61 protein-coding genes and 3 tRNA genes (1 of these 64 only partly in view) are annotated in these 56241 nt (G+C 53.8%); 39 read left to right on the forward strand and 25 right to left on the reverse strand.

What is annotated here, in order from left to right; genetic code table 11:
• Positions 1-158 precede the first annotated feature (158 nt).
• Positions 159-3686, reverse strand: coding sequence for a pyruvate:ferredoxin (flavodoxin) oxidoreductase (gene nifJ / locus LZ634_RS05340; protein WP_234502825.1), 3528 nt, complete (start codon positions 3684-3686; stop codon positions 159-161).
• 308 nt (positions 3687-3994) lie between these two features.
• Here nifJ and LZ634_RS05345 point away from each other — a divergent pair, with 308 nt between their 5' ends.
• Positions 3995-4261: a DUF333 domain-containing protein gene (locus LZ634_RS05345; RefSeq protein WP_234502976.1), complete on the forward strand. Its 267-nt coding sequence runs from the start codon at positions 3995-3997 to the stop codon at positions 4259-4261.
• A 3-nt stretch (positions 4262-4264) separates the two neighbouring features.
• Here LZ634_RS05345 and hslJ read toward each other — a convergent pair whose 3' ends face one another.
• Together hslJ and LZ634_RS05355 are read right to left on the reverse strand one after the other, a co-directional pair.
• Positions 4265-4705 (reverse strand): heat shock protein HslJ, encoded by a 441-nt coding sequence (gene hslJ, locus LZ634_RS05350; protein WP_234502826.1) that lies wholly within the window; start codon positions 4703-4705, stop codon positions 4265-4267.
• Between the two features lie 120 nt (positions 4706-4825).
• The gene (locus LZ634_RS05355) at positions 4826-5815 is read right to left on the reverse strand and encodes a 2-hydroxyacid dehydrogenase (protein WP_234502828.1); all 990 of its coding nucleotides are present in this window, start codon (positions 5813-5815) and stop codon (positions 4826-4828) included.
• A 312-nt stretch (positions 5816-6127) separates the two neighbouring features.
• Between LZ634_RS05355 and LZ634_RS05360 the strand changes: the two genes are divergently transcribed.
• The 12 genes from LZ634_RS05360 (at position 6128) to LZ634_RS05415 (ending at position 16420) form a co-directional block, all read left to right on the forward strand.
• Complete coding sequence (locus LZ634_RS05360) at positions 6128-8770, forward strand: YdbH family protein (RefSeq protein WP_234502830.1); 2643 nt, start codon at positions 6128-6130, stop codon at positions 8768-8770.
• Positions 8767-8958 (forward strand): YnbE family lipoprotein, encoded by a 192-nt coding sequence (locus tag LZ634_RS05365; RefSeq protein ID WP_234502832.1) that lies wholly within the window; start codon positions 8767-8769, stop codon positions 8956-8958. Before LZ634_RS05360 ends, LZ634_RS05365 begins: the two co-directional genes overlap by 4 nt.
• Positions 8959-8965: 7 nt before the next feature.
• Positions 8966-9289 (forward strand): YdbL family protein, encoded by a 324-nt coding sequence (locus tag LZ634_RS05370; RefSeq protein WP_234502834.1) that lies wholly within the window; start codon positions 8966-8968, stop codon positions 9287-9289.
• Positions 9290-9422: 133 nt separating this feature from the next.
• Positions 9423-9779 (forward strand): purine nucleoside phosphoramidase, encoded by a 357-nt coding sequence (gene hinT / locus LZ634_RS05375; protein ID WP_234502835.1) that lies wholly within the window; start codon positions 9423-9425, stop codon positions 9777-9779.
• Between the two features lie 3 nt (positions 9780-9782).
• On the forward strand, positions 9783-10157 hold the full coding sequence (locus LZ634_RS05380; RefSeq protein WP_234502836.1) for a YcfL family protein: 375 nt from the start codon (positions 9783-9785) through the stop codon (positions 10155-10157).
• A 22-nt stretch (positions 10158-10179) separates the two neighbouring features.
• Positions 10180-10827: a penicillin-binding protein activator LpoB gene (gene lpoB, locus LZ634_RS05385; protein WP_234502978.1), complete on the forward strand. Its 648-nt coding sequence runs from the start codon at positions 10180-10182 to the stop codon at positions 10825-10827.
• Positions 10808-11650 (forward strand): thiamine kinase, encoded by an 843-nt coding sequence (gene thiK, locus LZ634_RS05390; RefSeq protein ID WP_234502979.1) that lies wholly within the window; start codon positions 10808-10810, stop codon positions 11648-11650. Before lpoB ends, thiK begins: the two co-directional genes overlap by 20 nt.
• The gene (gene nagZ, locus LZ634_RS05395; protein WP_234502837.1) at positions 11638-12663 is read left to right on the forward strand and encodes a beta-N-acetylhexosaminidase; all 1026 of its coding nucleotides are present in this window, start codon (positions 11638-11640) and stop codon (positions 12661-12663) included. The genes thiK and nagZ overlap by 13 nt, the downstream gene beginning before the upstream one ends.
• 188 nt (positions 12664-12851) lie before the next feature.
• A complete protein-coding gene (locus LZ634_RS05400) occupies positions 12852-13481 on the forward strand; it encodes a serine acetyltransferase (RefSeq protein WP_234502838.1) in 630 nt (209 codons plus the stop codon).
• 96 nt (positions 13482-13577) lie between these two features.
• The gene (ycfP, locus tag LZ634_RS05405) at positions 13578-14120 is read left to right on the forward strand and encodes an alpha/beta hydrolase YcfP (protein WP_234502839.1); all 543 of its coding nucleotides are present in this window, start codon (positions 13578-13580) and stop codon (positions 14118-14120) included.
• A gap of 271 nt (positions 14121-14391) precedes the next feature.
• Positions 14392-15696 (forward strand): NAD(P)/FAD-dependent oxidoreductase, encoded by a 1305-nt coding sequence (locus LZ634_RS05410; RefSeq protein ID WP_234502840.1) that lies wholly within the window; start codon positions 14392-14394, stop codon positions 15694-15696.
• A gap of 187 nt (positions 15697-15883) precedes the next feature.
• Positions 15884-16420 carry a glycine zipper 2TM domain-containing protein gene (locus tag LZ634_RS05415; RefSeq protein WP_234502841.1) on the forward strand — a complete coding sequence of 179 codons (537 nt, stop codon included), beginning with the start codon at positions 15884-15886 and terminating at the stop codon, positions 16418-16420.
• A 54-nt stretch (positions 16421-16474) separates the two neighbouring features.
• Here the strand turns inward: LZ634_RS05415 and LZ634_RS05420 are convergent, their stop codons facing one another.
• Entirely contained in the window at positions 16475-17113 is a 639-nt protein-coding gene (locus LZ634_RS05420; protein ID WP_234502843.1) for a TetR/AcrR family transcriptional regulator, read from the reverse strand.
• Between the two features lie 245 nt (positions 17114-17358).
• On the opposite strand from LZ634_RS05420, the gene bhsA reads away from it, so the two are divergent.
• The gene (gene bhsA, locus LZ634_RS05425; protein ID WP_234502845.1) at positions 17359-17616 is read left to right on the forward strand and encodes a multiple stress resistance protein BhsA; all 258 of its coding nucleotides are present in this window, start codon (positions 17359-17361) and stop codon (positions 17614-17616) included.
• Positions 17617-17703: 87 nt separating this feature from the next.
• Here the strand turns inward: bhsA and ldtC are convergent, their stop codons facing one another.
• Both ldtC and LZ634_RS05435 read right to left on the reverse strand, forming a co-directional pair.
• Positions 17704-18630: a L,D-transpeptidase LdtC gene (gene ldtC / locus LZ634_RS05430; protein WP_234502981.1), complete on the reverse strand. Its 927-nt coding sequence runs from the start codon at positions 18628-18630 to the stop codon at positions 17704-17706.
• A 166-nt stretch (positions 18631-18796) separates the two neighbouring features.
• Entirely contained in the window at positions 18797-20962 is a 2166-nt protein-coding gene (locus LZ634_RS05435; protein WP_234502847.1) for a TonB-dependent siderophore receptor, read from the reverse strand.
• A 425-nt stretch (positions 20963-21387) separates the two neighbouring features.
• Between LZ634_RS05435 and LZ634_RS05440 the strand changes: the two genes are divergently transcribed.
• From LZ634_RS05440 to LZ634_RS05470, 7 genes are all read left to right on the forward strand, one after another.
• The gene (locus tag LZ634_RS05440) at positions 21388-22209 is read left to right on the forward strand and encodes an ABC transporter ATP-binding protein (RefSeq protein WP_234502848.1); all 822 of its coding nucleotides are present in this window, start codon (positions 21388-21390) and stop codon (positions 22207-22209) included.
• Entirely contained in the window at positions 22209-23234 is a 1026-nt protein-coding gene (locus tag LZ634_RS05445; protein WP_234502851.1) for a FecCD family ABC transporter permease, read from the forward strand. The genes LZ634_RS05440 and LZ634_RS05445 overlap by 1 nt, the downstream gene beginning before the upstream one ends.
• Positions 23231-24283 carry a FecCD family ABC transporter permease gene (locus tag LZ634_RS05450; RefSeq protein WP_234502854.1) on the forward strand — a complete coding sequence of 351 codons (1053 nt, stop codon included), beginning with the start codon at positions 23231-23233 and terminating at the stop codon, positions 24281-24283. The genes LZ634_RS05445 and LZ634_RS05450 overlap by 4 nt, the downstream gene beginning before the upstream one ends.
• Before the next feature lie 15 nt (positions 24284-24298).
• On the forward strand, positions 24299-25243 hold the full coding sequence (locus LZ634_RS05455) for an ABC transporter substrate-binding protein (RefSeq protein WP_234502984.1): 945 nt from the start codon (positions 24299-24301) through the stop codon (positions 25241-25243).
• Positions 25240-26139, forward strand: coding sequence for a MurR/RpiR family transcriptional regulator (locus tag LZ634_RS05460; protein WP_234502856.1), 900 nt, complete (start codon positions 25240-25242; stop codon positions 26137-26139). The genes LZ634_RS05455 and LZ634_RS05460 overlap by 4 nt, the downstream gene beginning before the upstream one ends.
• A gap of 113 nt (positions 26140-26252) precedes the next feature.
• Complete coding sequence (locus LZ634_RS05465; protein WP_234502857.1) at positions 26253-27128, forward strand: NAD(P)-dependent oxidoreductase; 876 nt, start codon at positions 26253-26255, stop codon at positions 27126-27128.
• Positions 27129-27144: 16 nt separating this feature from the next.
• On the forward strand, positions 27145-28017 hold the full coding sequence (locus LZ634_RS05470; protein ID WP_234502859.1) for an oxygenase MpaB family protein: 873 nt from the start codon (positions 27145-27147) through the stop codon (positions 28015-28017).
• 64 nt (positions 28018-28081) lie between these two features.
• Here the strand turns inward: LZ634_RS05470 and LZ634_RS05475 are convergent, their stop codons facing one another.
• Complete coding sequence (locus LZ634_RS05475; RefSeq protein WP_234502860.1) at positions 28082-28222, reverse strand: hypothetical protein; 141 nt, start codon at positions 28220-28222, stop codon at positions 28082-28084.
• 251 nt (positions 28223-28473) lie between these two features.
• Here LZ634_RS05475 and LZ634_RS05480 point away from each other — a divergent pair, with 251 nt between their 5' ends.
• The 5 genes from LZ634_RS05480 to LZ634_RS05500 all read left to right on the forward strand — a co-directional run bounded on the left by LZ634_RS05480 (position 28474) and on the right by LZ634_RS05500 (position 30937).
• On the forward strand, positions 28474-28680 hold the full coding sequence (locus tag LZ634_RS05480) for a glycogen synthesis protein GlgS (RefSeq protein WP_234502862.1): 207 nt from the start codon (positions 28474-28476) through the stop codon (positions 28678-28680).
• A gap of 228 nt (positions 28681-28908) precedes the next feature.
• Positions 28909-29550, forward strand: a complete 642-nt coding sequence (locus tag LZ634_RS05485) for a carboxymuconolactone decarboxylase family protein (protein ID WP_234502863.1) — start codon at positions 28909-28911, stop codon at positions 29548-29550.
• Positions 29551-29570: 20 nt separating this feature from the next.
• Positions 29571-29978, forward strand: a complete 408-nt coding sequence (locus LZ634_RS05490) for a cupin domain-containing protein (RefSeq protein ID WP_234502866.1) — start codon at positions 29571-29573, stop codon at positions 29976-29978.
• Between the two features lie 142 nt (positions 29979-30120).
• Entirely contained in the window at positions 30121-30459 is a 339-nt protein-coding gene (gene pspE, locus LZ634_RS05495; RefSeq protein ID WP_234502986.1) for a thiosulfate sulfurtransferase PspE, read from the forward strand.
• Positions 30460-30619: 160 nt separating this feature from the next.
• The gene (locus tag LZ634_RS05500; protein ID WP_234502868.1) at positions 30620-30937 is read left to right on the forward strand and encodes a putative quinol monooxygenase; all 318 of its coding nucleotides are present in this window, start codon (positions 30620-30622) and stop codon (positions 30935-30937) included.
• Between the two features lie 54 nt (positions 30938-30991).
• Here the strand turns inward: LZ634_RS05500 and LZ634_RS05505 are convergent.
• From LZ634_RS05505 to LZ634_RS05515, 3 genes are all read right to left on the reverse strand, one after another.
• Positions 30992-31068: transfer RNA gene (locus LZ634_RS05505), tRNA-Val, on the reverse strand.
• 4 nt (positions 31069-31072) lie between these two features.
• Positions 31073-31149, reverse strand: a tRNA-Val gene (locus tag LZ634_RS05510).
• Positions 31150-31153: 4 nt separating this feature from the next.
• Positions 31154-31230 (reverse strand) — tRNA-Val (locus tag LZ634_RS05515).
• A gap of 280 nt (positions 31231-31510) precedes the next feature.
• Here LZ634_RS05515 and zinT point away from each other — a divergent pair.
• Entirely contained in the window at positions 31511-32158 is a 648-nt protein-coding gene (gene zinT / locus LZ634_RS05520) for a metal-binding protein ZinT (protein WP_234502869.1), read from the forward strand.
• Positions 32159-32211: 53 nt separating this feature from the next.
• On the opposite strand, the gene mdtK is transcribed toward zinT, so the two are convergent.
• Positions 32212-33585 carry an MdtK family multidrug efflux MATE transporter gene (gene mdtK, locus LZ634_RS05525; protein WP_234502871.1) on the reverse strand — a complete coding sequence of 458 codons (1374 nt, stop codon included), beginning with the start codon at positions 33583-33585 and terminating at the stop codon, positions 32212-32214.
• Positions 33586-33836: 251 nt separating this feature from the next.
• On the opposite strand from mdtK, the gene LZ634_RS05530 reads away from it, so the two are divergent.
• Positions 33837-34478, forward strand: a complete 642-nt coding sequence (locus tag LZ634_RS05530) for a riboflavin synthase subunit alpha (protein ID WP_234502872.1) — start codon at positions 33837-33839, stop codon at positions 34476-34478.
• A gap of 40 nt (positions 34479-34518) precedes the next feature.
• On the opposite strand, the gene cfa is transcribed toward LZ634_RS05530, so the two are convergent.
• Together cfa and punC are read right to left on the reverse strand one after the other, a co-directional pair.
• Entirely contained in the window at positions 34519-35667 is a 1149-nt protein-coding gene (gene cfa / locus LZ634_RS05535; protein WP_234502873.1) for a cyclopropane fatty acyl phospholipid synthase, read from the reverse strand.
• Between the two features lie 296 nt (positions 35668-35963).
• Positions 35964-37157 (reverse strand): purine nucleoside transporter PunC, encoded by a 1194-nt coding sequence (gene punC, locus LZ634_RS05540; protein ID WP_234502874.1) that lies wholly within the window; start codon positions 37155-37157, stop codon positions 35964-35966.
• Between the two features lie 111 nt (positions 37158-37268).
• Between punC and punR the strand changes: the two genes are divergently transcribed.
• A complete protein-coding gene (gene punR, locus LZ634_RS05545; protein ID WP_234502875.1) occupies positions 37269-38180 on the forward strand; it encodes a DNA-binding transcriptional activator PunR in 912 nt (303 codons plus the stop codon).
• A 16-nt stretch (positions 38181-38196) separates the two neighbouring features.
• Here the strand turns inward: punR and purR are convergent, their stop codons facing one another.
• Complete coding sequence (gene purR / locus LZ634_RS05550; RefSeq protein WP_234502876.1) at positions 38197-39222, reverse strand: HTH-type transcriptional repressor PurR; 1026 nt, start codon at positions 39220-39222, stop codon at positions 38197-38199.
• A 293-nt stretch (positions 39223-39515) separates the two neighbouring features.
• Between purR and LZ634_RS05555 the strand changes: the two genes are divergently transcribed.
• Both LZ634_RS05555 and LZ634_RS05560 read left to right on the forward strand, forming a co-directional pair.
• Positions 39516-39605, forward strand: a complete 90-nt coding sequence (locus LZ634_RS05555) for a YnhF family membrane protein (RefSeq protein ID WP_112205134.1) — start codon at positions 39516-39518, stop codon at positions 39603-39605.
• A gap of 160 nt (positions 39606-39765) precedes the next feature.
• Complete coding sequence (locus LZ634_RS05560; protein ID WP_234502877.1) at positions 39766-40932, forward strand: MFS transporter; 1167 nt, start codon at positions 39766-39768, stop codon at positions 40930-40932.
• 65 nt (positions 40933-40997) lie between these two features.
• Here the strand turns inward: LZ634_RS05560 and sodB are convergent, their stop codons facing one another.
• Both sodB and LZ634_RS05570 read right to left on the reverse strand, forming a co-directional pair.
• Complete coding sequence (gene sodB, locus LZ634_RS05565) at positions 40998-41579, reverse strand: superoxide dismutase [Fe] (protein WP_234502878.1); 582 nt, start codon at positions 41577-41579, stop codon at positions 40998-41000.
• Positions 41580-41702: 123 nt separating this feature from the next.
• Complete coding sequence (locus LZ634_RS05570) at positions 41703-42530, reverse strand: C40 family peptidase (protein ID WP_234502879.1); 828 nt, start codon at positions 42528-42530, stop codon at positions 41703-41705.
• Positions 42531-42870: 340 nt separating this feature from the next.
• On the opposite strand from LZ634_RS05570, the gene LZ634_RS05575 reads away from it, so the two are divergent.
• Positions 42871-43218 carry a Grx4 family monothiol glutaredoxin gene (locus LZ634_RS05575; protein ID WP_052281541.1) on the forward strand — a complete coding sequence of 116 codons (348 nt, stop codon included), beginning with the start codon at positions 42871-42873 and terminating at the stop codon, positions 43216-43218.
• 92 nt (positions 43219-43310) lie between these two features.
• Here the strand turns inward: LZ634_RS05575 and rnt are convergent, their stop codons facing one another.
• The 4 genes from rnt to LZ634_RS05595 all read right to left on the reverse strand — a co-directional run bounded on the left by rnt (position 43311) and on the right by LZ634_RS05595 (position 46290).
• Positions 43311-43955: a ribonuclease T gene (gene rnt, locus LZ634_RS05580; protein WP_234502880.1), complete on the reverse strand. Its 645-nt coding sequence runs from the start codon at positions 43953-43955 to the stop codon at positions 43311-43313.
• A gap of 105 nt (positions 43956-44060) precedes the next feature.
• A complete protein-coding gene (gloA, locus tag LZ634_RS05585) occupies positions 44061-44468 on the reverse strand; it encodes a lactoylglutathione lyase (protein WP_052281539.1) in 408 nt (135 codons plus the stop codon).
• Positions 44469-44539: 71 nt separating this feature from the next.
• Entirely contained in the window at positions 44540-45637 is a 1098-nt protein-coding gene (locus LZ634_RS05590) for an alkene reductase (RefSeq protein ID WP_234502882.1), read from the reverse strand.
• A gap of 56 nt (positions 45638-45693) precedes the next feature.
• Positions 45694-46290: a TetR/AcrR family transcriptional regulator gene (locus tag LZ634_RS05595; protein ID WP_234502884.1), complete on the reverse strand. Its 597-nt coding sequence runs from the start codon at positions 46288-46290 to the stop codon at positions 45694-45696.
• 142 nt (positions 46291-46432) lie between these two features.
• On the opposite strand from LZ634_RS05595, the gene LZ634_RS05600 reads away from it, so the two are divergent.
• Both LZ634_RS05600 and LZ634_RS05605 read left to right on the forward strand, forming a co-directional pair.
• The gene (locus LZ634_RS05600; RefSeq protein WP_234502887.1) at positions 46433-46672 is read left to right on the forward strand and encodes a DUF1289 domain-containing protein; all 240 of its coding nucleotides are present in this window, start codon (positions 46433-46435) and stop codon (positions 46670-46672) included.
• Positions 46673-46721: 49 nt separating this feature from the next.
• Positions 46722-47618: an aldo/keto reductase gene (locus LZ634_RS05605; RefSeq protein WP_234502889.1), complete on the forward strand. Its 897-nt coding sequence runs from the start codon at positions 46722-46724 to the stop codon at positions 47616-47618.
• A 45-nt stretch (positions 47619-47663) separates the two neighbouring features.
• On the opposite strand, the gene LZ634_RS05610 is transcribed toward LZ634_RS05605, so the two are convergent.
• The 3 genes from LZ634_RS05610 to LZ634_RS05620 are packed head-to-tail and all read right to left on the reverse strand — an operon-like array spanning position 47664 to position 50791.
• Positions 47664-49688 carry an FUSC family protein gene (locus LZ634_RS05610; protein WP_234502891.1) on the reverse strand — a complete coding sequence of 675 codons (2025 nt, stop codon included), beginning with the start codon at positions 49686-49688 and terminating at the stop codon, positions 47664-47666.
• Positions 49685-50545, reverse strand: a complete 861-nt coding sequence (locus LZ634_RS05615) for an HlyD family secretion protein (RefSeq protein WP_234502893.1) — start codon at positions 50543-50545, stop codon at positions 49685-49687. The genes LZ634_RS05610 and LZ634_RS05615 overlap by 4 nt, the downstream gene beginning before the upstream one ends.
• Positions 50546-50554: 9 nt before the next feature.
• On the reverse strand, positions 50555-50791 hold the full coding sequence (locus tag LZ634_RS05620) for a DUF1656 domain-containing protein (RefSeq protein ID WP_234502895.1): 237 nt from the start codon (positions 50789-50791) through the stop codon (positions 50555-50557).
• Positions 50792-50986: 195 nt separating this feature from the next.
• Between LZ634_RS05620 and slyA the strand changes: the two genes are divergently transcribed.
• The gene (slyA, locus tag LZ634_RS05625; RefSeq protein WP_234502898.1) at positions 50987-51427 is read left to right on the forward strand and encodes a transcriptional regulator SlyA; all 441 of its coding nucleotides are present in this window, start codon (positions 50987-50989) and stop codon (positions 51425-51427) included.
• Positions 51428-51467: 40 nt separating this feature from the next.
• Here slyA and LZ634_RS05630 read toward each other — a convergent pair whose 3' ends face one another.
• Together LZ634_RS05630 and slyB are read right to left on the reverse strand one after the other, a co-directional pair.
• Entirely contained in the window at positions 51468-52829 is a 1362-nt protein-coding gene (locus LZ634_RS05630; protein ID WP_265178885.1) for a GGDEF domain-containing protein, read from the reverse strand.
• A gap of 234 nt (positions 52830-53063) precedes the next feature.
• Entirely contained in the window at positions 53064-53531 is a 468-nt protein-coding gene (slyB, locus tag LZ634_RS05635; RefSeq protein ID WP_234502900.1) for an outer membrane lipoprotein SlyB, read from the reverse strand.
• 267 nt (positions 53532-53798) lie between these two features.
• Here slyB and anmK point away from each other — a divergent pair, with 267 nt between their 5' ends.
• The 4 genes from anmK to tyrS form a co-directional block, all read left to right on the forward strand.
• The gene (gene anmK / locus LZ634_RS05640; RefSeq protein ID WP_234502901.1) at positions 53799-54923 is read left to right on the forward strand and encodes an anhydro-N-acetylmuramic acid kinase; all 1125 of its coding nucleotides are present in this window, start codon (positions 53799-53801) and stop codon (positions 54921-54923) included.
• 93 nt (positions 54924-55016) lie between these two features.
• Positions 55017-55340, forward strand: a complete 324-nt coding sequence (mliC, locus tag LZ634_RS05645; RefSeq protein ID WP_234502902.1) for a C-type lysozyme inhibitor — start codon at positions 55017-55019, stop codon at positions 55338-55340.
• A 57-nt stretch (positions 55341-55397) separates the two neighbouring features.
• Positions 55398-56054: a pyridoxamine 5'-phosphate oxidase gene (gene pdxH, locus LZ634_RS05650; protein WP_234502903.1), complete on the forward strand. Its 657-nt coding sequence runs from the start codon at positions 55398-55400 to the stop codon at positions 56052-56054.
• 125 nt (positions 56055-56179) lie between these two features.
• On the forward strand, positions 56180-56241 hold the beginning of the coding sequence (gene tyrS / locus LZ634_RS05655; protein ID WP_234502904.1) for a tyrosine--tRNA ligase. The gene runs 1213 nt beyond the window's last position; only the first 62 of its 1275 coding nucleotides appear in the window; its start codon is at positions 56180-56182; the stop codon falls past the right edge of the window.

The raw sequence follows: 56241 nt of genomic DNA on the forward strand, positions 1-56241 counted from the left end.
AATGGTAAGGGCGGGCGTAATCTACGGCGGTTATATGCCTTTTGTCACACAACCAATGATTGTTGCCGTGTGTCGTTTATTTCTTTGGTTATTATTAAAATAACAAGCCCGAATAATGATTCGGGCTTTTTTTATGGTTGCGGAATAACGCGTGATGCTTATTCCTGTGGCGTTGCTTTCTCGGCTTTGCCAGCCAGCTGCGCAAGGAAGTCGTAGCGTTTTTGCAGGTCAGCGGCGGCATCTTTCCACAGCTGCTCAGCCACTTCTGGCTGCTGACTATTCAGACGACGGAAGCGCTGCTCGTTCATCAACGTTTCGGCTAAGGCATCAGATGGTGGACGAGAGTCCAGCGCCAGCGGGATTTTGCCTTCGTCAGCACGACGTGGGTCGAAGCGGAACAACGGCCAGAAGCCGGTGGCGGTCAACTGGCGCATCTGATCGTGGCTTAACGCCAGATCGTAGCCGTGTTCTTCGCATGGGCTGTAGGCGATGATTAGCGACGGCCCCGGATAAGACTCGGCTTCCTGAATCGCTTTCACCGTCTGGTTAAGTTGTGCCCCTAGCGAGATCTGCGCCACGTAAACATGGCCGTACATCATCATGCTGACGCCGAGATCTTTACGCGCTTTACGCTTACCGTGTTCGCCAAATTTCGTCACCGCGCCGAGCGGGGTGGCTTTCGAGGCCTGGCCGCCGGTGTTGGAGTAACACTGGGTATCGAGTACCAGAATGTTGACGTTCTCGGTCAGGCTCATCACGTGGTCAAGACCACCAAAGCCAATATCGTATGCCCAGCCATCGCCGCCAATCAGCCAGATGGATTTCTCCACCAGGGCGTCGGCGTCGGTCAGCAGCTCTTCGGCGCCGTCAACGCCTGCCAGCGCCTTACGCAGCTCATTCACCTGTTCACGACGAACTTCCGGTGTCGCTTCTGCGTGCAGCGCCGCATTAAGCTCGGCGGGGATCTGTTCGGCAAAGCCGTCCAGCAAACGCATCACGCGCTGGCGATGCTGATCGACCGTTAAACGGAAGCCCAGGCCAAATTCGGCGTTATCTTCAAACAGCGAGTTGGCCCACGCAGGCCCGCGACCGTTAGCGTCGGTGGTGTACGGCGTGGAGGGCAGGTTGCCGCCATAAATAGACGAACAGCCCGTTGCATTGGCAATCAGCATTCGGTCGCCGTACAGCTGGGTAAGCAGTTTGATATATGGCGTTTCGCCGCAGCCTGAGCAGGCGCCGGAGTATTCGAACAGCGGGGTTATCAACTGCGAAGTACGGATATCGATGCGCTCAAGCTTGCTGCGATCAATTTCCGGCAGGTCGAGGAAGAAGTCATAGTTCACTTTCTCTTCTTCAACGTGATCAAGGCGCGACATCATATTGATAGCCTTGATTTCCGGATTCTGACGATCTTTGGCCGGGCACACCTCAACGCAGAGGTTACAGCCGGTGCAGTCTTCCGGAGCGACCTGCAGCACGTATTTCTGACCGCGCATATCGCGGGATTTTACGTCCAGCGAGTGCAGGGAAGCCGGTGCAGTTTCCATGGCATCCGGAGACACCACTTTTGCGCGGATCGCCGAGTGCGGGCAGGCGGCGACGCAGTGGTTACATTGGGTACAGAGATCTTCTTTCCAGATAGGGATCTCTTCGGCAATGTTACGTTTTTCCCAGCGCGTGGTGCCTACCGGCCAGGTGCCGTCAGGCGGCAGCGCGGAAACCGGCAGCGCATCACCCAAGCCCGCCAGCATCGCGGCGGTGACGGTTTTGACGAAATCAGGCGCGGCATCGGACACCACCGGTGGCCGATTCGGGCTGCTGGCATTGACCTGCTGGAGCGGCACTTCCGCCAGCGACTCACGTGCCAGCGCCAGCGCCTGCCAGTTACGCTCAACCAGATCCTGGCCTTTGCTACTGTAGCTTTTGGCGATCGCGTTTTGCAGCTCCATCAGGGCGCTATCGCCCGGCAGGATCTGCGTCAGATGGAAGAACGCCATCTGCATCACGGTGTTAATTCGCGCCGCCAGGCCGCATTCACGGGCGATTTTCGCCGCGTTGATAACGTAGAAGCGGGCTTTTTTCTGATTCAGCACGGCCTGGACTTCCTGCGGCAGGCGTGCCCAGACTTCATCGGCGCTGTACGGCGTGTTGAGCAGGAAGATGCCGCCGGGCTTCAGACGCTCGGCCATTTGGTACTTATCAATAAACTGCAGCTGGTGGCAGCCGACGAAATCGGCCTGCGCCACCAGATAGGCGGAGCGAATAGGGTTATCGCTAACGCGCAGGTGCGACACGGTCAGGCCACCGGCCTTTTTGGAGTCGTAAACAAAATAGCCCTGCGCAAACCACGGCGTGGAATTACCGATAATCTTGATGTTGTTTTTGGTCGCTGAGACGCTGCCATCGCTACCCAGCCCGTAGAACAGCGCTTCCAGCCGTGCGGTTGGCGGCAGCGTGTTTTCCGGCAGCGGCAGGGAAAGGTTGGTGACGTCATCATAGATGCCGACGGTAAAACGCGGTTTTGGCTTCGCGGCTGTCAGTTCGTTGAAAATCGCCAGTACGCAGTCCGGGCCAAATTCTTTCGACGAAAGGCCGTAGCGACCGCCAATCACCCGCGGCAGCGTTTCACGTTCGCCTTGATTGAAGGCTTCCGCCAGCGCGGTCATCACGTCGAGATACAGCGGTTCAGCCTGGGCACCCGGCTCTTTGGTACGGTCGAGTACCGCCACGCTGCGCACGCTTTCCGGCAGCGCCTGTAGCAAATGTTTAGCGGAGAAAGGGCGATACAGGCGCATTTTCAGCACGCCCACTTTTTCGCCGCGAGTCAGCAGTTCATCCACCACCTCTTCGCAGGTGCCGATGGCGGAACCCATAATCACAATCACGCGTTCGGCCTGCGGATGACCGTAATATTCAAACGGTTTGTAATGGCGACCGGTGGCATCGGCGAAATCATTCATCGCCTGTTCAACATGAGCGTAAACCGCGTCATACCACGGGTTAGTGGCTTCGCGAGACTGGAAATAGGTGTCCGGGTTGGCGGAGGTTCCGCGGATAACCGGATGCTCTGGATTCAGCGCGCGGGCACGGTGAGCGGTTATCTCCTCGTGCGGTAGCAGGCTGAGGATGGTGTCATCGGCCAGCGGCACGATTTTGTTAATCTCGTGCGAGGTGCGGAAACCATCGAAGAAATGAATAAACGGCACGCGGCTTTTGAGCGTGGCGATATGCGAAATCAGCGCGAAGTCCTGTGCTTCCTGTACGCTCGCGGCGCACAGCATCGCGCAGCCGGTCTGGCGAATGGCCATCACATCAGAGTGATCGCCAAAGATAGACAGCGCATGGGTCGTAACGGTACGAGCGGCGACGTGCAGGACAAACGGCGTTAGCTGACCGGCCAGTTTGTACAGCGTCGGGATCATCAGCAGGAGTCCCTGCGATGAGGTAAACGAGGTCGATAGCGCGCCGGTCTGCAATGCACCGTGCACGGCGGCAATGGCGCCTGCTTCCGACTGCATTTCTACCACGCGCGGGACGTCGCCCCACACGTTTTTCAGACCGTTTCCCGCCCAGGCATCGGCTTGCTCAGCCATGGTTGAGCTTGGCGTTATCGGGTAAATGGCGATGACTTCGCTGGTCCGGAACGCAACAGAGGCGACCGCACCATTACCGTCAATTGTGATCATTGATTATGACACCTTACATTGCGCAAAAAGAGGTTCGCGAACTTGCTGCAAACCGGGAATTTATCCTTTATAAACTCATCGATTTTGCCGATGGTATTGATTGGAGTTTAGCAAATCCCGCGCTGAATCATTTTTGCTTTTGTGTCCTTGGTGGGGGTCTATATCAACGATGTGAATGTTTACCGCCAACAAAATTGCCAGAAAATGTTTCTACAGTGCATAAATGCGCGTTTGGTCTCTCGACGTGTCGCGCGGTGATGCCTATGATGCTTAGGTTTGTTCTTATTTTTGCGATTCGGAGGGAAGTGATGCGAGCTGCGTTTTTAGTTGGGTGTGCGGCGCTGTTGTTGTCCGCGTGCAGCAGTGAACCTGTTCAGCAGGCTACTGCGGCACACGTCACGCCGGGGATGAGAGCGGCGATGTCGAGTTCAGGTGATGCAAACTGCGCCATGATTGGTGGAACGCTCTCGGCTGCGCGTCAACTTGATGGATCCAGCATTGGCATGTGCGCGTTACCTAACGGTAAGCGCTGCAGCGAGCAGTCCCTGGCGGGAGGCACCTGCGGCAGCTATTAACCGCTAGTGAATCAGATCGGCGAGTTTATAGACGAACGTCTGGTCAGCCGTGGCCAGCGTCAGCTGCGATTCGGTTAAATCCACCTGTGCGCCCTGGCGAAGCATAGTCGCAAGCGTGGCATCGAGTTGATTAAGCTGTGCATTGCGGCACAGTTTACGCGTCATAACCAGATCGGGAGCGCTCAGCTCGCCATTCGTCACCGTGGCCATCGCGGAAAACTGATTGCACAGCGCGCCTGACACGTAAATCTTATTCAGCAATGGCTGTTTTTCGCCAAAGCTCAGATCCATCGGGGTATTCTCACCCTGTACCGGCTTCCCGTTAACACTTTCAAGCACAAAGCGGTGATGCTGTAGCCGATCGCCACCGGTAAACACTTTGCTGTTATAGACGCATCCGGCGAGCATAGTCGCTGCCGCCAGCAGGAAAACGATTTTCTTCATGGCACTAAACTTCTTATAAATTCATGTGGTGAATGAGTTGGAAGTCTAACTGTACTGCGGAAAATGTCTGCGGGGCTTATCTGAAAATGCTCCCCAGCGGGCGCCAGGGAGCATGACGTATCAGGCGAGTGCGTTAGGGCAGTCTGCGCCAGCGTCGATTTGGCTCAGGTTTTCCAGCGTTGTTTCCGAAATGCTGGTCAGCGCTTCGGCGGTCAGGAAGGCCTGGTGGCCGGTGAACAGCACGTTGTGGCAGGCAGACAGGCGACGGAACACGTCATCCTGAATGACGTCGTTAGACTTGTCTTCAAAGAACAGATCGCGTTCGTTTTCATAGACGTCCATCCCCAGCGCGCCAATTTTCTGCGTTTTCAGCGCTTCAATCGCGGCCTGCGAATCAATCAACGCGCCACGGCTGGTGTTGATGATCATCACGCCGTCTTTCATCTTCTCGAAGGCGCTGGTGTTCAACAGATGGTAGTTTTCTTCGGTCAGCGGGCAGTGAAGCGTAATGACGTCAGACGCGGCAAACAGCGTCGGTAAATCAACGTATTCAACGCCCAACTCCAGCGCCGCCGCGCTTGGATACGGGTCAAACGCCAGCAGGCGCATACCGAAACCTTTGAGAATGCGCAGGGCGGCAATGCCAATTTTACCGGTACCGATAACCCCAGCAGTTTTGCCATACATGGTAAAACCGGTCAGACCTTCCAGCGAGAAGTTGGCGTCGCGAGTACGCTGGTACGCGCGGTGAATACGACGGTTCAAGGTCATCATCATACCGATGGCATGTTCCGCTACCGCTTCCGGTGAATAAGCAGGAACGCGCACCACGCGCAGGCCAAGTTCTTTTGCGGCGTCAAGGTCAACGTTGTTGAATCCCGCGCAGCGCAGGGCGATGTATTTCACGCCATTCTTTTTTAACTCTTCCAGTACCGGACGGCTGCCATCGTCATTAACGAAAATACAGACAGCCTCGCAGCCATGTGCGGTTTTTGCGGTTTTTTCCGTTAATAGAAAGTCAAAAAACTCAAGCTCAAAGCCATAGGCCTTATTCACATTCTGCAGATACTTTTTGTCGTACTGCTTTGTGCTGTAAACGGCGATTTTCATAAGACTTTTCTCCGATGATTTTAGAGTCAAGTTAGCATATTTCAAATAATCATACAAAATGTAAAAATGTTTTGAATGCTAAAGTTACGTAAGGAAACTATCACCAGTATACGCGCTTTAGAAGTGGGAGCGAAACCGATACGCTCAATCAGAATCAACTGAAATTACACGCATTTTATTTTATAGCAGCTACGCTTAATACCATGACAGCGGCTTTCACTCTCTGGTCTGACATGACACAATATGCGCCTTTGGACCGCTCGCTGTGTGGTCCGGCATGACTGCCTGCTTAAACTGGATATTACTGCACCCATGAAGGGTAAATATAAAGCCGTTATTGCGCTACTCCTGCTTTTAATACTCCTGCCGTTAACGTTGCTGATGACGCTGGGGTACTGGGTCCCTACGCTGGTGGGCATCTGGCTTCCGGCGGGAACCCGCATTGCCCTTAACGACAGCCCGCGCTTAACCCGTTCGGCGCTGCGTATTCCTGACCTACGCTATCTTGCCGGGGACTGCGAGCTGGCGACGCTTAAAGATGTCACATTGTCACACCCCAGCCGCTGGCGGCTGCACGCGGCCTCGGTTAACCTCAATTCCGTCTGTTTTGCCAAACTGCCGCAAAACGATGCCGTACCCGGCGCGCCGCGCACTCTTGCTGAATGGCAGTCGATGCTGCCCAATACCTGGCTTTCTATTGATTCGCTGAGCATTTCGCCGTGGGAAAAATGGCAGGGGAAACTGAACGTTTCACTCACCGCCCAGCGTCAGGATCTGCAATATGAGGGCGAGCAGGTCACGCTGCATGCGCGATTACACGGCCAGGCGCTGACGGTCAGTGAATTCCACGCCAGCCTTATCGACGGTGAACAGCCGGTGAAGCTACTGGGTGAGTTCACCATGCCGCTGGTGCCGGATGGCCTGCCGGTTAAAGGTCATCTGGAATCCACTCTTCAGGTGCCGCAGGTGCCTTCGCTGGTTGATGCCGAACTGAACTGGGACGGAAACCAGGGGCAACTGGTGATGATGGCCCGCGGTGAAGATGAACCGCTGGTGGATTTCCCGTGGCTCCTGACCGAACAGCAGCTCACCATCAGCGATGGCCGCTGGAGCTGGCCTTATCAAGCGGGAATACCGCTGAGCGGACGTTTAGGCGTGAAGTTAGAAAACTGGCAGCAAGGCATCGATAAAACGCTGATCACCGGTCGCTTGAATGTTTTAACCTCCGGGGATGCCGGTAAGGGGAACGCGGTGTTAAGCGTCGGTCCGGGAACGCTCAGCATGGACAACAGCGAGATGCCATTACAGTTGACCGGCGAAGCGAAGCAGGGGGATTTGATCCTCTACGCCAGGCTGCCTGCGCATCTGAGTGGCCCACTGATGGCGCCGCAGCTTGCCTTCCAGCCCGGGGCGTTGCTGCGATCGCGCGGCCGGGTTATTGATGCCTTAAATATTGACGATGTGCGCTGGCCGCTGGCCGGGGTGAAAATATCGCCGCAGGGCATTGATGGCCGCCTGCAGGCAATTTTACGTGCCCATGAACAGCAAACCGGTGATTTTGTCTTACATCTTGATGGTAAGGCCGACAATTTTATGCCGGATAAAGGCACCTGGCAGTGGCGCTACTGGGGGGATGGGCACTTTACCCCGATGCAGGCGCGCTGGGATGTCACCGGTACCGGAGAATGGCGCGATAGCGCGATTGTCCTGAATTCGCTGTCGACCGGTTTTGACAAGCTCGAGTACGGCACCATGACCATCGATAAGCCGCGACTGACGCTGGAAAAACCTATCCATTGGATCCGCAATGAGCAGCATCCTTCCTTTACCGGCACGCTGGCGCTGGATGCGAATGAAACCCGCTTTACCGGCGGGAGCGTGTTGCCTGCCTCCGCGTTGAGTTTTAGCGTTGATGGCCGCGATCCGACCTTCTTCCAGTTCAAAGGTAATCTAAAAGCGGAGGCCATTGGTCCCATTCAGGTCAACGGACGTTGGGATGGCGAACGTCTACGCGGCAATGCCTGGTGGCCGAAACAGTCGCTGACGGTATTCCAGCCGCTGGTGCCGCCAGATTGGAAAATGAAGCTGCGCGACGGTTCGCTTTACGCTCAGGTGGCGTTCTCTGCCGCTGCCGGGCAAGGTTTTGAAGCCGGTGGGCACGGTGTGCTGCGCAACGGCAGCGCGTGGATGCCGGATAACGAAGTGAACGGCGTCGATTTTGTGCTGCCGTTTCGTTTAAAAGGCGGCGTCTGGCAGTTGGGGACGCGCCGCCCGGTATCGCTGCGCATTGCGGAAATTGTCAATCAGGTGACCGCGCGGAATGTGGCCGCCGACCTCCAGGGTACCTGGCCGTGGAGTGAAAACTCACCGTTGCAGCTTAGCGACGTCAGCGTTGATGTGCTGGGCGGTAAAATCACCATGCAACAGCTCCGTATGCCGCAGCATGACGCGGCGCTGCTGCGTTTGCATCATATCTCGATGAGTGAGTTGGTTAGCGCGGTGAATCCGAAACAGTTCGCTATGTCCGGCCCGGTCGATGGCGCGCTGCCGCTGTGGCTCAACGACAGCAAATGGATAATAAAAGACGGCTGGCTGCATAACCCTGGCCCAATGACGCTGCGGCTGGATAAAGACACGGCCGATGCGGTCGCCGATGACAATATCGCCGCGGGCGCCGCTATCAACTGGCTGCGCTATCTGGAAATTAGCCGCTCGTGGACACGGATTAACCTCGATAGCCTGGGTCTGCTGACCTTACAGGCTGCCGTCACCGGTACCGGGGTGATGGATGAAAAACGCAGTACGGTGCAGCTGAACTATACGCACCAGGAGAATGTTTTTGATTTGTGGCGAAGCCTGCGCTTTGGCGACAAACTTCAGTCATGGCTTGAGCAACACGCGACCCTTCCCGGTGCGCCGTGTCGCAGCGGCACGGAATGTAAGGAGCAACAATGAAATTACCCATCGCCATGCTGGGAGTGATGGCCTGCGGTCTGCTGTCCGGATGCGTACCTCGCATCGAAGTGGCGGCGCCGAAAGAGCCGATTACCATCAATATGAATGTGAAGATTGAGCATGAAATCCGCATCAAGGCCGATAAGGACGTTGAGGATTTGCTGAAATCACGTAGCGATTTATTCTGAGGTGACCATGCGGAAAATAGGGATTGTCGCGGGACTGGCGCTTGGTCTGTTAAGTACCCAGGTGCAGGCGTTAACGTTAACGGAAGCGCGCCAGCAGGGGCGCGTTGGCGAGACGCAGAGCGGTTATCTGGCGGCACTTAAACAGGATAACGATACGCTGGCATTGGTGAAAAAAATCAACCAGGCGCGCAGCGAAAGTTACCAGCAATTAGCCCTCAGCAATAACCTGCCGCCGCAAGAGGTGGCGAGGCTTGCGGGCAAGAAATTGATCGACAAAGCTCAGTTGGGTGAATACGTTCAGGGCATCAACGGCCAGTGGGTGCGTAAGTAAAGGCCGCGGTGATGTAAGAAAAAATGCATTCAGGTTGAAACAGAGGCTGCAACTCGCTCATACTCTCGGCATGTAACCTGTTCGCCGGTAACGATTTTACCGACAGAAAATGAGAATAATAAAGGAACTCCTAATGGCAGAAGAAACAATTTTCAGCAAAATCATTCGTCGCGAAATCCCGTCAGATATCGTTTACCAGGACGATTTAGTTACCGCCTTTCGCGATATTTCCCCGCAGGCGCCAACCCATATTCTGATTATCCCGAATACGCTGATTGCCACCACGAATGATGTCACCGCCGAACATGAACAGGCGCTGGGTCGGATGATTACCGTGGCGGCAAAAATTGCGCGTGACGAAGGGATTGCTGATGACGGTTATCGACTGATCATGAACTGCAATCGCCACGGTGGGCAGGAAGTTTACCATATCCACATGCACCTGGTGGGCGGACGTCCGCTGGGGCCAATGCTAGCGCATAAAGGCTAATCTATGAAATCGGGATGTCTGGGTCTTGTGCTTTGCGCGACGCTGCTTGCCGGGTGCCACTCGCGCCCGGAAATTGCCGTCAGTGAGCAGCAGCCGCTGGTGATGGAGTCGAATGTCCTCGCGGCGGGTATCAGCGCGCAATCGCCTGAAATCAGCTCGTCGGATATTCAGGCCACCGCCAGTGCGAAGCTGTTTAATGAAAGGCGAGAGCCGGTCACCGTTCATTATCGTTTTTACTGGTATGACGCCAGAGGGCTGGAAATGCACCCGCTAGAGGCGCCGCGCAGCATCACGGTCCCACCTCAGGGATCGGTTACGTTGTACGGGACAGCCAACGGTTTAGGGGCGCATAAAGCCCGGCTTTATCTTTATCTGTGAGGGGTAAACTGGAATGAGTAAATTGGGTCGCTATGCGTTAATTGCTTCCCTGGCAATATTGCTGGCTGGGTGTACGATTCGCGAGCAACCGGCGCCGGTTGATACGGTTAATCCGCAGCAACCACAACAGCCGCAGCAGCCAACTGAACCGCAACAACCGGTGCCAACGGTACCGACCGTGCCGACAGTTCCGTCGCAGCCTGGGCCGATTGAGCACGGTGGGGAAGCGCCAGCTCAGCCGACGCCTCGCGTGCGGCATTACGACTGGAATGGCGCCGCGCAGCCGTTGGTGGGTAAGATGCTGCAGGCCGCTGGCGTTAACGCGGGCAGTATTTTGCTGGTAGATAGCGTTAATAACCGCACCAACGGTTCATTGAATGCTGGTGAAGCGACTACCGCGCTGCACAATGCGCTGTCGGGTAACGCGAAATTCACCCTGGTTTCTCCGCAGCAGCTGGCTGTCGCAAAACAACAGCTTGGCCTGTCGCCGCAGGATAGCCTCGGTACGCGTAGTAAAGCGATGGGCATTGCCCGCAACGTTGGCGCGCAGTACGTTCTATATTCCAATGCTACCGGCAACGTCAATTCACCAACCCTGCAAATGCAGTTGATGATGGTGCAGACCGGTGAAATTGTCTGGTCAGGAAAGGGTGCGGTTGCGCAACAATAAGCTTACGCGTGACGCCGTGCTGTCACGCTATTTTCCGCACTACCGCATCGACGCCAGCCCCGGGACATCGGGGCTGAGCGGCAGCAGCTGTATCCTTCAGGGTGGCGAACGGCGGCTGGTGTTACGCCAGCATCATGCGCCTGACGCGCCGGAAAGCGATTTTCTTCGTCAGTATCACGCCCTATGCCGTTTACCGGCGACGCTGGCACCGAAGCCGGTTTTTTATACGCCCGGCTGGATGGCGGTTCAATTTTTAGCCGGTGAGATAAAAAGCGTGCTCCCGGCAACGCGTCCTCTCGCCGCTCTCCTGTATGATTTACACCAGCAGCCTCGGTTTGGCTGGCAGCTTGCCTTGTTGCCGCTGCTTGAACAGTATTGGCAGCAGTGCGCCCCGGCGCGACGTACGCCATTCTGGCTGCGTTGCTTACAGCGCCTGCGTAAGCAGGGCGAGCCGCGTGCGCTGCGCTTGGCTCCGCTGCATATGGACGTTCATGCCGGTAACATTGTGCATACGGCGCAGGGCCTACGGCTTATCGACTGGGAATATGCGGGTGATGGTGACGTTGCGCTGGAGCTGGCGGCGGTGTGGACGGATGACAATAGACACCGCTATCAGCTCACGCAGGTCTACGCGGCACGAGCGCACATGGCGCCAGAAATTCTCTGGCGGCAGGTACTACGCTGGCGGCCGTGGGTGCTGATACTGATGGCGGGTTGGTTTGAATGTCGCGGGCAGCAAACCGGCGATGAACAATTTTTCACGCTGGCCAATGATATTTGGCGGCAGCTACAGAATAAGAAGGAGGCCGTGTGGGGCCAGTAATGTTGGATGTTGAAGGTTACGAGTTGGACGCCGAGGAACGTGAGATCCTTGCCCATCCTCTGGTAGGCGGTTTAATTCTGTTTACCCGTAACTATCATGACCCTGAGCAGTTGCGCGAACTGGTACGCCAGATTCGCGCGGCCTCGCGAAATCACCTGGTGGTGGCGGTCGATCAGGAAGGCGGGCGCGTACAGCGCTTCCGTGAAGGTTTTACCCGTTTACCTGCGGCGCAGTCATTTGCCGCCGTATTGGGCGAAGAGGCGGGCGGCCGCATGGCCGCAGATGCTGGCTGGTTAATGGCCAGCGAGATGATCGCGATGGATATCGATATCAGCTTTGCGCCGGTGCTTGACGTGGGCCATATCTGTACCGCTATCGGCGAACGTTCTTATCATGCAGACCCGCACAAAGCGTTGGTGATGGCGCGCCACTTCATCAACGGTATGCACGATGCCGGAATGAAAACCACGGGCAAACACTTCCCGGGCCACGGTGCTGTGACGGCTGACTCTCATAAAGAGACACCGCATGACCCGCGCTCTGATGCAGAAATCCGCGCCAAAGATATGGCAGTCTTCCAGACGCTGATTACCGAAAATGCGCTGGACGCCATTATGCCAGCCCACGTGATTTATGATGCGGTCGACCCGCGTCCAGCCAGCGGCTCACCGTACTGGCTGAAGACCGTGCTGCGCGGCGAGCTGGGCTTTGACGGGGTCATCTTCTCTGACGATCTGTCAATGGAAGGCGCCGCTATCATGGGCAGCTACGCGGAGCGCGGTCAGGCATCGCTCGACGCCGGATGCGATATGATCCTCGTTTGTAATAACCGCCAGGGCGCGGTGAGCGTGCTGGATAACCTGTCACCGATCAACGCTGAACGCGTGACGAAGTTGTATCACAAGGGCTCATTTAGCCGTCAGGAACTGATGGACTCCTCTCGCTGGAAAACGGTGAGCGCTCAGCTCGAACAACTCCATGAGCGCTGGCAGGAAGTAAAAGCAGCGCAATAACCCATCCCGATGCGGGATAACAAAATAGTGATGAAGAGGCGCGGGCGAAATTAAGGTCGCGCTTTTTTTATCGCTGAAATCCATTTTTATCAATAGCATCCCTAATCACAAAACCCAGACCCAACCCGTGCATGATGTGATGGTTTTTTATTAACTTTAAGAAGAATCTCATGTTATGTATATATGTCATGGTTACGGTGCTGTTTTTTGCGGTGAGATTGAGCGGAAGCGAGGCAAATACCCACTACCAGGAAATGAAAGATTTCTTATGTGCTGACATCCTTAAGGGAAGAAAACCTTTTACGTGGCGCAGGGTTATGCTTCGCTGCTGGAGACAGCCGGGTAAACGGTTTGTGGTGTGGTGGCGAATCGCCAGCTGTCTGTTTTTCCAGGGCGGAAGCCTGAGGCGATGGACTGCGCGGAAAATTAACCGGATGCTGGAAACAAAGTACAACACCGAAATAATGCTGGGCGCCCGAATTGGCGGCGGCTTCGTGATAACTCACCATAATGGCGTGGTTGTTTCTCACAATGTTGTTGCCGGTAAGAATTTGCTTATGAGGCAAAATACAACCATCGGTACGAAAAACAACTATGGCGAAAGGATGATTCGCATTGGTGACAATGTCAGTATCGGCGCTAATTCATGCATCGTTGGTGACAGACTAACGATTGGTGATAACGTAACTATCGGCGCGATGTCGTATATCGATAAAGATATTCCTTCCAACTGTGTGGTGTATACAGAGAAAACAAGCAACATTATCAATAAGGCGAGGAAGGAAGACCACAAGCTGCTAGAATACATACAAAATTAGTGGTTATGAGTGATGGGAGTGAGTCAGAAAGATCGCTTATAGCACCATGAATACGTAATGTGTTGTTATCAAACGCTTTGATGTGGTGAGGATACGATGATTATCTATTTACACGGTTTTGACTCGAATAGCCCAGGCAATCATGAAAAGGTGCTGCAACTGCAGTTTATCGACCCGGACGTGCGGTTGATCAGCTACAGCACGCTGCATCCGAAACACGATATGCAGCATCTGCTTAAGGAAGTGGACAAGATGTTGCAGCTGAGCGCTGATGAACGCCCGCTGATTTGCGGCGTTGGGCTTGGCGGTTTCTGGGCCGAGCGGATCGGGTTCCTGTGTGATATCCGTCAGGTGGTGTTTAACCCCAACCTGTTCCCGAATGAGAACATGGAAGGCAAAATTGACCGCCCGGAAGAGTACGCAGACATTGCCACCAAGTGCGTGAATAACTTCCGCGAGAAGAACCGCGATCGTTGCCTGGCTATTCTCTCTCGTCATGATGATGCGCTGGACAGTCAGCGCTCGGCAGGCATGCTGCACCACTACTATGAAATCATCTGGGATGAAGAGCAGGGCCATAAGTTTAAGAATATCTCGCCGCATCTACAGCGGATAAAAGCCTTCAAAACTCTCGGATAATCGTCTCTGAAAGGCCCCGGTTACGCAAACGTAGCCGGGGCTTTTTTTTGTTATTTTTTAACCTCATTCCCTTGCGGTTTCATGCCAGAAGTTTCATCCGCTCAACTTCTGCGCGATAAAACTTGATGCACATCAATTTTGGTATGACCAATGCACCATTCATGTTATTCTCATTGCAGCTGAATGGTTTCTTGTAAGTAACTTGTTGTTAATTAAAGGCTATATTTATAACTTTTAATTAACAATTGGTTAATAAATTTTAAGGGGTCTCATGACTACGCCAATCAAGAAAATTGTCATTGTCGGTGGTGGTGCGGGCGGCCTGGAACTGGCTACTCAACTGGGTAGAAAGCTTGGCCGGGGTAAAAAAGCGAAAATCACGCTGGTAGATCGTAACCATAGCCACCTGTGGAAACCGCTGCTGCACGAAGTGGCAACCGGTTCTCTGGATGAAGGCGTGGATGCGCTGAGCTACCTGGCCCATGCGCGCAATCATCATTTCCAGTTCCAGCTGGGATCGGTGATGGACATCAACCGCGAAGCGAAAACCCTGACCATCGCTGAACTGCGCGATGAGAAAGGCGAGCTGCTGGTACCTGAGCGCAAGCTGGCGTATGACACGCTGGTGATGGCGCTGGGCAGTACCTCGAACGATTTCAATACTCCGGGCGTAAAAGAACACTGCATCTTCCTCGATAACCCGCATCAGGCGCGTCGTTTCCACCAGGAAATGTTGAACCTGTTCCTCAAGTACTCCGCGAATCTGGGGGCTAACGGTAAGGTTAACATCGCTATCGTCGGCGGCGGGGCAACCGGCGTTGAGCTGTCTGCGGAGCTGCATAATGCGGTCAAACAGCTGCACAGCTATGGCTACAAAGGGTTAAACAACGAAGCGCTGAACGTGACGCTGGTGGAAGCCGGTGAACGCATTCTGCCTGCGCTGCCGCCACGCATCTCCGGTGCTGCACACAGCGAGCTGACCAAAATGGGCGTGCGCGTATTGACGCAAACCATGGTCACGAGCGCTGACGAAGGCGGACTGCACACCAAAGAGGGTGAGTACATCAAGGCCGATCTGATGGTCTGGGCGGCAGGTATTAAAGCGCCAGACTTTATGAAAGAGATTGGCGGTCTGGAAACCAACCGCATCAACCAGCTGGTGGTTGAGCCGACGCTGCAAACCACTCGTGACCCGGATATTTATGCTATCGGTGACTGTGCTTCCTGCGCCCGTCCGGAAGGGGGCTTCGTGCCACCGCGCGCACAGGCTGCGCACCAGATGGCGACCTGCGCACTGAACAACATTCTGGCGCAGATGAAGGGTAAAGAGCTGAAATCTTACAGCTATAAAGATCACGGTTCACTGGTCTCTCTGTCCAACTACTCTACCGTGGGTAGCCTGATGGGCAACCTGATGCGCGGTTCGATGATGATTGAAGGGCGTATAGCTCGCATGGTCTACATCTCCCTGTATCGTATGCACCAGATTGCGCTGCACGGTTACTGCAAAACCGGATTGATGATGCTGGTCGGCAGCATTAACCGCGTGATTCGTCCGCGTCTGAAACTGCATTAATTTCTGCCTATTCCCCGGCATCGTTTATGCTCATCCGAGCTTGGCGATGCCGGTTTTTTTTACCCTTCAGAATGCTCTGAAACCTCTATATTTCCCTACAAAACTCTGCTTTTAGGCTTCTGTCTGATTGGCTCTGCTAACGATCGGTTGCACAATTGTTAGCAATAGCAACAATGGAGGAAGTCCCGTGAATAAATCGATGTTGGCGGGTATTGGTATTGGCGTTGCAGCCGCATTAGGGGTTGCCGCCGTGGCGAGCATGAACGTCTTCGAACGTGGCCCGCAGTACGCGCAGGTTGTCTCCGCGACACCAATCAAGGAAACCGTGAAAAATCCACGTCAGGAATGCCGGAACGTGACGGTGACGCACCGCCGCCCGGTGCAGGATGAAAACCGTATTGCAGGTTCCGTGTTAGGGGCCGTTGCGGGTGGGGTGATTGGACACCAGTTTGGCGGTGGGCGAGGTAAAGATGTCGCGACCGTGGTGGGTGCTTTAGGTGGCGGCTATGCCGGCAACCAGGCGCAAGGCGCGTTGCAAAACAACGACACTTACACCACCACCGAACAGCGTTGTAAAACGGTGTATGACAAATCTGAGAAAACGCTCGGCTACGATGTTACCTATAAAATCGGCGACCAGCAGGGGAAAATCCGCATGGATAAAAACCCGGGGAACCAGATCCCGTTGGATAACAATGGCCAGCTTGTACTGAATAAAGCCTAAAAAAGCATGAAGATGTTATTCGCCCCGTCATCACTCAGATAACGGGGCGTTTTTTTATTCTACTGCAATCATATGCGGCCACAGGCGCAGAGTGGTTTCGGTAATCTGCATCAGCGTTTCAAAGCTGGCCCCTTCACGGGCGCTAATCGACATTCCCTGCAAAATACAGCCCAAAAACAGCGACAATTCTTTGACGTTTTTCTCTGCGGGAATTTCACCGCGCGTCTGGCGTAGTTGCAGGAACTGGCTCAGCGTCTGTTCCTGTATCGCGTGGCGCGACTTGATGGTTTTCGCTATCTCTTTTGATGAAGCCGCCAGCGCCGCGGAGGTGTTAATCATAAAACAACCCGCTGGCGTATCTTTGCTGGTGAAACAGGTGGCGACGGCGGTGAAGTAGTTTCTTAACGCCTCGACCAACGTCTGCTCTTCACAAAACAGGCATGCCTCATTTTTGGAAGCAAAGTGGGTGATGTAGTGATCGAGAACGGCGCGGAATAACCCCTCTTTATTGGCAAACTCTGCGTACAGCGTCGGCGCTTTTGCCCCCGTGGCTTCAACGAGGTCAGAGAGTGATGTTGCTTCATAGCCATATTGCCAGAAGAGCGTCATCGCTTTATCAAGCGCCGCTTCCCGGTCGAATACTTTAGGTCGACCACGGCCTTTTTTCGCGCAACTTTGCGTGTCAGTTGTCATCGTGCCGCCTACCTTAGTCGGTTTTAGTGAACATTCATTATAAAAATAATCGTCGGCAGGGGCTAGCGCTTCTGCGATAAAAATAAATTATGCATATTCATATGAAAAATATATGAATTCTAATTAATTAAACGGTCGTTATAAAAATAGCGTTGACGTGTGACGCAGATCTCATTATGATTATCTTATCGATCGTTAAGTTAATAACGTCTGACCTACAAAATTCATCTGCAAAGGTAACAATCATGAAAAACGTAAAAACTCTGGCCATCGCAGCCGTACTGAGCTCTCTGTCATTTGCCAGCTTCGCTGCTGTACAGGTGCAAGCTACCCCGGCTGACCAGCATAAAGTTGGCAACATCGCCGCTTCTGCAGGCCCAAACCTTGAATCTTTAGAACAACAGTTGTCACAGAAGGCTGATGAAATGGGTGCAAAATCGTACCGCATCACTTCTGTAAGCGGTCCAAACTCCCTCCACGGTACCGCTGTTATCTATAAATAAGCATTAAAACCCTCATAATGCTTATGCCACTGCTATAAAAAAGGCCCTGAGCGAAACCTGCTCAGGGCCTTTTCTTTTGTGTTTCTGCTACATATTCTGCTGAGCGACGTCGTGGTGGCGGGTCACATCCACTGGCATCCCGGAGCGGATATCCAACACTTTATTCATCACTTCAGAGTCGGTATTGGCTTTCTGGCTAAACGCCTGCATACCCGCATTAAGCACGATAGGCAGCGTCTGCGGATCGTCATCAATATGCTCTGACAACGGCTGGTGTACCTCAACCAAATGCACGCCATTAGGCTCAACCGAGGCTTTAATCGGGGTATTAATGATATTGACCTTCGTCCCCGGCGTGACCTTATCAAACAGCGCCTTAATGTCGCCGTCGCGCAGGCGGATACAGCCCGAGCTGACGCGCATACCGATACCAAAATCAGCGTTGGTACCGTGCAGTAAATAGACGCCGCCGTGTGCCGCCAGACGGATAGCGTGGTGGCCCATTGGATTATCCGGACCGGCCGGCATCACCGCAGGGAGATCGATCCCCTGCGCTTTATAACGGGCGCGGATATTCGCCGTTGGCGTCCAGGTCGGGTTCGCACGCTTATCGGAGACCGTAGTGACCATGGTCGGTGTGACGGTTGTGCCGCCAAGCTGGCCAATGCCAATCGGATAGACGGTGACGGTATTGGTACCCGGCGGGTAATAGTAAAGACGAAGCTCCGCCAGATTCAGAACAATACCTTCACGTGGAACGTCCGGCAGCAGGGTTTGCAGCGGGATGGTCAGTACGCTACCCGGGCGCGGAACGTAAGGATCAACGCCGGGGTTAGCCTGCAGTAAAGCCAGGAAACCGACATTATATTTCTTAGCGATTGCTTCCAGCGACCCACCGTTGTTCTCCACCACATGGAAACGGTTTTCACCGACCAGACGACTACCCGGTGGCGGTAACGGCCAGGTGTTGGCGCTGGCGGGCAGCGCGATGCTAGCGACGAGGATAAACCCCATCAGCCAGCGAGAAAAGTGCACAGTCTGTCGTTTCACTCGTATCCCTCAAGGTCGAAAAATGTTGCTTAAAAGTTAAAGCGACTATTATGCGGAAGGGAACTGTAGGGAAGTGAAGAGGGATTGAAAGAGTATGTAAAGGCGGCCCCGAAGTGGGGCCGCTGGCCAATCAGAAGGCCATTTTCACCGTGAACTGCACTTCGCGCGGATCGCCGATCTGGTTGCCCAGGTTGTTGCTGGCGATGGACGAGGTGTAGTAGGTCTTATCGAACAGGTTCTTAACGTTAACCTGTAGCGTTACCGGGTACTGTAGCTTCATCTTATATGCGGCAAAGACGTCGGCAACGGCATAGCCTGGCAGGTAGTAGTCTGCGCCATTGGTGCCGGAGCGACGGCTCAGGGCATGACCACCACCGCCGATTGTCAGGGTGTTGCTGTCGTAGACGTTATTAAAGTCATAGGTCAGGAACAGCGAGCCGGTATGACGCGGGACGTTAGGCAACGGTTTACCCGCATAGTCCGGATCGTCAGTCACCTTGGCGTTGGTATAGCCGTAGCTGGCAATCACGTTCAGGTTATCGGTCAGCGAACCGGCAACATCCACTTCAATCCCTTGTGAGCGTACTTTCCCCGCCGTTTTGGCATAGGTTTCATCGCCGATGGTTTCGGTATACAGCACATTGCGCTTATGAATGTCGAAGAAGGTAATGTTCGACGTTACGCCGTCAAACAGGTCGAACTTCGCGCCCACTTCGTATGCCGTAGACTCTTCTGGCGGCAGATTGCCGATGTAGCTGGCAATAGACGACTGCGGCATAAATGACTGTGCGACGTTGCCAAACAGTGAGACGCTTGGGGTCAGTTTATAGACCATGCCGAATTTCGGCGTCAGCTTCTCATCCTGGCTGTCGGTATTGGCGTTAAACGGACGACCTTTGCCCGCATACTGCGTGTAGTACTGGTAGCGAACCCCGGCAACGGCAATCCATTTGTCGGTCAGGTAGAGCGCATCCTGTAAATAGGTGGCATAGGTTTCTTGCTGAATACGCTGGTCGCTGTCGGCGGCGGAAACGTTGGTGCATTTATCCAGCGTACCGTATACCGGGTTGTAAATATTGAAACCTTTCACGTTCTTACAGCGGATCATATCGGTGCGCAGCAGATCGTAATTCTCGTAGGCAATACCGCCAAGAATTTCGTTGTAGAAACCGCCAATCACCACATTGCCCTGCAAGTCCGCTCGGGTAGAGTGCATCCGCTGGGTTGAGCCTTGAGTGGCATCGACCCGCCGCGTCAGATTCCCGGTTTTGGCGTCGTAGGCCATCACACGCGCCTGATTATCGCTGTATTTATCCTGACTGAAACCGTAATCAAAACGAGCGGTCCATTGGCTGTTCAGGCGGTATTCGGCGTTCACCTGCGCCAGATCAGAATCACCGTTGGTGATGTTAAACGGCTCGTCAAAACGTTCATCGCGCGGGACATCGACCGCCCGTCCGGTATTTAAATCAAAAATGGTGCCGCGGTCGAACGGGGTGTGGTAGCTCCGGTGGGACCAGGAGAGGTTGACCGTGGCGTCATCGCCAAACCAGGTCAGTGACGGTGCAATAAAGGTGCTCCGTTCTTTGCCAAAGTTTCGCCAGTAATCTTCATTCTGGTATTCGCCGACCAGACGGTAGGCCAACTGAGTGCCTTCAATCGGGCCGGTGACGTCTACCTGGCCGGTGCCGCCGCCAAAGCTGCTGGACGTCGCCGAAATATCGCCGGAGAACGTGCGTTCCGGGCGCTTGGTGACGACGTTAATCAGCCCACCTGGGTCGAGAATGCCGTACAGCGTCGAGGCCGGCCCTTTCAGCACTTCAACGCGGGATGTCGCGGCGTTAAAACTGCGCGGCAGAACGGTACGCAGACCATTGGTCATGATGGAACCATCACGGTTGGCACCAAAACCACGGCGGGTAAAGGCATCCTGCGTACCACCCAATGTGTTGGTTTGCACCACGTTGGCCACGTTGTACAGCGCTTCATCCAGCGAAGTGGCGTGCTGATCTTCCAGCACCTTATCGCTGACCGTATTCACTACCTGCGGAATATCTAACAGCGGCATATTGGTCAGTGTTGCCGTCGAACTGCTGAGTGGCTGATAGCCATCGGTCACGGTCTGGTCGGCCTGAGAGGTACCGACAACCGTCATCGTGTCTTCTTTTTTAGTTTCATCACCGCTGGCTTTCGTTTCCGCCGCCATCAGCGAAGGGGAGCTGACCGCTCCGACAAAAAGCAGTGAAAAAAGTGCGCGCCCGGTTTTTCCCGTGAACGTCGGGTAGAGCTGTGTCATCTGTCTGTTTCCCATGAAAAAACTGCCTAATCTCAGCAGCCAAAAGTGATAAAAATCATTGCCCTGAATCGCAAAACAACTCCGTTCACGTCACCAACTGACGTTCAGGATGTGTAATTGAGAATCATTCAAACACGTGGAAATGTAGTAGTAAATGCAGCGGGCAATAAATTTATCCCTCGGCAAAATTGCGCGGATGGGGAACGGAGTGGATGACAGGGAGTCTTTATTATTATTTGATTTTTAATCATTTAAATTTTTAACGTCAGTGCGAATTTACGAGAATAAATACAAAAACCCTATGAAGTGAAACGGTAATGTAGTGCGCTTGACTACTACATGCCGACGCTGCATGATCAAAAGAGAATGAGATTTATTTAAAGTGCAGAACGATACCACGTCGTTGCGGCCGGAGAGAGAGAAACATGCCACAGCGGCAAGATACCCCGTCAGAACACGGGATTGTGCTGGAATCCCTGAGCGCAGGATATGGCAACCAGCGCATCGTTGATAACATCAACCTGACCTTACCCGTAGGAAAAATGACGGTGCTGGCGGGGGCCAACGGTTCAGGTAAATCAACCTTACTCAATACCATCGCGCGGATGCTCAAGCCGCTGGGCGGCAGTGTTCGCCTGGATGGGCGCGATATTCATCAGCAGCCAACCAAACAGGTGGCTCGTCAGCTGGGACTGCTGCCGCAATCGCCGCTAACACCGGAAGGACTAACCGTCTTCGAACTGGTATCGCGTGGGCGCTATCCGTGGCAGGGGCTTATTCGCCAGTGGTCCGCGGAAGATGAACTGGCGGTAGAAGAGGCGCTGCGTCTGACCGGCACGCTGGAATATGCGCATCTGCCGGTGGATAGTCTCTCCGGCGGTCAACGGCAACGCTGTTGGATAGCCATGGCGCTGGCCCAGCAAACGGCCACCATTCTGCTGGATGAACCCACGACCTGGCTCGACCTCCGCTACCAGGTGGAAATCCTCGAATTGTTACAGCAACTGACGCGCGAACACGGGCGCACCGTGATTACCGTCCTGCACGATCTTAACTTTGCGGTTAACTACGCTGATACGCTGGTCTTTATGAAACAAGGGCGCATTGCGAGCATTGTTGGTGAAGGGCAGCCGTGTACGCCGGAGATAATCAAACACGTTTTTGATGTTGATGTGCAGATGCTGCAAAACCCGCAAACCGGGAAACCCTTGTTTATGCCATTTTGCGCCCGCCGGGAACTTTGCTGATGGCAACTCAGATTTCGCATTTGCGACAGCGCTCGTCGCGTCCACTTTGGGCGCTGCTGGCGGTGAGCGCTTTATTGTGCGCTGGCGCAGTTATCCATCTTGGCCTCGGCGCGCGGGTCATTGCGCCACGGGTCGTGGTCGAGGCCTTAGTACATTACGATCCGCGCAATTTTGAACACCGCATTATCGTCAGTCTACGTCTCACTCGCCTGTTGGCCGCTTTGTTGACCGGCGCGGCGCTGGGTGCCGCCGGGTTACTGCTGCAAACCGTTGTCCGCAATCCGTTAGGCGAACCGCATATTCTGGGGCTTAATGCCGGGGCGACGCTGGCGGTCGTTGCCTGTTCTGCAGCGGGTATCTCATTTGGCGAATGGGGAATCAACCGCCCGCTAACGGCGGCCTGTGGTGCTGGGCTGCTGTTCGGTCTGGTCATGCTGCTGGCGAGCGCCGGGCGCGCCGGTGCCACGGCGATGAAAATTACGCTATGTGGCGTGGCGCTTTCGGCGTTTGCTTCGGCAGTGACCGCCTCGATTCTCATTCTTGATGAACAAACCCTGCAAGCTATGCGCACCTGGCTGGCGGGGGATTTAGCCGGTATTTCACTGACCACGCTGCAGATTGCCAGTATTCCGGCGCTGTTCGGCTTGCTGCTGGCGGCGTTTATCTCGCCGCGACTGAATATTCTTGCCCTCGGAGACCGCGTAGCCAGCGGGCTGGGCGTGGCGGTTACGAGAACGCGCCTACTCGGCGTTATTGCGATTGCTCTGCTGTGCGGTGCGGCGGTGTCGGTTGCCGGGCCGGTTGGGTTTATTGGTCTGGTGGTGCCGCATGCGATCCGCCGTTGGGCGGGGCAGGATATCCGCGTGGGTTTGCTGCTGGCACTCCCTACCGGCGCGCTGCTGCTATTACTGGCTGATATTCTCGCCCGTTGGCTGCTGGCACCGCAGGAGCTGGCGACCGGCGTGATGACCGCGCTGGTTGGCGCGCCGGTCTTTATCGCCATTGCCGTGAGGTACTTTAAATGACGCGCGCCGTGATTAAAGCCGGATTTATTCCGCTCGCACTTGGGCCGCTACGCGTGCTGCTGCGCCCGCGGTTGTTGAAAATCGCCGGGATAATGGCCGCATTGATTATGCTGTTGCTCGTGTTCGGAATAACGCGCGGTACCCTGCCTATTCCCACCGGTGCAATCGGGCGGGCGCTGTTTTACCCGGAAGCGTTAAGTGCGCAGCAGGTTTATATCGTTCGCGATATCCGTTTACCTCGGCTGCTAATGGCTATTTTCTGCGGTGGAATGCTGGGACTTGCCGGGGCAGCGATGCAGTCGATCACCCGTAACGGCCTTGCCGACCCCGGGCTGATAGGTGTGAAAGAGGGCACCAGCGTTGTCGTGCTGACGCTGATCCTCGCTTTTCCTTCGCTGAGTCTGGCCTGGCGCCCGTTAGCCGGTATGTGCGGCGGCGTGCTGGTGGCCCTGCTGGTTATCTTGCTGGCGCGGGATCTTTCCCGCCCTCGTTTTATTTTGATTGGCATCGGCGTTTCATGGGCGCTGTCGGCGGCGATGGGGCTATTTGTCACCACGGCCGATATTCGCGATGTTCAAACGGCAATGACCTGGCTTGCCGGCAGCCTGCATGCGGCAACCTGGCCGCTGCTGGCCGTGGCCGTAGCGTGGGCACTCCCGGCGGTGCTGGTGCTGTATCTGACCGCGCGCGCGGCGGACGTTGCGTTGATGGGTAATCAGGTCGCCAGCGGGTTAGGCGTGCGATTGTCGCGTCTGACGCTGCTGCGTTTCCTGGCGCCAGTTCTGTTAACGGCGGCGAGCGTCTCCTGCGTGGGAAGCCTTGGTTTTGTTGGGCTCATGGCCCCGCATATGGCGCGATTCCTACTGCGCGGCGGCCAGGTGGCATTGCTTAGCGGCAGCGCGCTCATTGGTGCACTGTTGGTACTACTCACCGATACCATCGGGCGGTTAGCCTTTGCACCGCTACAAATTCCGGCAGGGATCATCATTTCGCTGATTGGCTGCCCGTTCTTTATTTTATTGTTGTGGCGTCGTCGCGACGCTTTGTGAGGAGTAGGGATGACCATGCGTGGCCTGTTGTCTGTTTTGTGGTTGTTTAGCGCGACGGCGTTGGCGCAAACTCAAGCGTTCACCGACGATCTCGGCCGGGTGGTGCAGGTGCCGCTGCATCCGCAGCGCATTGTTTCGATGCACGATCTCGATATTACCATTCCGCTGATTGAGCTGGGCGTGCCGCCTGTCGCCAGCCATGGGCGCACGCGCCCCAACGGTAGCCACTATCTGCGTTCCAGCGCGCAGCTGACCGGTATTGATTTTGATAACAGCGATATCAAGTTTATTGGTACTGCGGATATCGATCTCGAAGCGGTGGCGGCAGCGAAACCGGATCTCATCATTACCGAGCCCAATCGCAATGTACCCATTGAACAACTGGCGAAAATCGCCCCAACGGTAAGTATTGACCATCTGCTCGGCAGCGCGCCGCGTATTTACGCCAAACTGGCGCAGTTAACCGGAACCCAAGCGCGGCTGGCCGTACTTGACCGCCGCTACCAGGCGCAAATTCAGCAGCTCAAACAGACCATTAACACCGATAAAATCAGCGTGTCGGTGATCCAGGCTAACAATGGCAAAGTGACCGTTCACCATTCATACCACTCACTTGGCCGCGTGCTGCGCGATGCCGGTTTCCGTTTCCCGCCGCTTATCGAACGTATTCCTGATGGTGAACGTATTGATGTCAGCGCCGAACAGTTACCCGACCTCGACGCCGATTTCCTGTTTGCTACCTGGCGTTCTGATACCGGTGGCAAGCCGCAGGATGAGCTTAATGATATGGAAAAAGTGATGCCGGGCTGGTGTGATTTTATGCAGGCCTGCCGCACCGGGCATTACATTCTGCTGCCGCGTGAAGAGGTGATTTCCAACTCCTACGCGGCGCTCAGCCTGCTGGTGGCGCAGGTTCAGTCACAGATTGCCGGGCGTCCTGTCCCTCAGGAGAGCAAATGAATCCGACGGTAGCACGCAAAGAAAAGCGCCGGGTTGATCTGTTCGGTGAGCGATTGCGCAGCCGAACGGCGCAGCTCTCACCGCGCCTGCTGGCGGTGGTGAACTGGATTGATGACAACCGTGAAGCGGTACTCGACCACACGGCGATGGAGATTGCTTCCGCGACGCAAACTTCGGACGCCACGGTGGTTCGCGCCATCCAGGCGCTGGGGTTTGCTGGGCTGCGCGATCTTAAGCAAACGCTCCAGCATTGGTTTGGCCCGACGATTACCTCGTCAGAAAAGATGGCGTCCACGGTCGGGGCATTGACCAGCGATGTGAATTCGAGCATCGATTTTGTCCTCGAAGGCCATCTTCGCGCCTGTGAGATGCTCGCTAATATAGAGAACCGCTCGGCGATCGCGCAGGCCGTGGCCTTGCTCGGCGATGCCCGGCAGGTGGCGCTTTTTGGCATTGGGGCATCGGGAATTTTAACCGAATACACCGCCCGACTGTTTAGCCGTATTGGCCTGCCGTCGTACGTTTTAAACCGTACCGGCTTTAGCCTGGCGGAGCAGATTGCCTCTTTGCAGCGCGGCGATGTGCTGATTATGATGGCGCAGAAATCCCCGCATCGGGAAGGGCTGACCACACTGCGCGAAGCCGCGCGTCTGGGGATCCCGACAATTTTACTCACCCAGGCGACCGACTCGCGGTTCAGCGAAATGTCCCAGGTGGTTATCCACGTCCCGCGCGGCGAAAATGGCCGCGTGCCGCTGCACGGAACGGTGATGGTCTGTCTGGAGATGCTGGTGCTGTCGGTGGCGTCGACGGCTTCGCAGCGGACGATTCGCTCGATGAAGCGGATTAATGACCTGCACAAGGCAATTGGTAAGTCGGGCGGGCGTAAAGGCTAACGTCGCGAGTACTCATATTTTGAATCTATAGTAGCTGACTCGATTATCCGTTTGCATTTTGTTCGGATAATCATCAGGCTAGCGAAAACGACCGAGTCTATGAGGAAAGTAAAATGAAGGCATTGCCAGCGGTAGCGGTACTGGGATTAGGCGCAATGGGGCACGCATTTGCCGCCAATCTGCTTAAAAAGGGCTTTACGGTGTACGGCTGGAACCGCACGCCGGGGCGCGGCGAAGATCTCCAGAGCCAGGGTTTACAGCTGTGCAACGACGCCGGACTGGCGGTGGCGGATGCGCAGGTGGTTATCGCGATGCTGACTGACGGTGAAGCTACCCAGGCGGTTATCCGCACTATCGCACCATCTTGCCCGCAAGGGGCGACTTTCTGCCAGATGGGTACTATCGGCATTCAAGAAACTGCAGACGCTATCTCTCTGCTGGAAACCCTGCGCCCGGATATGCTGTACCTCGATGCGCCGGTTTCCGGGACCAAAGCACCAGCGGAGAATGCACAGATTCTGGTAATGGCCAGCGGTTGTCGCGAACGTTCGCATGCGGCGCAGCAGGTATTTGACGCTATCTCTCGCGGCACGCAGTGGTACGGTGAGGCAGGGAGCAGCCAGAAGATGAAGCTGGTGATTAATGCCTGGCTTATCGCCATGATGCAGGGCGTCGCCGAAAGCATGCAACTGGCCAAACAGTTTGGCTTTACGCCCAATCAACTGTGGGAAACTCTTGAAGGCGGGCCGCTGGCGGCACCGTATGTGAAGGGTAAACTGGAGATGATTCGTCGGGATGATTACACTCCGCAGATGCAGTTACAGCACGCGTTAAAAGATGCGCGTCTGGCGCTGGCTAATGCTCCTGAAGGCACTATGCCGGTCATGGACAGCATCACGCACCTGTGGGCGCAGGCCGCTGAAAATGGGCTAGCCGAGCAGGATCTGGCGGCAGTTTACGCCTGGCTTGATAACGCGGGGCAGGCGTAAAAATCAGGGGGCGGTAATGGAATGGCTACGCCAGCGTATTGAACAGCAGGTGCTTGGCCTGACGGGGATGGCGCTTAACGAGATTGATTTTGAGCGTCCTCCCGGCGAGCCGGGGCTGTTTGGCCCGCAGTCGGCAATCTGGCCGGTACACGGCGACTTTACCTCGATGCTGTGCGGCGGGATCAGTGCGTTATTGCTGCAGATGCTGCATCCGCTGGCGCTGGCGGGCGTCTGGGATCATTCCTCTTTCCGGGACGATATTTTCGGCCGCCTCCGGCGTACCAGCCAGTTTATCTCCGCCACGACCTTTGCCACCGTACCGGATGCCGAGCGGCTTATCGATAAAGTGAAAGCGATCCATCTGCGAATCAACGGCACCGATACTGATGGCACGCCTTATGCGGCAAGTGATCCCGATCTGCTGACGTGGGTGCATATTGCGGAGTGCAGCTCGTTTATGGCATCTCATCTTCGCTATCGTCGGACGGTAGTGACACCGTCACGTCAAGCCCAGTATTTCATTGAGTCGGCAAGCATTGCTGAACGGCTTGGCGCCCGGAATGTGCCGAAAACGCCGCAGGCGGTGCAGGATTATCTCGAACAAATGCGTCCGCAGCTACGCTGTGATGATCGCACGCGGGAAGTTGCGCAGGTGCTGATGACTACGCGGCTGCCGGGGCGGGTGGCACAGACAGCGGGGACAATTCTGCTGAAAGCCGGTATCGATCTGTTGCCCGGATGGGCGCAGGATATGCTGGATTTGCGACTGAGTCCGTTAGAACAAAAGATGGTGCGCGGTGGGGTACATGCGATAGCAGCGGTAATACGGCGCTCGGTGCGCAATGGCGCATATCATTGTGCAATGAGGCGGGTTAGAGCAGAGCAGTGATTTTGATGAAAATGGAAATGCATCTCACGTATAAAAAAACCGGCATCAGATGCCGGTTTTTTTATTAAATTTTGCAGGCGTCGCCGCAGTCATCGTCAGCAACAATCGCCTGTGCTTTCTTGTCTGCATCGTCCAGACGTTCTGCATTGCGCTCTTGCGCCTCTTCCAGCCCATCAAAGACCAGATTATTGAGATCTATTTCCATTCGTCACCTGTATTCAGATTGTTCTACACTCGTCACAGTATATTGCAAAAATGTTGATTGATGTAGCCACGAATGACATCAGACGCGATTGCAGCACAAAGCGCGCGTCGATAGTGAGTGGAGTTCCAAATGTGTGATGTGGCGCGGCGAAAAAGCGCACATTGAGTACAAAAAACAGTCGATAACAAGCGAATACTGGAAACAGGAAAGCATATAACCTTGAAAACAAAACCAGTTCGGAGGGATATGCAATGCAGAAACAGACTCCACAGGAATTAGCCAATTTTGATTTTCTGGCTCGCAGCTTTGCGCGTATGCAGTCGTTGGGTCGACCTGTCGATATCCGTGCAGTCACGGGTAATATGAGCGAACAACAGGGTGCATGGTTCCGCGAGCGCTATGAACATTACCGAACGCAGGCTGTAAGGGCGAAAGAGCAAACGCTAGAAGTATGTTAGTGATTAGCGGGCCGAGTGGCCCGTTTTCGTTATTCGCGGGCACAATCAGGTGCCCGTTTTCATTTCTGCGGAGCCACTTTTCATGTCGTAACACGTCTCGCGATTAATGAAATTTACTCATAGGTCAGTTCTTATTTCCCCGTCTAATCAATCATTCTTCTGCCCCCTATAATTCCCCTCATTCACCCGGCTTAGCGTATTGCACGCCACACTCCTGGAGACAACATCATGCAAAGTGCACTCACTGTACGTCAGCAGGCCATGATCCCTATCGCGGCGCTAACCGCGTGCGGTGAAATGGAAAAATTGACCGTAGCGCTTAACGACGGGCTCGATGTCGGTCTGTGCGTTAATGAAATCAAAGAAGTGCTTATCCAGCTTTACGCCTACTGCGGTTTTCCACGCAGCCTGAATGGGTTGGGATGTTTTATGACGGTGGTTAACGCGCGTAAAGCCGCAGGAATGAAGGACGAAGAGGGGGCTGTCGCGACACCGCCTCCTGCCGGCTGGGATAGCCTGGCAGCCGGTACGCTAACGCAAACGCAGTTAGTCGGGAAACCCGTCAGTGGCCCGCTATTTGAATTTGCACCAGCGATTGATGTTTATCTGAAAGCACATCTGTTTGGCGATATTTTCCAACGCGACGTGTTGGATTGGAAGGCGCGTGAGCTCGCAACCCTATCGGCGTTGGCGGCAGTGCCCGGTGCGGAAAATCAGCTCAAAAGCCATTTTGCAATTAGTCTGAATAACGGCATCACCCCGGAACAGTTTCAGGCCCTTGTCGCGGTACTGGCGGTGAAATGCTCCGCTGAAATGGCCGCAAATGCCAGCACGGTGCTGGCGCAATTCCTCAGTGAAATTTCCCTATAATCAGAGACCACGGAGCAGTAATGAACAAGATATTTGACGGTAACAGCGTTTTCCCTCGCGGAGAGAAAAATGAAGCGTATGCCAAATACTTCACCGGCACGAGCTACCTGACCATGCTATCGCGTGAAGGCGTGACCATTGGCAACGTGGCGTTTGAGCCGGGTTGTCGCAACTTCTGGCATATTCATCATGAAGGCGGGCAGATTCTGCTGGTAACCGGTGGCCGTGGCTGGTATCAGGCATGGGGCGAATTGGCGCGTGAGCTGAAAACCGGCGATGTCGTGAATATCCCTGCGGGAACCAAACATTGGCACGGCGCGGCACACGATAGCTGGTTCGCGCATATTGCGGTAGAAGTTCCGGCGCCAGGGGCGTCAAACGAGTGGCTTGAAGCCGTCAGTGACGAAGAGTACAACCTGTTACCCTAACGGCGTCAAAACAGAAGGCCTGCAGGTACTATGCCAATAGTATTCTCCGCCTTTGACATTGTGCTTTTGTGTTACATATCGCCAAAACCTCAATAAAACCATGGTTATAATGCAGGTTCTACAACCAATGGAGAGGAAAATGATGCGCGTACAGGTTCGATTACTGAAAAACGCTATGCTTGCTAGCGCCATGCTGATGGCATCCACGGCCGTGTGGGCTGCGGAACACTGGATTGATGTTCGTACCCCGGATCAGTACCAGCAAACGCACGTGCAGGGCGCGGTGAACATCCCACTCAAGCAACTTGAGCAGCGTATTGGCGAAGTGACCCAGGATAAAAATGATACGCTGTATCTGTACTGCAATACCGGAAATCAGTCAGGCAAGGCCGAAACGCTGTTGCAGAAGATGGGCTACAAAAATGCGGTAAACGAAGGTGGACTGAAGGACGTTGAGAAGAAAACAACGTTAGTAAAATAAACCTTCGCCGTGCGTAATCAGTCAATTCACTTACAACAGAATCCCGGCGCTCCGCAAAGGAGTGGTAGCGGTTGGCGTAAAGGTCTGCTCGCTGCTAGCCTGAATTATTCAGGCTCTGGGGTTTTGTCTCAGGGCATCCTCGATACAGCAAGGATTTCCAATGAGTGAAGTTAAGATTGTTGCCACGCTGACGCCTTTTCCTGAACACATCGACATTATCCGCAAAGCGGCGCAAGCCATGGTGCCGTTAACGCATCAGGAAGCCGGGTGCCTGCAATACTGTTTGCATGAGAGCCGGGCAATTCCCGATGTTCGCGAACTGGCAAATGAGGGCGCGGTGTCATTTGTGTTTATTGAGCGCTGGAAATCGGAGCAAGATTTGGTGAAGCACGTCGCGATGTCATATCACGATGATTTTCTGGAAACGCTGGATGGAAAACTGGAAAGTATCAGCGTTCAACGCTTGACCGAGCTATAGAAAGTAGGGGATTTAAACAGAACTGGAAGATTTTGCACCATATCAGAGAAGATATGGTGCGTCCGAGTGGACTCGAACCACCGACCCCCACCATGTCAAGGTGGTGCTCTAACCAACTGAGCTACGGACGCATAATGGTGCGTTTAATTGGACTCGAACCAACGACCCCCACCATGTCAAGGTGGTGCTCTAACCAACTGAGCTATAAACGCATAATGGTGCGTTCGATTGGACTCGAACCAACGACCCCCACCATGTCAAGGTGGTGCTCTAACCAACTGAGCTACGAACGCAATGTTGCTTGCGGCAACGGGGACGAATATTAGCGGCAGTCACCGGTTGTGGCAAGCGGAAAATGTTTGATTTCACACGACTGGAGAACTTTTGCCCATCTCTGGCGTATTTTCCCGCAATGTCAGCGATTCCGTTGATCTCTCTCGATTTTAGCCACGTTATTTTTCACGGTTACGCTCAGCAATCGGTGCGAAATACATTTCGATGTCTATTGTTGCAGTACGAAATGTTATGTTATAACATTTTACACTTAATGCATCGGATAAGGATAAAACGCGGGTGAAACATTCAGGTAAATTTGCGCTGGCGGTTACGGCGCTATTGATTGGCGGCCAGGCACTGGCGCATGGACATCACGACCACGGCAAGCCGTTAACGGCAGTGGAACAAAAGGCGGCAGAGGGCATTTTTAATCTCAATGATGTGAAAGACCGTCCGCTTACCGACTGGGAAGGGATATGGGAATCGGTGAATGGCTATTTGTTATCCGGGGACTTAGACCCGGTTTTCCGCCAAAAGGCTGAAAAACAGCAGGGTAAAACTTTCGCGGAAATTAAAGAGTACTACCGCAAGGGGTATGCAACCGACGTCAACATGATCGGCATCGAAAATGGTGTGATGGAGTTTCACGTCGGCGATAAGGTGAACAGCTGCCAGTATCGTTATGCCGGGCATAAAGTATTGACCTACGCATCCGGAAAGCAGGGTGTTCGCTACCTGTTTGAGTGTCAGCAGGCCAATACCGGGGCCCCGAAATACGTGCAGTTTAGCGACCATATCATTGCGCCACGCAAATCCGCACATTTCCACATTTTTATGGGTAATCAGTCGCAGGAAGCGTTGCTGGCGGAGATGGACAACTGGCCGACGTATTACCCGTACCAGTTGACCAGGCAGCAGGTCGTTGATGAGATGCTGCATCACTAAGGTGTTGTTGCGTAAGCCCGGTGTGGTGATGTCTCACCGGGCTTAAGGTCGTTTTAGCGCGCCGCGCGCTGGAGGATGACCGTCGCAGGCTGACGTTGCAGGAAACGCATACGCCACATCATTAACACTGCCGCCGACGTCAGACCAATAATAAAGCCCCACCAGAAGCCAGCCGGGCCCATTCTTTCGACGACCAGATCGGTCAGCGCCAGCACATAGCCGCACGGTAGGCCCAGTACCCAGTAAGCGATAAAGGTAATAAAGAAGATCGAGCGTGTATCTTTATAACCGCGCAGAATGCCGCTGCCGATAACCTGCACTGAGTCGGAAATCTGATACAGCGCCGCCAGCAACATCAGTTGAGCGGCCAGCGTCACAACCTCAGGATTATCGTTATACAGCAGGGCAATATGTGTCCGCATCACGGTGGTGAAAATGGCGGTGCACATTGCCATACAAATCCCCACGCCCAGACCGGTCCGCGCGGAAACCTGTGCATCAGGCGTGGAGCCTTGCCCAAGCCGGTAGCCGACACGGATGGTGACGGCGGCGGCAAGCGACATTGGCAGAACGAACATCAGCGAGCTGAAGTTCAGCGCAATCTGGTGGCCCGCGACGTCGACGATCCCCAGTGGCGATACCAGCAGGGCGACCACGGCGAACAGCGTGACTTCGAAGAACAGCGCCAGCGCGATCGGCAGACCCAGGGTGGTCAGACGCTTGAGAATGACTGGATCCGGGCGGGCAAAACGTTCTTTATTACGGATGTCACGCATCGAACCCGCGTGACGAACGTAATAAAACATGCTGAAGAACATCACCCAGTATACCGAGGCCGTGGCCACGCCACAGCCCACGCCGCCGAGTTCCGGCATGCCAAAATGGCCGTAAATAAAGATGTAGTTCACTGGGATATTGACCAGCAGGCCAATAAAGCCCATCACCATGCCAGGCTTAGTTTTTGCCAACCCTTCGCACTGGTTACGCGCCACCTGGAAACAGAGATAGCCTGGTGCACCCCACAGCAGCGCACGCAGGTAGCCTACGGCTTTGTCCGCCAGCGCTGGGTCAATGTTATGCATTGAGCGAATAATGTAGCCCGCATTCCACAGCACTACCATTATCAGCACTGAGACAAATCCCGCCAGCCAGAAACCTTGACGCACCTGTTGTGCGATACGATCGCGACGACCCGAGCCGTTAAGCTGAGCGATAACTGGCGTCATGGCCAGCAGTAAACCGTGACCAAAGAGGATGGCCGGCAGCCAGATAGAGGTACCGATCGCTACCGCAGCCATGTCGGTAGCACTGTAGCCACCTGCCATAACGGTATCGACGAATCCCATTGCCGTTTGGGCAACCTGCGCAAGGATTACCGGGATAGCCAGAGATAATAACTGACGCGCTTCGACAAAGTACTTCTGCACGTTAACACCTGTATTGTTGTTATTTATTCTCGCCGTACAGCGGGTACGGGAGACAGAAAAGCCGCCTTAACCGGCAGCAAGAAGAATAAATAGAGGAATTGCTCCAACATTGTAGCGAGGATTTGCTATTAATCTAGTCAAAAAATGAGAGCCAGGTCGTGGAAGGTAGCAACCTGTTTTATCAACTGCTATTGTGCGTAGCAGATGAATCGGTAGACGTACCGAAATGATGATTAACAGGAGTTAACTGCATGTTCACTGGTATTGTGCAGGGCACGGCAAAAATCGTGTCCATTGATGAAAAACCGAACTTCCGCACCCACGTGGTCGCGCTGCCTGAGCACATGCTGGCAGGGCTGGAAACCGGCGCTTCGGTCGCCCATAACGGCTGCTGCTTAACGGTGACGGAAATTAACGGTGACCAGATTAGCTTTGACCTGATGAAAGAGACGTTGCGCATCACCAATTTGGGTGACGTGAAAGAAGGGGATTTAGTCAACGTTGAGCGCGCGGCGAAATTCAGCGATGAAATCGGCGGACACTTAATGTCTGGCCATATTATGACCACCGCAGAAGTTGCGAAGATTCTTACCTCTGAAAACAATAAGCAGATTTGGTTTAAAATTCAGGACCCGGCGCTGATGAAGTATGTCCTGTATAAGGGCTTCATTGGCATTGATGGCATCAGCCTGACGGTCGGCGAAGTCACGGCAACCCGTTTCTGTGTTCATCTGATTCCGGAAACGCTGGAGCGTACGACGCTGGGCAAAAAACGTCTGGGCGATCGCGTCAACATTGAAATTGACCCGCAAACGCAGGCGGTTGTTGATACCGTTGAACGTGTAATGGCGGCAAAAGAAGCGGCGCTGCAGGCTGCGTCGGAAGAGAAGTAATAAGAAAACGCCTGCGCCAGAACGGTGCAGGCGAGAACCCCTAGCGGGCGACCCGCAGACCTTGCTCAACTCCACGAGAGAACATCACCTGCCACAGCTGGATATCGCGAGCGCGAAACGCACCGGCGCAGGCGTTGAGATAATAGCTGAACATACGTTTGAATCGTTCGGAATAGTTGTCCGCGATCTCAGGCCAGCTGGCAACAAAACGTTCATACCAGGCCATCAGCGTCGTATCGTAGTCAGCGCCAAAGTTGTGCCAGTCTTCCATCACAAAGTGGGGCTCGCTGGCGTGCGCAATCTGGCGTACTGAGGGTAAACAACCATTCGGGAAGATGTATTTGTTAATCCAGGGGTCGACGTTGTTGTCGGTTTTTTTCGAACCAATGGTGTGTAGTAAAAACAGTCCGTCGGGTTTTAAATTACGGTCGACGACGGAAAAATAAGTGTCATAGTTTTTCGGTCCCACGTGCTCAAACATCCCGACAGAGACAATGCGGTCAAACTGTGCGTCAAGGTCGCGGTAATCCTGTAGCAGAATCTCCACATCCAGCTTTTCACAGCGCGCTTGCGCAAGTTTCTGCTGCTCGGCGGAAATAGTAACGCCGGTCACGCTGACGTGATAGTTCTTTGCCATATATGCCGCCAGTCCACCCCAGCCGCAGCCAATATCCAGCACCTGCATACCGGGTTGCAGCTGCAGTTTCTGGCAAATCAATTCCAGCTTAGCCTGTTGCGCTTCTTCCAGCGTTTGCGCATCTTTCCAGTAACCGCAGGAGTATTGCATATAAGGGTCAAGCATACGGGTGAACAGATCGTTGCCGAGATCGTAGTGTTCTTTCCCGACCTGCCAGGCGCGTTTTCGGCTTTGCAAATTGAATAAGCGTGCTCCCGCAATGCGGAGCGTATCTTTAAAGTGATGAGGGAGTTGGTTTTCTAATCCTGCACGCAGCACCTGGTCGAAAAAGAGATCCAGACGGTCGCATTCCCACCAACCATCCATATAACTTTCGCCAAGGCCGAGCGAACCTTCTTGCAGTACTCGTTTAAAAAACTGTGGATTTTTGACCTGTATATCGCAGGGTGCATTGCCGTTGATTTCAATGTCAGCTCGGCTAAGCAGCTCGCTAACGATACGATACCAGTCATCATCCGGTACGTTTACTTCTTCTATACACGATGAGCTCATAGCTTCTCCATCCCGACCTGATGATCAGAACCTTAAAACAGCGTAGACGCTTTTTTCTGGTTGTGAGAAATGTCACGAAAAATTCGTGAGCCTGCTATCCGACGTAGCATAAGGAAAGGGAAGACCCCCTTGCCGAAAGCCTGTCCATGGTTTAACGGGTGGCATCCTGCCGCCGCTCAGTAAGTCCAATGTATATTAATTATGTGATGCCGATCCAGTATAGGACGCTAAGTTGGTTGATTCAATAAAAAACTTAGCGTCCTAACGGTTTGGCATGGCATTGATATGCGTGATGATTACGCGTGGGAAGTGGAGTGTTTAGTCGAGCATTCTTCACGACGAGCTGCGCGTTGCATAACGTAACCCATACCTGCGAGTAGCACGGTGGCCAGCATTACGCAGGTGGTGGTCAGCAGCGGGGTAGCAATCAGCGTTGATACCGCGAGACTGGCCAGGAAACACAGGCCAAGCTGCAGCGTATTTTGTAACGCCGCGGCACGTCCGGTTGCCTGTGGGAAAGGCTTCAGTGCCTGAGCAACAACGATCGGATAGATAGCGCCGTTGGCGATAGCCATTACGCAGAATGGAATAAGCAATGCGGTCAGAGAGACGTTTTCTACCAGACCAGCAGCCCAGGTCGCTATCACGCTAACACCGAAAAGTACCAGCAACCATGGCAAAAGCTGTGAACCCTGCCATTTTTGCAGCGCTGCGCGACAGCCGTAGCCGCCCACCAGGAAGGCGATGGTCTGCGGTACGTAGCTCAGGCCAATCACGGTTGGGCTATAGCCCATTTCATGCAGGATAAATGGTGAGCCGGTGAGCCACGCAAAGAAGCTGGCGGAACAGGCCGCATAAATCAGTACGTTGCCGCGATAGTCTTTGCTGCGCAGCAGGCGCATAAAGGTTAATTTCTCTTCGCCAGTGGTATTTTTTTTGTGCGCAGGTTTCAGGCGCAGCGCTGGCAGCATCAGCACCAGAGTGATGATGAACAGAGTGGCGAAGATAGCCTGCCAGTCAAAGTGCGCCAGTAGCCAGCTGCCAAGCAGCGGGGCTAACGCAGGGGAAAGCCCAACCAGCGGCATGATGGTGGCAAAAATTCGATTGGTACGATGCGCTGGATAGTAGTCAGTGACCATCGCCTGCCAGGTGACAGCTGCGGCACAGACGCCAACCGCTTGCACAAAGCGCAGCACCAGCAGTGTGGTGCCATCGCGTACCCACAGCATCCCCAGACAACCAATGGCGAAAATGGTTAAACCCGCCAACAGAATAGGTTTACGGCCATAGCGGTCAGACAGCGGTCCCCACAGCAGCTGAGCTATCGCGAAACCCGCGAGGAACAGACTCAGGCTGGCGCTCACAGCGGATGCCGGCGTTTGCAGGTCTTCCTGAATGGCCGCGAAGGCTGGCAGGTACATATCGGTCGCCAAAAAGCCCAGCATGCTGAGTCCCGCGAGCCAGACTAAAAATCCTTTCCCAGGTTGCATAAATCGCCCTTTTTATCGTTAGTAAATAGTCCGGCAGAGTGTAGAGAGTGCAATAGCGGTTGTGAAACGCTAATATTTGAGTCATGGGTTCAAATTTTTTGCAGGCAAAAAATGTGGTCTGAATATTCTCTGGAAGTGGTTGATGCGGTAGCTCGTAATGGCAGTTTTAGCGCGGCAGCGCAGGAGCTGCACCGGGTGCCTTCAGCGGTTAGCTATACGGTACGCCAGCTGGAAGAGTGGCTGGCGGTCCCGCTGTTTGAGCGACGCCATCGGGATGTCGAATTAACACCAGCCGGGGCCTGGTTTTTGAAAGAAGGGCGCTCTGTCATCAAAAAAATGCAGATCACGCGCCAACAATGCCAGCAGATTGCTAACGGCTGGCGCGGGCAGTTAGCCATTGCCGTCGATAATATCGTTAAACCGGAACGTACCCGCCAGCTGATTGTCGATTTCTACCGTCATTTTAACGATGTTGAACTGATTGTTTTTCAGGAAGTGTTCAACGGCGTGTGGGACGCCCTGGCTGATGGGCGCGTGGAATTAGCGATTGGCGCCACCCAGGCCATCCCGGTCGGTGGGCGCTTTGCCTTTCGCGATATGGGAATGCTGAACTGGCACTGCGTGGTGGCGAGTTCCCATCCTCTGGCGAAGATGGAAGGCCCTCTTAGCGATGAAGTGTTGCGCAACTGGCCATCTCTGGTGCGCGAAGATACCTCGCGTTCATTACCCAAACGTACGACATGGCTGCTGGATAACCAAAAGAGGGTGGTGGTACCGGACTGGGAATCCTCGGAAACTTGCATTTCAGCGGGGCTGTGTGCCGCAATGGTACCCGGACATCGGGCGCAGCCGTGGCTGGATAGCGGGGAGTGGGTGGCGTTGACGCTGGAAAATCCCTTCCCGGATGCGGCTTGCTGTGTGACCTGGCAGCAAAGTGAAGCTTCCCCGGCATTAAATTGGCTGCTGGAGTATCTGGGGGACAGTGAGACGTTAAACGAGGAGTGGTTTCGGACGCCTGTGTAAGGCGTCCGTTGGAAAATTAACGGCGGTAGTCGCGGTACGGGCCGTCGGCCACGGAGCGACGCTCGATAAGGCGTGGATGCACCTCAATCGACTGCGACTCTTCGCGCTTGCTGACGATACGGTCCATCAGCATATTGAAGGCCGTTTCACCGAGCGAATCTTTTGGCTGGTGAATGGTGGTCAGCGCCGGCGTAAAGAAGCGGGAGTTGCGCACGTTATCGTAACCGATGAGTGAAATATCCTGCGGCACGCGCAGCCCCATCTCATCGGCGGCGCAGAGTGCGCCCATCGCCATCACATCACCGCCGCAGAAGATGGCGGTAGGACGCGGGTGCTGGGACAGGATCTGCTGCATCGCGCGATAGCCAGACTCCGGCTCAAAGTCGCCCTGAACAATCCAGCTAGCCGGTACGTTGATCAGCGCTTCTTCCATCGCCTTCATGAAGCCCGCCAGCCGACCTGCGCCGGTGTTACGCTCCAGTGGGCCAGGGATCACGCCAATATCACGATGGCCGCGCTCGATGAGGTAACGACCGGCCATATAGCCGCCTTCAAAGGCGTTATCGATAACCGAATCGGTAAAATCAGCTTTAGCTTCACCCCAGTCCATCACCACCATAGGAATGTGACGATACTCTTCGAGCATGGTCAGCAGGGATTCCGGATACTCAGAGCACATGACCAGCAGGCCATCAACGCGTTTTTGCGCCATCATCGACAGATAAGCGCGCTGCTTTTCCAGATTGTTCCACGCGTTGCCGAGAATCAGGGTATAGCCTTTCTCAAAGCAGTTTTTCTCAACGGCTTCAATAATTTCGGCAAAGTAGGCGGCCTCGCTGCTGGTGGCCAGCAAACCAATCGATTTGGTGTGATTGACCTTCAAGCTACGGGCAACGGCGCTCGGTGAGTAATGCAGCTCTTTGATAGCCGCCCACACGGCTTCGCGCGTATCTTCAGCGACAAAACGCGTTTTGTTAATTACATGTGATACGGTTGTAGTGGAAACGTTTGCGCGTTTCGCTACATCTTTAATTGTTGCCATTCCATCTCACTCCAGACCCTGGCCTGCCCCTGATAAAATCGAAAGGAAAACGTTTGCCTTCACACACCCTGGCACAATCTTAGTGATTGTGATTCGCCGGGAAACGATACAGGACGACAGGAGGGGGTCAATGGCCGGTACGCTCATAAATAAGCGTCGAATTTTGACTTATCCTGGCGCAAAGTGGAAGAGCAAAAACAAACATCCTGCTAAATCTGTGAAGATTTTTACGATTAACTGTGCAAAAATGATTAAACGCAGTTTTACTGTGGTAATCAAAAGGAGAAAAATTGATGAGTACCGATCTTAAACTGTCTCTCTGTACGACTGTTATTGCGCTGGCTCTGATCGTCGCTGCAGGTTTTACCGCTGTTTTGCATTAATTCCCCAGTGAGGGGGCATCCGCTCCCTCACGACTGATTGTTACTCATTTCGCAATAATCTTTTGCAGTTTTGTACACTTCTGTTTTTCTGTGATTGATGTCATGCTTTTGCACTATGTTGCCAGGCCGCGCCCAGACTGCGGCTAAACGGAGTCATTGCATGAAAATTAACTTTCCCTTACTAGCGTTAGCTATCGGGGCTTTTGGTATTGGTACCACAGAGTTCTCACCGATGGGTCTGCTGCCCGTTATTGCGAAAGGCGTTGACGTCTCCATCCCGGCGGCCGGAATGCTGATCAGCGCCTATGCGGTAGGGGTTATGGTCGGTGCGCCGCTGATGACGCTGCTGTTGTCCCATCGCGGCCGTCGTAACGCTCTGATCTTCTTGATGGCCATTTTTACGCTGGGCAACGTCTTGTCGGCTATTTCGCCGGACTATACCACCCTGATGCTGTCGCGCATTATCACCAGTCTCAACCACGGAGCGTTCTTCGGTCTGGGATCGGTTGTGGCGGCAAGCGTAGTGCCAAAACATAAGCAGGCCAGCGCGGTCGCCACCATGTTTATGGGGCTGACGATTGCCAATATTGGCGGTGTGCCTGCAGCAACCTGGCTTGGTGAAACCATTGGCTGGCGAATGTCGTTCCTGGCTACAGCGGGTCTTGGGGTGATTGCAATCGCGAGCCTGTGGCTGTCTCTGCCGAAAGGTGGGGCGGGGGAAAAGCCGGATGTTAAACGTGAACTGTCGGTTCTGGTGCGCCCGCAGGTGCTTTCCGCGCTGCTTACCACCGTGCTGGGTGCGGGGGCGATGTTCACCCTCTACACCTATATCTCACCGGTTCTGCACAGTATTACGCATGCGACTTCAGGTTTTATTACCCTGATGCTGGTGTTAATTGGCGTCGGCTTCTCAATTGGTAACTATTTGGGCGGCAAGTTCGCTGACCGGTCGGTGAGCGGTACGCTGAAAGGCTTCCTGCTGCTGTTGATGGTGATTATGCTGGCAATCCCATTCCTTGCGCAAACGCAGATTGGGGCGGCTGTCAGTATGGTGGTGTGGGGTGCGGCAACTTTCGCAGTCGTTCCACCATTACAGATGCGGGTGATGCGCGTGGCGCATGAAGCGCCGGGGCTATCGTCATCGGTGAATATTGGCGCGTTCAACCTCGGCAATGCGCTGGGCGCGGTAGCCGGTGGTGCGGTGATTTCCGGTGGTCTGGGCTACAGTTTTGTACCGGTGATGGGGGCGATTGTCGCCGGTCTGGCGCTGCTGGTGGTCTTCTTCAGTAGCCGCAGCCGGGGCGAAGAGGCGGTTGTCAGCCAGTAAAAATGAAAAAGCAGAAGGTTAACCTTCTGCTTTTTTTATCATCGGATGACGCAGATGATCGTGGCTTATGCCGCCAGATTGTCAGCAACAAACTTCCAGTTCACCAGAGCCCAGAAGTGCTCCAGATAGTTTGGACGCGCGTTGCGGTAGTCAATGTAGTAAGCATGTTCCCACACATCAACGGTCAGCAGAGGCGTAGCGTCGGTCGTCAGCGGAGTGCCCGCGTTAGAGGTCGAAACGATAGCCAGGGAGCCGTCTGCTTTCTTCACAAGCCAGGTCCAGCCCGCGCCGAAGTTTTTGACAGCGGCATCGGTAAACTGCGCTTTAAACTCAGCGAAGCTACCAAACGCTTTGTTAATAGCTTCAGCCACGGCGCCAGTTGGTTCGCCACCGGCGTTTGGCGCCAGGCAGTTCCAGTAGAAGGTGTGGTTCCAAACCTGAGCCGCGTTGTTGAACACGCCGCCTTCAGAGGTACGCACGATATCTTCCAGCGTTTTGCCTTCAAATGCGGTGCCTTTGATCAGGTTGTTCAGGTTAGTGACATAAGTCTGGTGGTGTTTACCATAATGATACTCCAGCGTTTCCACGGAGATATGTGGAACCAGAGCGTCCTTGGCATACGGTAATGCAGGTAATTCGAACGACATTGCTACTCTCCTTATTATAGTTTGTATACCCAATAACCTTGCATTGAGTATGGATAGAGTAGCAAATTAAAAGGTGAGATAAAAGATAAGCTTACCCCGTTTATTAACAAACGGGGTAAGTGTTTAACGAATGGTCTTCGGGGTAACGACGCGGCGAGCGCCAACGTAGTGGCGTACCCAGTAATCTTCGCTCAGCGAGGTGATTTGAATATCGCGACCGGTACGTGGAGACTGAATGAACTTACCGTTGCCGACATACACACCTACGTGATCGGCGGTGCCGCGACCACGGGTACGGAAGAACACCAGATCGCCGCTTTCGAGTTCACCACGGTCAACCGGACGGGCATCGCGCAGGTGATACATTTCGTTAGCGGTGCGCGGAATGCGAATATTCACCAAATCTTTATAAGCGTAATAAACCAAACCGCTGCAATCAAAGCCGGTGCGCGGTGAGTTCCCGCCCCAGCGGTATGGTTTACCGAGCTGTCCCATCAGTTTATTCATTGCCGTTTTCTGCGCTTTCTGTACGCGAACTTTGTGCGCCTGGGCAATGGTTGTCGGTTGGCTTTCAACTGGGCTGGTGGTGCAAGATTTTTTGTGGCCTTTACGTGCTGGTTTGCAGGTGGTCACGATATTGGCGGTTTTAAGCGCGCTGCCTTTCTTGCTGGCTTTGGCGGTACGAGATGAGGTGGTTTTCCGGGTGGCAGAGGCTGTTTTTTTAGCGACTGCGGATGTTGGTTTCTTTTTAGCAACGGCAGCGGTGGTTTTTTTCTTCGCGTTAGATTTACTGTCCGTATTTTTTTTCTTACGTTCACTGCCTTTTACAGGAAGCGACTTCTGCGCCGTCGGTGTTTTGGCATGCCCTGTAGCATGCGCCAACGGCGTGAAAGATAACGATGTAAACAGCAATGCACAGAGCGTGAACGACCATTTTTTTATCTGCGCCACTGAACAACCCTCTGAGTATGCAGGCTAAACATCCGTGCCTGAGTATGATTTTCAAAACCCAACGATTCTAATCCATAAAAACACGAAATGTTAATAGTGTTTTTATGTCTAAAACGTTGTTTCGTTAGCAACTGCAAAAAAAAACATCAATTGATACATATTGAGTTAAAAATTGAGCAGGATTTTCCGCTTGTTGCCGATAAAGACACATTTATAAAGCAACTTAACGCATCAGACGATAAAATAGTAAAGCGTGAACAAAATGTTATTTTCTGTTCAGGGTCTGAAACGCTACAATGGCAGACTACTGTCGTAAAAAGAAGTTTGAGGAAGCAAGATAATGAGCGAGACAATTGAAAAAATTCAGCGCCAGATCGCTGAAAACCCAATCCTGCTGTACATGAAAGGTTCCCCGAAACTGCCAAGCTGCGGTTTCTCCGCTCAGGCGGTTCAGGCACTGTCTGCCTGCGGCGAGCGCTTCGCTTATGTCGACATCCTGCAGAACCCGGATATCCGTGCTGAACTGCCAAAATACGCCAACTGGCCGACCTTCCCGCAGCTGTGGGTTGATGGCGAGCTGGTAGGCGGCTGTGACATCATCATTGAAATGTACCAGCGCGGTGAACTGCAGCCTCTGATCAAAGAGACTGCGGCGAAGTACAACACCGAAGAGCCAAAAGCAGAATAATCGCTGTCCCGGCTTCGCGTCACGATGCCGGGCGTGATATGCCTCCAGGCAGAAACAAAAAAGCGACCCGAAGGTCGCTTTTTTTACACCATTTATTCTTCGGCTATAGGCAGCGGCCAGCCGCCAAGGCGTTTCCAGCGGTTGACGATTTCGCAAAACAGAATCGCCGTCTGCTCGGTATCGTACAGCGCCGAGTGGGCCTGAGCGCCATCAAAGTCCATCCCGGCTGCAGCGCAGGCTTTCGACAGCACGGTTTGTCCTAAAGCAAGACCGCTCAGCGCGGCGGTATCGAAGGTGACAAAAGGATGGAACGGGTTGCGTTTGAGCGATGCGCGCTCGGCGGCAGCCATCATAAAACTATGATCGAACGTGGCATTGTGGGCCACCATGATGGCACGATTGCAGTCGCTGTCTTTGATACCTTTACGTACCATCTTGAAAATCGCATGCAGCGCATCGTATTCGCTGACCGCACCGCGCAACGGATTGTTCGGATCGATACCGTTAAACGCCAGTGCTTCCGGCTGCAGGTTGGCCCCTTCAAACGGCTCAACGTGGAAATGTAATGTCGTGTCCGGCATCAACCAGCCTTGCTCATCCATTTTCAACGTGATTGCTGCTATTTCGAGCAGTGCATCCGTTTTGGCATTGAATCCAGCGGTTTCAACATCAATAACCACGGGATAAAACCCACGAAAACGGTCGCATAGACCATTAAGCTGCGCATTGTCGGACATCTGAATCTCTTAACTTAGAAAAAGTAGCGCGCATTATGGCAAATTTTGCCGCGGCTTGGAAACGCGGGAGAAAAAAACGGGCGCCTGATGGCACCCGTGGGAGAGTTAGTTGCCGAGACCTTTACCGGCATCTTTCTCTTCGATGAGCTCAATTTTGTAGCCGTCAGGATCTTCAACGAAGGCAATAACCGTCGTGCCGCCTTTAACCGGGCCCGCTTCACGAGTGACGTTGCCACCGTTGTTACGGATGCGCTCACAGGCTTCTGCAGCATTGTCCACGCTCAGGGCAATATGGCCATAGGCGGTGCCGAGGTCATATTTATCCACGCCCCAGTTATAGGTCAGCTCGATAACCGCTTCGTCACTCTCTTCGCCATAACCGACGAAGGCCAGAGAGTATTTGTATTCGGTATTTTCGCTGGTACGCAGCAGCTTCATGCCCAGCACGTTGGTGTAAAACTCGATGGAGCGTTGCAGGTCGCCAACGCGCAGCATGGTATGCAGTAAACGCATGATATCCCTCGTCCTAACTTATGAATAATGTCCTAGTATAGCGGCGGATGACCGCCGCTATCAATGAAGGATCACAGCGTAGGGTAGTCGGTATAGCCTTCCGCGCCGCCGCCGTAGAAGCTTTCCGGGTGCTGTGGGTTCAGCTCGGATTTATGCTGCAGGCGGGCAACCAGATCCGGGTTGGCGATATATGCGCGGCCAAAGGCAACGGCATCGATTAAACCTTTTTCGATCAGATCTTCGGCTTTTTCCGGCGTGTAGGCGCCGGCACCGATAATCGGTCCATGGAAACGGGCGCGGACTTTTGCACGGAACGCTTCGCTGTACGGTTCGCCGCCAGCCCAGTCTGGCTCGGACATATGCAGGTAAGCAATACCGCGTTTGCCCAGTTCTTCAATTAAATACAGCGCATCGGCTTCTTCGTTCGGGCCGTTATCGACGTTCTGGAAGCTGCCAATTGGGGAAACGCGGATACCAATACGATCGGCACCCCATTCTTTAATCCCGGCATCAACCACTTCCAGCACCAGACGCGCGCGATTTTCTACGCTGCCGCCGTACTGGTCGGTACGATGGTTAGAAGAAGGGGACAGGAATTGGTGCAGCAGGTAGCCGTGAGCAGAATGCAGCTCAACCAGATCAAAGCCAGCTTCGCGGGCATTGGCGATAGCCTGACGGAAATCGTTAACGATACCCGGAATTTCGCTGGTTTCCAGCGCACGCGGCATAGAGGTATCTACGCGGATGGCATGGCCGTTTTCATCGCGCAGGGAGGTGCGGGTATTCGCGCTGAGTGCGGATGGCGCGACCGGTGCTTCACCGTTTGGCTGCAGGGTATTATGGGAAATACGCCCGGTGTGCCACAACTGTACGGCGATACGGCCGTTTTCAGCGTGTACGCCAGCGGTAATTTTCTTCCATGCGGCGATTTGTTCCGGGCTGTGCAGTCCCGGTGCGCCCTGGTAGCCTTTGGCCTGAGCAGAGACCTGGGTTGCTTCGGAGATGATCAGACCGGAGCTGGCGCGCTGGCGGTAGTATTCGCCCATCAGCGGAGTAGGAATATCGCCCGGGACGATGCTACGTAGACGTGTCAGCGGGGCCATAAACACGCGGTTCGGGGCGGTAACCGCACCCACTTTCAGTGGGGTAAACAGTTTTTCTTGCGACATGGTGACTCCTGAGTAGACCGGTCGTCTAGTGGTATAATAAATAAAAACGCCGGTGATTAGTCCGGCGCGGAAATCAGATTCCTGACATGCGTCAGCGCGCTTTCGAGCGGGGCAGAGCTGCGAGCCATTTTGGCTTGCAAATTTGCACCGAGCCACAGTGAGTAAAGAACCTGTGCGGTGGCGTCGGCCTCACCGATAAACTTCAGGCAACCTTCACGGCGGCCATTTTCCAGCGCTTGTGCCAGCAGAGCCATAATCTGGTTGGCACCTTTATTCATTTCAGCGCGCATATCTTCGGAAAGATCGCACACTTCAGCCGAGAGCTTTACGGTTAAACACCCGCTAATCAATCCCTGCTGGCAAAACTGGGTGAGCGTGTGCTGGTAGTAATCCAGCAGGCGGTCGCGGTAGTTACCGGCACCTTGCGTAAAGTGCTGAACCAGACGCAGATGGTAATCGGCAAAGTGCCGTTCCAGCATCGCCACGCCAAACGCCTCTTTTGAACGGAAATAGTGATAGAACGATCCCTTCGGGACTTCCGCCGTTTTCAGCAGTTCGCTCAGACCCATTCCGGTAAAGCCCCGGTGCATGCAAAGACGCTCGCCGGTTGCCAGAATGTGTTCACGGGTATCATGTTCAATTGATTTGCTCATGGAACGCACTGTAATAGACCGATTGGTCTAATGCAACCGAATTTTTGAAAATGATGCCTGAGGCGCACGATGGTGGAGAAAAGTTGCGCCCGGTCGATTAAACGTCTTCAATGAGAGTATCACGAGGTAAAAGGGGGCTAACGTGGCGGAGCAACTGGAGTTTTTCCCGGTTCAAAGTCCGTGCCGGGGCATCTGTCAGTCGGATGAGCGCGGGTTTTGTCGCGGCTGTTTTCGGAGCCGCGATGAGCGCTTTAGCTGGCAAACAATGAGCGATGCGCAAAAACAGGACGTTCTGCGGCTATGCCGTCAGCGTTTGCTGCGCAAATTACGCGCAGGCAAAGCGCCTGACGCTGAAGAACCTCAGCAACCCTCACTGTTTTAAGCGCAAAAATGCGTATACTCGATGCAAATTATTTATTGAGGAAGTGGTTATGGTTCAGCGTATTACCCTGGCGCCGCAGGGCCCGGAATTCTCGCGTTTCGTGATGGGCTACTGGCGTTTGATGGAGTGGAACATGTCCGCGCGCCAACTGGTGAGCTTTATCGAAGAGCATCTCGATCTTGGCGTGACAACCGTTGACCATGCGGATATCTACGGCGGTTATCAATGCGAAGCCGCCTTTGGTGAAGCGATGAAGCTCGCACCGCACCTGCGCCAGCGCATGGAAATTGTCACCAAATGTGGCATTGCAACGACCGCTAAACCTGAGCATGCGCTTGGGCACTACATTACCGATCGCAACCACATCATTCATAGCGCCGAGCAGTCGTTGCGCAATCTGGCGACCGATGTGCTCGATCTGCTGCTGATCCATCGTCCGGACCCGTTGATGGATGCCGATGAGGTGGCTCAGGCGTTTCTGACGCTGCACCAGAGCGGGAAAGTGCGCCACTTCGGCGTCTCTAACTTTACCTCTGCGCAGTTCGCGCTGCTGCAATCACGTTTACCGTTCACGTTGGCGACCAACCAGGTCGAAATCTCCCCAATTCACCAGCCGACGATCCTCGACGGTACGCTGGACCAGCTTCAGCAACTGCGCATTCATCCGATGGCCTGGTCTTGCCTTGGCGGCGGTAGTCTGTTCAATGCTAACGAATTCCAGCCGTTACGCGATGAGCTGGCGAAGGTGGCGAATGAGCTGAACGCGGGGAGCATCGAGCAAGTGGTGTACGCGTGGGTGATGCGCCTGCCGTCGCAGCCGCTGCCAATTATCGGTTCCGGGAAAATTGAGCGTGTACGCTCGGCGATTGTTGCTCTGTCGCTCGATATGACCCGCCAGCAGTGGTTCCGCATTCGTAAAGCCGCATTGGGATACGACGTCCCGTAATCTTGGTAATGCAGGCGGAAACATCCGCCTGCATCTCTTCTTCTTTTAGGCCGTCTGTTCGGTTAGCGTACCGGGCGTCGGCGCGGTCTCAAGCTGTGAAAGCGAACAATACAGCCGCCACAAAATAGACGCCAGCTCGCGCGCCGCCGGTTGATGATGGTGAGAGAGCGTGTCGCAAATGCGTTGAAGCTCCAGCAACGTCGCGGCCAGCGGCCGTTGCTGTACCCCGCGTTCACTCATGACGTCCCGTAACAGACTGATGCACATGTCGCGGACCTGCGAAAGCGGGTCAGAACGCGCTTCCCATTCGCGTAGCTGCCACACCACGTGTGAACAGTTGAGCAGCACCACTCCCCAACGCAACAACCAACGCCGTGCCTGTTCGTCCTGGCTGGTACTGAGTTGGCTAACATGATGATAAACCAATGATTCAAACGTATGCTCACTGTTGGCAGGATGCCGGCTCAATTGGTCAACAAAGTGACGCCGTAACGCCCGAATATGGCGGCGGCTCTTACGGGCATCGGAACCGGGCGTCAGTACGGCAAAGGCCAGCCATGCCAGGCCTACGCCGATGATTTTCGCCAGGTTATCGTTGAGAAAACCGGCGAAATCATAAACCGGCGGGTTGGTGACGGAGATAAATGAGCCCATAAAGACGATCAGCGAGCCCCACAGCCTGGCCTGTTTAGGGATTTGCAGCTTAAGTAACTGCATGGTCAGCAGCAGCGGGAATAAGAACAACATAAACTGCCACAGCTCGCTGATTTGCACCATCAGGCCAAACTTCACGCCAAAACTGAAAATGGACAGCAGGATCAGCGTACGCATCAACAGGGTAAGTGAACTAAACGGCGACGGCACGTTGGAATAGAGCACACAGCAGATGGCGGCGAGCGTTAACGCTGCCGCACCGGACTCCCATTGGGTGCTAATGCTGAGCGCGCCCACGCTCACCAGGGCGAAGAAAGTACGCATCCCGCTCCATGCGGCTTCGATGTGATCGGTATGGCGCATCAGCGCGGGGGCTGCGGGGACTGAAAACTCGGTCACCGCGGTGGCATTTTCCAGCCGTTGTAACCAATGGCTGGTGGTGAGGTAGAGGCGGCAAAAATAACGCAGCCGATGCCAGAAGGCGTGGTGGCGATAATTTTGCGGATCACGCGGTGCCAGCGGAGCGATGATGCGGGCAACGGTATAAGCATCGCAGTTGGGTTTGGCTAGCGCCGGGAGCAATTCCTCCAGTACTGGACGAATATTCTCTGGTGCGTCGGGCCAGTTCATCATCAGGCGGCGTAGGCTTGAAATAACGCTAGTCAGGCGTAGCTGTTGGTGAAGGAGATAGTTGAGCAACGTATTCTGCCGACGTAACCGATAGTGGCTCCAGAAGGCCTGAATACGCAGCAGATTCATGGTCAGGATCTGGCTGATAACGCTTTGATGAGCGGTACGCATGGCATCGGTTGTCACCTGCTGCCACAGTAAGCTGGCGTGCTCGAGTAAACGCGCATGCATATTTTTCAGCGCGGTCAATAGGGCGCTGCCGTCGGAGGTGCTGGGCAGGATCATCATCATCAGGCCACCGCACAGTATTCCGACAATGACCTCACAAACGCGGGCCTGGGCGATTTCCCACAGTTGGGTCGCATCAACGGCATTAATGATGGGAAAGGCAATAATTGCGCAGGTGTAACCCGCTAGCTGGAAAGCGTAGGCGACGTTATTGGTGTACATCGCGCAGGCCCAGGTGCAGAAAGCTAGCCAGCCTGACATGGCAAATAAAAATAACCAGGGTTCAGTCAGCGTGTGTCCGGCGATGAGTAGCGCGGCGCTGGCACCGAGCAGGCTACCGGCAATACGCCCGAGGCTTTTACTGATAACGCCGCCGACGGTAGGAAAACTGACCACGGCGGCCGACGTCAAGGCCCAATATGGCTCATCAAGATTCAGCCCGTAGGCAATGCTGAGCGCCAGACACATGGCAATGGCGTTACGTAACGCATAGCGCCACTGCGCTGGCGTGGCTTTAACCCAGGGCAAAGATTTCCAGGTCAAAGCGGGCAGGATCATGGCTTGTCACCGAGAATAGAGACGGTGCAGGTGGTCCCGGCGACGAGCAGCGTATCCGCCGTCAGTGAGTCAAATTCAATGCGTACCGGTACGCGCTGTGCTAGCCGCACCCAGGGAATGGTGGGTTTGATATCCGCAACCAGCGTGCCGTCGGTAGCAAGGCTCTGATCGTGAATCGCGCGGCCAATACTGGATACGTGACCCTGTAACTTTTTGTTGTCGCTGTATAAAACGATGTCGGCGCGGTCGCCTTCGCGAATATGGCGCAGTTTAGTCTCTTCAAAATAGCCCACGACGTAGAAGGAGTGGCTGTCTATTAGGGCGAAAACCGGATGACCAATAGCGGCATAGTTGCCTATGCGAGTGGTCAGGTTAGTGACCCAGCCATCAACGGGTGCTTTAACTTCCGTTTGGTCTAGCTGCCAGCGCGCATGTTCTTGTTCGGCCCTGGCTGCGTCAAAATTGGCCTGCGCTGCTTTCATCGCCATATTGGCCGCATCCAGATCCTCAGCGGAAATGAAATTTGCCGAAAGCCCCTTGCGGCGTGCGGCTTCATGGCTGGCACGTGAAAGCTCTGAATGCGCTTTTGCAAGTTTGGCATCGGCGTTCATGAGGGCGATACGCCATGGCGTCGGGTCAATCTGAAACAGCACGTCACCGGCCTTCACGAACTGGTTGTCGCGGACGTTGAGCGCCAGAATACTGCCTGAAACCTGGGGAGTAATATCAACCTGCTCCGCGCGAATTTTACCGTCGCGGGTCCACGGTGATTGCATATAGTAATTCCACACCAGCCAGACGGCGAGAATGGCGAGCGCAGCAATGAGAAGCGTTGAGAAATATTTTATTTTTTTCATCGGATTACATTACCACCAAACCAAAATCATCAGCGCAAGGCATACCGAGAGCGCAAAGAAAGAGAGATCCATCAACAATGGATGCCAAATGTCACCGGCATACATCCAGTCTCGTAGGCAGCGGTGGATAATTAGCCAAAACAGGGAACCAAGCAGGACGGCCTTGAATAATGGGGGAAAATAAATTGAAGCACCGACTACAAGATCTTGTAGTGGTAGTCCTGGGCGATAAAGATTCAATGTCACAAAAAGAAATCCTTTATAATTAATGTGTTATGAACAGAAAATGTGACTTCTTTTGAAATAAATATACATGGTTTGTAACAGTGTAATCCATGGGTCTGGTTTAAGTGCACGTGGCAATTCATTTGTTTTGCTAATTTAAATACTGCACACTATTCTAAAATCAGTATAATAACTTAGCAAGCTAATTATAAGGAGATGAAATTGGAATCGCCATTAGGTTCTGATCTGGCACGGTTGGTGCGCATATGGCGTGCTCTGATTGACCATCGCCTCAAACCTCTGGAACTGACGCAGACGCACTGGGTTACGCTGCATAATATTCATCAGCTACCACCCGAACAGTCGCAAATCCAACTGGCTAAAGCGATCGGCATTGAGCAGCCGTCTCTGGTACGGACCCTGGACCAACTGGAAGAGAAGGGACTGATTTCTCGCCAGACCTGTGCCAGTGACCGTCGCGCCAAGCGTATTAAGTTAACTGAGAAAGCGGAACCGCTGATTCAGGAGATGGAAGCGGTGATTAGTCACACTCGCGGCGATATCCTGGCAGGGATCTCTGCTGAAGAACTCGGGATGCTGACCCGGCTTATCCTTAAGCTGGAACACAATATCATCGAACTGCAGTCACGCGACTGATACATAAAACCCGCGAACTCGCGGGTTTTTTCATTTCCGGCTACCTCTGCCACACCTCAACCCGGTTACGTCCAGCCGCCTTGGCGCGATACATTGCTTCATCCGCCCGTCGGACGCACTCTTCAACGGGTACTGACATATCGACCGCGGTAAATACCCCCATACTGATCGTTACCGGCTCAGGAAGTTGATTGTCGCTGCTTTCTCCATCGTGCTGGCTAATCAGCAGGCGGATACGTTCGGCAATAGAGTGCGCCACCTCCGAAGACGTATTCACCAGCAGGAGCGCAAACTCTTCACCGCCAATACGCGCAGCGACGTCGTTCTGGCGCACGGAGTTTTTCAGAATGTTGGAGACAAATTGAATGACCTTATCGCCTTGCAAATGTCCATATCTGTCGTTGATACGTTTGAAGTGATCGAGATCGCTGACGATAACCGAAACCGGTTGGCCGCTGGCAACAGCGGGTAGCAGGGCGGTGAATGAGTCATAGAAATAACTGCGGTTATACAGCTGCGTTAACGGGTCGCGGATGGAGTTCTGGTATGAATCAAGATACTTGGCGTTGGACTGACGATACAGCGTGAAGACATCGCAGAACAACACGAAGATCAAGAACAGCGTCGAGATGGTTTCAAATAAACGCGCCTGATACCAACTGTAGCTGGCGACGTTTTCTCCGGCCATCAGCACCAACAGCGTAAATATATAGCAGGAGCAAAAAAATGCACCGCTATACCAGAATACATTACGTAATTGCGTTACGAGCAAAATGATTAGCAGGGTGACTATCCAGATCCCTATGAGAGTCCAGATAAATGTTTCTTTCCAGATATGCGTATATCTAAACGTAATATTATCAATAAAATCGACATGCAGCGCCAAATTATTGCTTGAATATAACCAGGCCAGGTACATTGCTGCCAGACTAAAAGAAACAATAATAGTTAAGATAGCTAAATGTATTGCGCGGCTGTGCATCTGCCACTTGCGGATCGCATACAGAATGACAGACGTCACGAATAGGATAGCCATCAGAATGTTGCGGAATGAGAAAAAGATCAGCGCATCATTGTAATTAGTTTTATTCAACCCGCCACATAAAAACCACCCGGGATAGCTGTTTAACGTTCCGAGCATCAGCAGCGCCGAGGAGGTGAATGCGCAGGCGATAGGCATCAAAAATAGCTGACGTTTATCACATGCATACTTCATGATCATAAACACGGCGATCATGCTATGGAATACCATCAAAAAAATAGTCAGCGTCGGAAATAAAATAGGGGCTATTGCTGGGACATGACGTATGAAAGTATTAGATAAATGGTTCAGGACAAAAGCCCCAATGAGAGTAATGGCGAGATAAATCAAAAAACGTCGCAAAGGGAATTTTAAGAGCATATATGTATCCTATTTACACTAAGCGCTGTCGCTTTGGGCGTCCTGGCCCTATATGCATAATAGTTTACTTGACTATCTGTAAAGAAATATTGTTTATGCGCAAATAATAGCAGGGATAAATAGCTTTTATATATTCATCATATGAATATAGCAATGATGAAAGGCGGGAATAAGGTAATGCGAGATGTCATGAAAAAGTGTACGTGGTCATAAAAACCACGTACACCGGGAGTCTTAACGTGGGGAAACGGTCACCTGGCTACCATTGCTCGCCATCACGACGCGCTGGCCTGCAGAGAAACGGGTATCGCCCTGTTTCTGGACTACCATGATGGTATTGCCATCATCTTTACGAATTTCCAGTTCGACGCCCTGGGTTTTGTTCATTGCACCCTGAACGCTCTGGCCAGCTACGCCGCCCGCCACTGCGCCGGCTGCGGTAGCCAGAGAACGCCCGGTACCACCACCGACGGTGTTACCCAGGAAACCACCGAGTACTGCACCACCGATAGCACCGATAACGTTGCTATCGTCACCACCTTGAATCTGAACAGGACGTACGTGGACAATTGTACCGTAAGTCACGTTCTGTACCTGTTTCGCTTCAGAGGCAGAGTAAACATCGCCGGACAGGCCGCTACTGTTGACACATCCAGCCAGGGATAAACCAATCATTGAAACAGCCAACACGCGTAACATCATTATGAATCTCCAGTTCACCAGAATTGCCCTCATGAGCATCCCTACTGAACAATTATATGGTATTTGAACGACGCGGTCATATACTCCGCATTTATTCGCAAAGAATAATCCGCCCTGGCTTAACCAACGCTAAACGCAAGACAAAATGTTGGGTCACCGGGAATAGCCGTGCTGAAGGTATATTGTTAAAAAACATTATTAGTTAATAGCATTACGTGCCACTTTATGCTGGAGTGTTAACCCTGCAAAAGTGACTAAGGACGGCGTATGAAATCCGGGCGATATATTGGCGTGATGTCGGGAACCAGTCTTGATGGCGTAGACGTGGTACTCGCGGCCATTGATGAAAGCAGAGTGGCGCAGCTTGCCAGCCTGTCGTGGCCCATTCCCATTGCGCTTAAAGAAGCGGTACTGGCCATTTGTCAGGGGCAGCCGCTAACGCTCTCGCAGCTTGGCCAACTCGACAATCGGTTGGGTAATTTGTTTGCCGATGCCATTATCGCACTGATGTCCCAGGAGCATCTCAAGGCTCAGGATATCGTCGCTATCGGCTGCCATGGGCAAACGGTCTGGCATGAGCCGAAGAGCGATGCGCCGCATACGATGCAAATTGGTGACAATAATATTATCGCTGCTCGCACCGGTGTTAGCGTCGTGGGGGATTTCCGCCGGCGCGACATGGCGCTTGGCGGGCAGGGTGCACCGCTGGTTCCTGCGTTTCACCAGGCGCTGCTGGCCCATGAGAGCGAACGGCGAATGATCCTTAACATCGGCGGTATTGCCAATCTCTCCCTGCTGGTTCCTGGTCAGCCGGTACGGGGCTTTGATACCGGGCCGGGCAATATGCTGATGGATGCATGGATCTGGCGCAGCCTTGGCAAGCCCTACGACAAAGACGCCGAGTGGGCTAACGAAGGTAAGGTCATACTGCCGCTTTTGCAGGATATGCTGAGCGACCCGTATTTTAGCGCTCCGGCACCGAAGAGCACCGGGCGTGAATACTTTAACTACGGCTGGTTGGCGCAATTCCTCTCGCGTTATCCTGGGCTGCGGCCGCAGGACGTACAGGCGACGCTGACGGAGCTCACGGCGGTCACTATCAGTGAACAGGTGCTGCTAAGCGGTGGCTGCGACCGTTTACTTGTGTGCGGCGGCGGAAGCCGCAATCCGCTGGTGATGGCACGTCTTGCCGGGCTGCTGGCGGGTACGGAAGTCACCACCACCGATGAATATGGTATTAGCGGTGATGATATGGAAGCGTTGGCCTTTGCCTGGCTTGCCTGGCGCACGGTGGCGGGCAAGCCGGGAAACCTGCCTTCTGTGACCGGCGCGTCAGAGGCTACCGTTTTAGGGGCCATTTTCCCCGCGAACCCACAGAATAATAAGAGTTAACTGAAATCTTCTTTTACCATCGGCCTGTAGACTTACTTTGAACGGGAGTGTGAAAATCACTCTTTGACCAGGAATGTCGAAAGGCCTAATAAAATGAAAAAACTTCTTATTGCTGTTATCCCTTTGATGCTTGCCGGTTGTAGCACCTATAACCAGTTTATGGAACGTATGCAAACCGACACGCTGGAATATCAGTGCGACGAAAAACCGTTAACGGTTCAACTTAATAACCCGCGTCAGCAGGTTAGCTTTGTTTATGACAACCAGCAGCTGAATCTGCCTCAGGGCATCTCTGCTTCAGGCGCGCGCTATACCGATGGTATCTACGTGTTCTGGTCGAAAGGTGAAGAGGCTACGGTCTACAAACGCGACCATATCGTGCTGAATAACTGCAAGTTACAAAATCCCAAGCGTTGAGATTTTCAGGCGGGCGGCGCACAATAACGCCACCTACTGACTACAATTTCAAACGCCATGTCTGATAACGAAGATCTGCAGCAAATCGCGCATCTGCGCCGAGAATACACCCGTGGCGGCCTTCGTCGCCACGATCTTCCTGATGAACCCCTTCCGCTTTTCGAACGTTGGCTTGGACAAGCCTGTGAGGCACGTCTGGCCGATCCTACGGCAATGGTGGTGGCAACGGTGGATGAAAACGGTCAACCGTATCAGCGCATTGTGCTGCTTAAACATTATGACGAGAAAGGGCTGGTGTTTTACACCAACCTGGGCAGTCGCAAAGCACATCAACTGGAGCAGAACCCGCGCATCAGCCTGCTGTTCCCATGGCATATGTTGGATCGCCAGGTGATGGTTATTGGTAAAGCTGAGCGCCTGTCGACGCTTGAAGTGATGAAATACTTCCACAGCCGCCCGCGCGATAGCCAGATTGGCGCCTGGGTCTCTAAACAGTCCAGCCGCATCTCTGCTCGCGGGATCCTCGAAAGCAAGTTTCTTGAGTTGAAACAAAAGTTCCAGCAGGGCGACGTTCCGCTGCCGAGCTTCTGGGGTGGATTCCGCGTCAGCATCGAGCAAATGGAGTTCTGGCAGGGCGGTGAACACCGTCTGCATGACCGTTTTTTGTACCAGCGTGAAGCCGACGCGTGGAAAATTGACCGCCTGGCCCCGTAAACGCTGAAATTTGTTGTCTTAAGCGCTAGCGCTGAATGCGTCAGCGCTTTATTCTATAAGGCTTTCGCGTCTGGCGAAAAGTCGTGTACCGGCAAAGGTGCAGTCGGATATAGATGGAGAATTTGATGGCAAGCAGTAACTTGATTAAACAACTGCAAGAGCGGGGGCTAGTAGCCCAGGTAACGGA

The sequence above is a fragment of the Kluyvera intermedia genome (assembly GCF_021440345.1).
Classification (GTDB): domain Bacteria; phylum Pseudomonadota; class Gammaproteobacteria; order Enterobacterales; family Enterobacteriaceae; genus Kluyvera; species Kluyvera intermedia_A.

Coding starts and splice junctions, on each gene's coding strand:
- nifJ (WP_234502825.1), bottom strand. CDS start 3,686: ATGATCACAATTGACGGTAATGGTGCGGTCGCCTCTGTTGCGTTCCGG.
- LZ634_RS05345 (WP_234502976.1), top strand. CDS start 3,995: ATGCGAGCTGCGTTTTTAGTTGGGTGTGCGGCGCTGTTGTTGTCCGCG.
- hslJ (WP_234502826.1), bottom strand. CDS start 4,705: ATGAAGAAAATCGTTTTCCTGCTGGCGGCAGCGACTATGCTCGCCGGA.
- LZ634_RS05355 (WP_234502828.1), bottom strand. CDS start 5,815: ATGAAAATCGCCGTTTACAGCACAAAGCAGTACGACAAAAAGTATCTG.
- LZ634_RS05360 (WP_234502830.1), top strand. CDS start 6,128: ATGAAGGGTAAATATAAAGCCGTTATTGCGCTACTCCTGCTTTTAATA.
- LZ634_RS05365 (WP_234502832.1), top strand. CDS start 8,767: ATGAAATTACCCATCGCCATGCTGGGAGTGATGGCCTGCGGTCTGCTG.
- LZ634_RS05370 (WP_234502834.1), top strand. CDS start 8,966: ATGCGGAAAATAGGGATTGTCGCGGGACTGGCGCTTGGTCTGTTAAGT.
- hinT (WP_234502835.1), top strand. CDS start 9,423: ATGGCAGAAGAAACAATTTTCAGCAAAATCATTCGTCGCGAAATCCCG.
- LZ634_RS05380 (WP_234502836.1), top strand. CDS start 9,783: ATGAAATCGGGATGTCTGGGTCTTGTGCTTTGCGCGACGCTGCTTGCC.
- LZ634_RS05400 (WP_234502838.1), top strand. CDS start 12,852: ATGGTTACGGTGCTGTTTTTTGCGGTGAGATTGAGCGGAAGCGAGGCA.
- ycfP (WP_234502839.1), top strand. CDS start 13,578: ATGATTATCTATTTACACGGTTTTGACTCGAATAGCCCAGGCAATCAT.
- LZ634_RS05410 (WP_234502840.1), top strand. CDS start 14,392: ATGACTACGCCAATCAAGAAAATTGTCATTGTCGGTGGTGGTGCGGGC.
- LZ634_RS05420 (WP_234502843.1), bottom strand. CDS start 17,113: ATGACAACTGACACGCAAAGTTGCGCGAAAAAAGGCCGTGGTCGACCT.
- bhsA (WP_234502845.1), top strand. CDS start 17,359: ATGAAAAACGTAAAAACTCTGGCCATCGCAGCCGTACTGAGCTCTCTG.
- ldtC (WP_234502981.1), bottom strand. CDS start 18,630: ATGGGGTTTATCCTCGTCGCTAGCATCGCGCTGCCCGCCAGCGCCAAC.
- LZ634_RS05435 (WP_234502847.1), bottom strand. CDS start 20,962: ATGACACAGCTCTACCCGACGTTCACGGGAAAAACCGGGCGCGCACTT.
- LZ634_RS05440 (WP_234502848.1), top strand. CDS start 21,388: ATGCCACAGCGGCAAGATACCCCGTCAGAACACGGGATTGTGCTGGAA.
- LZ634_RS05445 (WP_234502851.1), top strand. CDS start 22,209: ATGGCAACTCAGATTTCGCATTTGCGACAGCGCTCGTCGCGTCCACTT.
- LZ634_RS05450 (WP_234502854.1), top strand. CDS start 23,231: ATGACGCGCGCCGTGATTAAAGCCGGATTTATTCCGCTCGCACTTGGG.
- LZ634_RS05455 (WP_234502984.1), top strand. CDS start 24,299: ATGCGTGGCCTGTTGTCTGTTTTGTGGTTGTTTAGCGCGACGGCGTTG.
- LZ634_RS05460 (WP_234502856.1), top strand. CDS start 25,240: ATGAATCCGACGGTAGCACGCAAAGAAAAGCGCCGGGTTGATCTGTTC.
- LZ634_RS05465 (WP_234502857.1), top strand. CDS start 26,253: ATGAAGGCATTGCCAGCGGTAGCGGTACTGGGATTAGGCGCAATGGGG.
- LZ634_RS05470 (WP_234502859.1), top strand. CDS start 27,145: ATGGAATGGCTACGCCAGCGTATTGAACAGCAGGTGCTTGGCCTGACG.
- LZ634_RS05475 (WP_234502860.1), bottom strand. CDS start 28,222: ATGGAAATAGATCTCAATAATCTGGTCTTTGATGGGCTGGAAGAGGCG.
- LZ634_RS05480 (WP_234502862.1), top strand. CDS start 28,474: ATGCAGAAACAGACTCCACAGGAATTAGCCAATTTTGATTTTCTGGCT.
- LZ634_RS05485 (WP_234502863.1), top strand. CDS start 28,909: ATGCAAAGTGCACTCACTGTACGTCAGCAGGCCATGATCCCTATCGCG.
- LZ634_RS05490 (WP_234502866.1), top strand. CDS start 29,571: ATGAACAAGATATTTGACGGTAACAGCGTTTTCCCTCGCGGAGAGAAA.
- pspE (WP_234502986.1), top strand. CDS start 30,121: ATGCGCGTACAGGTTCGATTACTGAAAAACGCTATGCTTGCTAGCGCC.
- LZ634_RS05500 (WP_234502868.1), top strand. CDS start 30,620: ATGAGTGAAGTTAAGATTGTTGCCACGCTGACGCCTTTTCCTGAACAC.
- LZ634_RS05530 (WP_234502872.1), top strand. CDS start 33,837: ATGTTCACTGGTATTGTGCAGGGCACGGCAAAAATCGTGTCCATTGAT.
- cfa (WP_234502873.1), bottom strand. CDS start 35,667: ATGAGCTCATCGTGTATAGAAGAAGTAAACGTACCGGATGATGACTGG.
- punC (WP_234502874.1), bottom strand. CDS start 37,157: ATGCAACCTGGGAAAGGATTTTTAGTCTGGCTCGCGGGACTCAGCATG.
- punR (WP_234502875.1), top strand. CDS start 37,269: ATGTGGTCTGAATATTCTCTGGAAGTGGTTGATGCGGTAGCTCGTAAT.
- purR (WP_234502876.1), bottom strand. CDS start 39,222: ATGGCAACAATTAAAGATGTAGCGAAACGCGCAAACGTTTCCACTACA.
- LZ634_RS05555 (WP_112205134.1), top strand. CDS start 39,516: ATGAGTACCGATCTTAAACTGTCTCTCTGTACGACTGTTATTGCGCTG.
- LZ634_RS05560 (WP_234502877.1), top strand. CDS start 39,766: ATGAAAATTAACTTTCCCTTACTAGCGTTAGCTATCGGGGCTTTTGGT.
- sodB (WP_234502878.1), bottom strand. CDS start 41,579: ATGTCGTTCGAATTACCTGCATTACCGTATGCCAAGGACGCTCTGGTT.
- LZ634_RS05575 (WP_052281541.1), top strand. CDS start 42,871: ATGAGCGAGACAATTGAAAAAATTCAGCGCCAGATCGCTGAAAACCCA.
- rnt (WP_234502880.1), bottom strand. CDS start 43,955: ATGTCCGACAATGCGCAGCTTAATGGTCTATGCGACCGTTTTCGTGGG.
- gloA (WP_052281539.1), bottom strand. CDS start 44,468: ATGCGTTTACTGCATACCATGCTGCGCGTTGGCGACCTGCAACGCTCC.
- LZ634_RS05590 (WP_234502882.1), bottom strand. CDS start 45,637: ATGTCGCAAGAAAAACTGTTTACCCCACTGAAAGTGGGTGCGGTTACC.
- LZ634_RS05595 (WP_234502884.1), bottom strand. CDS start 46,290: ATGAGCAAATCAATTGAACATGATACCCGTGAACACATTCTGGCAACC.
- LZ634_RS05605 (WP_234502889.1), top strand. CDS start 46,722: ATGGTTCAGCGTATTACCCTGGCGCCGCAGGGCCCGGAATTCTCGCGT.
- LZ634_RS05610 (WP_234502891.1), bottom strand. CDS start 49,688: ATGATCCTGCCCGCTTTGACCTGGAAATCTTTGCCCTGGGTTAAAGCC.
- LZ634_RS05615 (WP_234502893.1), bottom strand. CDS start 50,545: ATGAAAAAAATAAAATATTTCTCAACGCTTCTCATTGCTGCGCTCGCC.
- slyA (WP_234502898.1), top strand. CDS start 50,987: ATGAAATTGGAATCGCCATTAGGTTCTGATCTGGCACGGTTGGTGCGC.
- LZ634_RS05630 (WP_265178885.1), bottom strand. CDS start 52,829: ATGCTCTTAAAATTCCCTTTGCGACGTTTTTTGATTTATCTCGCCATT.
- slyB (WP_234502900.1), bottom strand. CDS start 53,531: ATGATGTTACGCGTGTTGGCTGTTTCAATGATTGGTTTATCCCTGGCT.
- anmK (WP_234502901.1), top strand. CDS start 53,799: ATGAAATCCGGGCGATATATTGGCGTGATGTCGGGAACCAGTCTTGAT.
- mliC (WP_234502902.1), top strand. CDS start 55,017: ATGAAAAAACTTCTTATTGCTGTTATCCCTTTGATGCTTGCCGGTTGT.
- pdxH (WP_234502903.1), top strand. CDS start 55,398: ATGTCTGATAACGAAGATCTGCAGCAAATCGCGCATCTGCGCCGAGAA.